Below are 55,813 nucleotides of genomic sequence, written 5' to 3'. Positions count from 1 at the left end.
TCGGGGCCGCGATCGAGCTGGCACAACAGGTCGCGCTGAAATCCGCCTACACCGTCAAGCTCGGCAAGGAAGCGTTCTACCGCCAGGCCGAGATGAGCCTTGCGGACGCCTATCGCTATGCCGCAGAGGTGATGACCGAGAACATGATGGCGCGCGACGCCGAAGAAGGCATCGGCGCCTTCATCGAGAAGCGCACGCCGACATGGCGGGATGAGTGACCCCCGTCATTGCGAGCGCAGCGAAGCAATCCAGAGTCTTTCCGCAGGTAGCAGTCTGGATTGCTTTGCTGCGCTCGCAATGACAACAAGAAAAGATAAGTGATGAACCACGACGCCTATCCCGACAATTACATTCGCGGCATCCTCAACAGCGTGAAGTCGATCGCGATGGTCGGCGCCTCGCCGGTCAACGTGCGGCCGAGCTATTTCGCGTTCAAATATCTGGCGCAGCGCGGCTACGACATGATCCCGATCAATCCCGGCCATGTCGGCAAGGACCTGCTCGGAAAGCCGTTCGTCGCCTCGCTGTCGGACATCGGCCGCCCCGTCGACATGATCGACATTTTTCGCAACTCCAGCCACATCATGCCCGTCGTGGAAGAGGCGCTTACGCTCGACCCGCTGCCGAAGGTGATCTGGATGCAGCTTGGCGCGCGCGACGATGCCGCGGCGGCGAAAGCGGAATCGGTCGGTATCAAGGTGGTCATGAACCGCTGCCCCAAGATCGAATATGGCCGCCTGTCGTCCGAAATATCCTGGATGGGCGTGAATTCGCGCACGCTGAGCTCCAAGCGCGCGCCGGCACCGACGCAGGGCATGCGGCTATCCCTCAATCGGATGAGCGTCGGTGGCGGCGATACCGCAGCATCGGATCGCGCTGCGAAAAACAAGACCGAGCAAAGCTGACGCAATTGCGAAGATTTCGTTTCGCGAACGCGACAATGCGTAGCACGATCATTCCCAAATGATCCTGATGTGAAGCGGCGCCTTGACGGCGGACGCCCCGCCCATCAGCATGCCGCGCGATTTCAGACCAAGAGAACAGGACGCCTCAATGAGCGATCGCCCTCCGGGATTTTCAACCCTCGCCGTGCATGCCGGTGCACAGCCCGATCCGACCACCGGTGCGCGCGCGACTCCGATTTATCAAACGACATCATTTGTCTTCAATGACGCCGATCACGCCGCCTCGCTGTTCGGCCTGCAGGCGTTCGGCAACATCTATACCCGCATCGGCAACCCGACCAATGCCGTGCTGGAAGAGCGCGTTGCTGCGCTTGAAGGCGGTACGGCTGCGCTGGCCGTTGCTTCGGGCCACGCCGCGCAGGTCGTGATCCTGCAGCAATTGCTGCAGCCCGGCGACGAGTTCATCGCGGCGCGAAAACTCTATGGCGGCTCGATCAACCAGTTCACGCACGCGTTCAAGAGCTTTGGCTGGAACGTGGTGTGGGCCGATCCCGATGACATCTCGAGCTTCGAGCGCGCGGTGACACCGCGCACCAAGGCGATCTTCATCGAGTCCATCGCCAACCCTGCCGGCAGCATCACCGACATCGAGGCGATCTCGACGGTCGCGCGCAAGGCGGGCGTACCGCTGATCGTAGACAACACGCTGGCCTCGCCCTACCTCATTCGCCCGATCGACCACGGCGCCGACATCGTCGTGCACTCGCTGACGAAATTCTTGGGCGGCCACGGCAATTCGCTCGGCGGCATCATCGTCGATGCCGGCACTTTCGATTGGTCCACGGGCGGCAAATACCCGATGCTCTCCGAGCCGCGGCCGGAATATCACGGCATCCGTCTCCAGGAGACCTTCGGCAATTTCGCCTTCGCGATCGCCTGCCGCGTGCTCGGCCTGCGTGATCTCGGACCGGCGCTGTCGCCGTTCAACGCCTTCATGATCCTGACCGGCATCGAGACGCTGCCGCTGCGCATGCAGAAGCACTGCGAAAACGCCAAGGCGGTCGCCGAATTCCTCGCCGGCCATCCGGCGGTGGCCTCGGTGAGCTATGCGGGCCTGCCGAGCGACAAGTACAACCAGCTCGCGCGCAAATACGCGCCGAAGGGCGCGGGCGCGGTGTTCACCTTCAGCCTGAAGGGCGGCTATGACGCCGGCGTCAATTTGGTGTCGAAGCTGCAGTTGTTCTCGCACCTCGCCAATGTCGGCGACACCCGCTCGCTGGTGATCCACCCGGCCTCGACCACCCACAGCCAGCTCGACGACGCCGCCAAGGTGAAGTCCGGCGCCGGCCCCGACGTGGTGCGGCTCTCGATCGGCATCGAGGACAAGGAAGATCTGATCGCGGACCTCGAGCAGGCGCTGGGGGCGTAGTTTCCAGTCGTTCCGGGGCGCGCAAAGCGCGAACCCGGAACCTCGACGTTACTTTGCTCATCTCTAGATTCCGGGTTCGGTCCTACCGGACCGCCCCGGAATGACGGTGGCTGTTTTGGCCGCCGCCGGTTAACAGTCATTAACCATATCTGCCGCATACATCGTCCTTGGATCGCCCCCTTGATTCGGAGCCGACGATGCTGCGCTGGATGGTGCCTGCCCTTGCGGCGATGCTGACGGTTTCAAGCGCGCTCGCCGCCGATCTGCCGGCGACGGCGAAGCGGCGCGCTGCCGTGCCGCCGCAGGACCCGCCACAGGTCTATGTCGAGACCGATCCGGATGCGCTGATCTCGCCGGCCTACGGCATCGGCAGCTACATCCGCAACCTGCCGGGCACGCCACTCCTGCCCGGCTCCAACACCTTGCCGGGCTATTATGGCCGGCCCTGGAGCTACGATTATCAGGGCCCGTACTACGGCGGGAAGCAGGTCGATTATTTCTGGCGCCTGCCCTACGCCTGCGGCGTCTACGGCTATTGCTGATCAACCGGGCTGATGGTGATCAACCGGGCTGGCTGACAGGAACCGCGCGCGGCTGCGCTTGCGCAGGTTGTCGCGAGGCCAGCCGCTCCACCTGCATCACCGCCAGCGTCAGCACCACGATCGCGACCGCCTGGTGCGAAAGTGCGAGATCGATCGGCACCTGATTGAGCAGCGTGAGGATCCCGAGCACCGCCTGAAGGCTGATCGCCGCGAACAGCCACAGCGCGCCGCCGGCCGCTGCACCCGCGCGCGAGCGCACCGCATCGAACGCATGCAGCGCCGCCAGCAGGAACAGCGCGTAGGCCGTCATGCGATGCTCGAACTGCACGGTCAGCACATTGTCGAACATGTTGCGCCACCACGGCGTCTCGAACCACAGCCGCTCGGCCGAGGGAATGAACGCGCCGTCAATTTGCGGCCAGGTGTTGTAGGCGCGGCCGGCGCGCAGGCCCGCGACCAGCGCACCGAAATAGATCTGCACGAAGGTCACCACGAGCAGCAGCGCGCTGGTGACGCGCAGCCGCGCCGGCGCGGCGATCTGCGGCCGCTCCTTGAGCCGCCGCACCGTCCAGACGATGCCGGCGAAGATCAGCAGCGCCAGCAGCAGATGCGTCGCCAGCCGATATTGCGACACTTCCACACGCTCCGTCAGGCCCGAGGCCACCATCCACCAGCCGACCGCGCCCTGCAGACCGCCGAGCGCGAACAGCAGCCACAGCCGCCGCTTGAGCTCACCCGACAGGCCGCCGCGCCACAGGAAGAACAGGAACGGCAGCAGATAGGCGACGCCGATGAAGCGGCCGAGCAAGCGGTGGCTCCACTCCCACCAGAAGATCTCCTTGAACTCGGACAGGCTCATGCCTGAATTGAGCTCGCGATATTGCGGGATCTTCTTGTAGGCCTCGAACGCCTCGGTCCACTGCGTCTCCGAGAGCGGCGGAACGCTGCCCGTGACCGGTTTCCATTCGACGATCGACAGGCCGGATTCCGTCAGCCGCGTCGCCCCGCCGACCAGCACCATCAGCGCGATCAGCGCGGCCACGGAGATCAGCCACCAGCGCACGGCGCGGTGCGGCTCGGACGGGGTGGAAATCATCGTCATTTCAAGGACAAAACCAAGCCTGTGCCTAAGAGACTTGAACCGGACTGCGTGCCCCTTATAGTCCCCCGCTCCCGCAGCGCAAGTTACGCGAAAGCCGCAAAAAGTCGCCATGACGATCCGCACCCGCAAGTTCCTCGGCGCCATCCTGCTCCTGGTGCTGGCCACCGTCTGGGCCCTGCTCGGCATGGCGGCGGCGCAGATGCCGTGGATCGCCGAGTCCGGCTGGCGGCAGGCGATCTATTACGTCGTGGTCGGCATGGGCTGGGTGCTGCCGGCGATGCCGATCGTGAGCTGGATGCAGCGGCCCGATCGCGTCAAGTCTGGCCCGTAGTGCTGCCGGTCGGTCTCACCGGCGCAAAGGCGACACCTGATACCAGCACGCGCAGCATGCGCAGCGAGCGCACCCGTCCGTCCCATGAAATCCGCGGCAGCGCCCGCAGATTGGTGCGCCCCTCCGCCTCCACGATGCCCGGGATCGTCGAGACCGCGCTGGCAAAGCCCGCCTCCTCCGCCATCACAACGTGGTTGCGCCGGAACGAAGCGCGGTCGCCGAACGGAAACGCCAGATGCCGGATGTCGCGATCGAACGCGGATTCCGCCACGACCTTGCCCATCGTCATCTCGCGCAGCGCGGCCGCATCCTTCATGTTGGCGAGAACGGGATAGTTCACGGTCGCGCTGCCGATCGTGACCCGCGGGTCGGCAGCCAGCTTCGCCAGATCCTCCCAATCCATCGACGCTTCGCGCGAGAGCGCGGCGAGGTCAATCCGGTAGCGCGTGCAGAGATCGGCGATCGCAGCCGACAGATCTGGCGGGGGCAGCGAGCGCAGCCAGCTCTCCAGATACGAGAACAGCGCCTGCTTCTCGGCGTTGCCTGTGACGGTGAAGCGCTGCTCCCTGTCGCCCATCATCAAGCTGATGCGGCTCTCGCGCGCGATCACCTGCTCCAGCCCGAGCCACCAGGCTTCGCCGACGCCGTCGGGAAACGCGGTGGGCACATAGATCGTGAAAGGCACGGCGTGGCGTTCCAGGACCGGATAGGCGAAGGTGATGAGATCCTTGGGCGCGCCGTCGAAGGTCAGCGCCACGAAGCGCCGCTTCTCCGGCAGCGTCACCGCGCGCCGGCAGACCTCGTCCATGCCGAGAAAATCGTAACCCCACCGCTTCAGCGCCCGGATGGCGCGGTCGAGGAATTGCGGCGTGATCTCATGCTCGCGCAGCGGCTGAAATCCGCCGCGGCGCCGCGGCCGCACATGGGCGAGGCGCAGGATGGCGCCGGCCCCGCGACTGCGTAGCAGAGCCTGGCCGGTGAGCCAGGTCAGCTCGAGGCGCAGCCGTTCCAGCCATCTGTCGTCGGATGCCAATATCCCACCTTCGCGCTCGCCGGCGGCCCGTTCCCTCACCTATCCTCATTACTCTTTGTTGACATTTGTTTGCAAAGGTCGGCCACAGGCCGAACTACGCATTTTTTCGTTTTTCTCGACAGGTTTCGCGAATGACCATGGCTGCGGCGATGCAAAGCCGGACGGCAGAAGCGCCAGCGCGGTCGAAAGCGAGCCGTATCGCGCATGTCGATATCGTCGGAGACCTCGGCGAGGCCGAGGCGGTCTGGCGTGCCTTCGAGGAGCCCGGTCATCTCTTCACGCCCTACCAGCGCTTCGACCTGCTCGGCCCCTGGCAGCGGCAGGTCGGCGCTCACGAAGGCACCCGTCCCTTCATCGTCATCGCCCGCGACGCCGATCGCCGGCCGCTTCTGCTGCTGCCGCTCTCGCTGCGCCAGGGCCACGGCGTGCGCACGGCCTGCTTCATGGGCGGCAAGCACACGACCTTCAACATGGGCCTGTGGAACGGCGAATTCGCGGCACAGGCCGCCGCCGCCGATCTCGACGCGCTGCTTGCGCCGCTCGGCGCGCATGTCGACGTGCTCTCGCTGACGCAGCAGCCGCTGCGCTGGAACGATCAGCAGAACCCGTTTGCAGCCCTGCCGCGACAGAGCGCGATCAACGGCTGTCCGCTGCTGACGATGGAGCCGGGCGGCCCGCCCGCATCGCGGATCAGCAATTCCTTCCGCCGCCGCCTGAAGAGCAAGGAGAAGAAGCTCCAGACGCTCGCCGGCTACCGCTATCACCTCGCCACGACGGACGCGGACGTCACCCGCCTGCTCGACTGGTTCTTTCGCGTCAAGCCGGCGCGGATGGCCGAGCAGAAGCTGCCGAACGTCTTCGCCGAGCCGGGCGTCGAAGAGTTCGTCCGCAGCGCGTGCCTCGCGCCGCGCGGTGAAGGCCGCGTCATCGACATCCACGCGCTCGAATGCGACGAGGAAGTGATCGCGATCTTCGCCGGCGTCGCCGACGGCCAGCGCTTCTCGATGATGTTCAACACCTACACGATGTCGGAGCACGCCCGCTACAGCCCGGGCCTGATCCTGATGCGCTACATCATCGACCGCTGCGGCGAGCGCGGCTACCGCTCGCTCGACCTCGGCATCGGCTCGGACGAGTACAAGCGGATGTTCTGCAAGGACGACGAAGACATCTTCGACAGCTTCGTGCCGCTGACCTCGCGCGGCAAGCTCGCGGCGATGGCGATGTCATCGCTCAGCCACGGCAAGCGGCTGGTGAAGCAGAACCAGATGCTGTTCGATTTGGCCCGACGCTTGCGGCAGGCGTTCGGATAGACTTCGCAGTATCGTAGGGTGGGCAAAGCGAAGCGTGCCCACCATCTGCCGCGATCGTCGAAAGGTGGTGGGCACGGCGCAAGTGCGCCTTTGCCCACCCTACGATTCCGGACTCGCGGAGAGATAGCCTTCACCCGTCTCGCGCAAGGAGAGAGGGCCTACGCCGCCACCACGCGCAGCGTCTCTGCCGCATCCGACGCCTGCACGGGCTTGCTCAGCATCGTCACCTCGCTGAAGCCAACGGCCTTCAGCTGCTCGCACATCAGCGTGCGCGCATCCGCCGTCATCGACGCATCCGGAACCACGACGGCGCGGGCATGCGCCGTCAGCAGGTCGGCCGGAAGGTCGGAAGCACCGCCGGCATCAAGCAGCACATGATCGTAGGCACGGAGCAGCGCGTCGATCGCAAGGCCCACGCGCGGCGATTGCAGCAGGCTGCGGTCGAAGCCGGGACGTCCGGCCAGGACCAGATGCAGCCGCGAGAGCTTGTCGCGGGTGATGACCTCTGCGAACGAGGCTTCGCCCTGCATCAGCTCGGCAAGGCCGGGCGCGGAGGCGTCGACCGACACGGCGGCGATGGTCGGCGAGGACGCAGCGAGATCGACCACGACGACGCGCGCGTCGCGCGCCAGATGCCGGGCCAGCGTCAGCGCCGATAGCGTGACGGCTTCGCCCGAGGCGGTGCCGAGCACCGTGACCTTCTTCGCCGCCGCGCCCGCGGCACGCAGGCTGGCCGCCAGATGCTCGATCTCGGCGAATTCGGCGACAACGGCACCGGCCGTCATCTCCGGCTGAAGCGGCGCCGGCTCTTCGATGACCGGCTCGACGAAGGGCTCGACCACCGGCTGGACCGCCGGCTGGACCAATGGCTCCTGGCGAACCGCCGCCTGCGTTTGCGGCGCCGCCGGCGCCGGGGTGAAGACAGCCACCGCGCGCGGCGCGGTCTGGCGTAGCAGTTCGCCGGTGACGACGACGCCCGACGAGAGCAGCAGCGTCGCGATCGTCGCGATCAGCACGATCGGCAGCTTCTTCGGATAGGCCGGCGTATTGGAGACGATGGCGCGGGAGATGATGCGGCCATCGGTCGGCGCGGTGTCGATGGTCTCGCGGGTGTTGGCCTCGCGGTACTTGGCGAGATAGGTTTCCAGCAGGTCGCGCTGCGCCTTGGCTTCGCGCTCGAGCGCGCGCAGTTGCACGTCCTGCCCGTTGGTCGAGGTCGCCTGCTTCTTGAGCTGCTCGAGGCTCGCGGTCAGGCCGTCGACCCGGCTGCTGGCAATGCGCGCATCGTTTTCGAGCGAGCGGGAGATCTTCGCCGCCTCATCCCGGATCTGGTTGTCGAGGTCGCCGAGCTGCGCCTTCAGCTCCTTGATGCGCGGGTGGTTGCCGAGCAGCGTGGACGATTGTTCGGCGAGCTGCGCCCGCAACGTCACCCGCTGCTCCGACAATCGCCGCATCAGCTCGGAGTTCACCACTTCGGATGCCTCGATCGGCTTGCCGCTCTGGAGCATCTCCTTGATCAGCCGCGCCTTGGATTCCGCATCTGCCTTCATCGAGCGCGCATTGTTGAGCTGGGTGTTGACCTCGCCCATCTGCTGGTTCGACAGCGTGGTGTTGTTGGTGCCGACGAACAGGCTCGACTTGGACCGGAAGTCCTCGGCCTTGGCCTCGGCATCGGAGACCTTCTTGCGCAAATTGTCGATCTCGCCGGCCAGCCACTGGCTTGCGTTCTTGGCCTGGTCCTGGCGCGCACTCTGCTGCAGCACGAGATAACCTTCGGCGATCGAGTTGGCGACGCGCGCGGCAAGCTCCGGATCGGCGGACTGGAATTCGACCACGATGACGCGCGACTTGTCGACGGCGTAAGCCTGGAGCCGCTCGTAATAGGCATCCAGCACGCGCTCTTCCGGCGTCATCGAGAACGGATCGCGGCCGATGCCGACCAGGGCCGCCAGCGATTTCAGCGGCGAAATGCCTTGCAGCACCGGATCGAATTCGGGGCGTTCGGCCAGCTTGTTCTTCTTGATGATCTCGCGCGCGAGATCGCGCGACAGCACGAGCTGCACCTGGCTGGTGACGGCCTCGGCGTCGAGCGCCTGCCGCTCCTCGGTGCGGTCGCTGTTCGGGCGCAGGAACACGTTCTCGCGGCCGTCGATCAGGATGCGGGATTCCGACTTGTAGCGCGGCGTCACGAGGTTGACGACGGCGATGGACGCGACGAGCGCCAGCACCGTGGGCACGATGATCCAGCCGCGCTTGCGGGCGAGCGCGCCACCGAGCGCATGAAGATCGATATCACCGGATTCGCTTGCTGCCTGCTTCGCGACAACGGGCGCAGGCTTTGCTTCAACCTTGGCAGGTTCAGACTTGATGGATTCAGTCTTGGTAGCTTCGGCCTTGAGCGCGGCTTCGGCTTTGGACTTCGAAACAGCCCGCTCGACCACCGCCTTGTCCTTGCCGGCACGCCAGAACGCTAAACGCATCGAACACTCCCGCAGGGGCAACGCCACCAAGCTACCTCAACCGCAGCGATTACACTCCATTAAGGTTGCCGCTGGGTTAATCGCAGCATCCCGCGCCTTGTGCCCGAATATCCGTCATCGTTTGTTAACCACGAAGGCTCTTAATCCGTCTCGATATTTCCTGGAATTGTTCGGTACTCGCCGTCGAGCGCTGGTTTTGATCATGCCCCCCTCACCCGACCAGCCGCTTCGAATCCTGCACGCCGTGCGCGCTCCGGTCGGCGGCATCTTTCGCCATATCCTCGACGTCGCCAATGGCCAGGTCGACCGGGGCCATCATGTCGGTATCCTCGCCGACAGCCTCACCGGCGGCGAACGTGCCGACAAGGCGCTCGCCGAACTGGCGCCGCGGCTGAAGCTCGGCGTGTATCGCATGGCGATCCGCCGCGAGCCGTCGCCCGATGATTTCATGGTGTGGATGCGGATGCGGCGCCTCATCGCGAAGCTCAAGCCCGACGTCATGCACGGCCACGGCGCCAAGGCCGGCGCCTTCATCCGCATGCGGCGGCGCACCGACGACACCATCCGCATCTACACCCCGCATGGCGGCTCGCTGCACTATCCGCTCAACACCTTGAAGGGCGAGTTCTACGCGCGGCTCGAACGCTCGTTGATGGGCGCGACCGACCTGTTCCTGTTCGAGAGCGCCTTTGCCCGCGACACCTATCAGCGCATCGTCGGAACGCCCAAGGGCGTGGTGCATTGCGTCTTCAATGGCGTGACGCCGGAGGAATTCGAACCTGTCATCACCGCCGAGGATGCGACCGATCTCTGCTATGTCGGCGAGTTCAGGCACATCAAGGGCGCAGACCTGCTGGTTGATGCCGTGGCACGGCTGCGCGAAGGCGGCAAGAACGTCACGCTCACCCTCGGCGGCGACGGTGAGGAGACGGCGGCGCTGAAGGCGCAGGTCGAGAAGCTCGGCCTCGCGAGCACCATCCGCTTCATCGGCCACGTCAAGGCGCGCTACGGCTTCTCCAAGGGCCGGCTGCTGGTCGTTCCCTCGCGCGGCGATTCCATGCCCTATGTGGTGATCGAGGCAGGAGCGGCCGGCATTCCCATGATCGCCTCGAAGATCGGCGGCATCCCCGAAATCTTCGGCACCGACAGCCCCGCTTTGTTCGCGCCCAGCAATCCCGAGGCCATGGCCGAGGCGATCGCTGCGGCGCTGGACGATCCGCAAGCGACCGCGCAACGCGCGACGACCTTGCGCGAGCGGATCTCCGCGCATTTCTCCCAGCAGGCCATGGTCGACGGCGTGCTCGCGGGCTACCGCGACGCATTTGCCAATCATTAACCATCCTTAAGGCCGCTTTAGAAAATCTTCCGATTTGTTCGGTAATCGAGTGCCAGGGGATGCTTGCCCGGGGCCGCAAAGTCGCGACCTAAGGGTGCTTGGAATGGACGTGGACGCCCGTGGAACCGCTCAACGCACGCTCGATGCTCGATGCCGCGGCCAGCGCCGCGGCGAGGCCCGCTGATCAGCCCTTTGTGGAGCGCCGCCGCCGGCTCTCGCCCGCCGCGCTCGAGGTCGTCAACCAGAAGGTCGCCCGCGCCTATTCGCCGATCGTGATCACCGGCTTCGTCCGCCTCATTGACTTCGCGCTGCTGAGCCTCGTCGGCATCGCGGTCTATGTCGGCTATGTCATGCCGCTCGCCGGCGGCTTCAGCTGGGTCTATCCTGCGGAGATCGTGGCCGTCGCGGTCGCGGCCGTGGTCTGCTTCCAGGCTGCCGACATCTACCAGGTGCAGCTGTTCCGCGGACAGCTCCGGCAGATGACGCGGATGATCTCGTCCTGGTCGTTCGTCTTCCTGCTGTTCATCGGCGTCTCCTTCTTTGCCAAGTTCGGCAGCGAGATGTCGCGGCTGTGGCTCGCCGCCTTCTACTTCCTCGGGCTCGCCGCGCTGATCGCGGAGCGTCTGGTGCTGCGCTCGCTGGTGCGCGCCTGGGCGCGCGAGGGCCGGCTCGACCGCCGCACCATCATCGTCGGCTCCGATCGCAACGGCGAGCAGCTCGTCGAGGCGCTGAAGGCGCAGGACGATTCCGACATCCACGTGCTCGGCGTGTTCGACGACCGCAATGACAGCCGCGCGCTCGACACCTGCGCCGGCGCGCGCAAGCTCGGCAAGGTCGACGACATCGTCGAGTTTGCCCGCCGCACCCGCGTGGATCTCGTGCTGTTCGCGCTGCCGATCTCCGCGGAGACGCGCATCCTGGAGATGCTGAAGAAGCTCTGGGTGCTACCGGTCGACATCCGCCTCTCCGCGCACACCAACAAGCTGCGTTTCCGTCCCCGCTCCTATTCCTATCTCGGCGAGGTGCCGACGCTCGACGTGTTCGAGGCGCCGATCACCGACTGGGACCTGGTGATGAAATGGCTGTTCGACCGTGTCGTCGGCGGCATCGCACTGCTCGCGGCGCTGCCGATCATGGGACTGGTCGCGCTGGCCGTGAAGCTCGACAGCCCGGGTCCGGTGCTGTTCCGCCAGAAGCGGTTCGGCTTCAACAACGAGCGCATCGACGTCTACAAGTTCCGCTCGATGTACCACCACCAGGCCGACCCGACGGCGTCGAAGGTGGTTACCAAGAACGATCCGCGCGTCACCCGCGTCGGCCGCTTCATCCGCAAGACCAGCCTGGACGAGCTGCCGCAGCTCTTCAACGTGGTGTTCTCCGGCAATCTCTCTCTGGTCGGCCCGCGCCCGCATGCGGTGCAGGGTAAGCTCCAGAGCCGCCTGTTCGACGAAGCCGTCGACGGCTATTTCGCCCGCCACCGCGTCAAGCCCGGCATCTCCGGCTGGGCCCAGATCAACGGCTGGCGCGGCGAGATCGACAATGAAGAGAAGATCCAGAAGCGCGTCGAGTTCGACCTCTATTACATCGAGAACTGGTCGGTGCTGTTCGACCTCGTCATTCTCCTGAAGACGCCGATCTCGCTGCTGACCAAGAACGAGAACGCGTATTGAGTTTTGTCGTGCCCGAGCCCCAACTGTCATCGCCCGGCCCGACCGGGCGATCCAGTAATCACCGGCAGTGGGAACTGCCACGAACGGCTCGGAGTACTGGAGGCCCCGCCCCCCGTGCGCAATTGCGCACTAGGCGGGGCATGACGGCGGAAGTTGTGGCGTAGCAGTTGCGTAAGCGTATGAGCGTGTGATGGCATATGCGGCGACAGCCGGTGGAGTGAAATTGGCCGCACCGGCTGCGCCCGGCGTGCTGGCGCTCCAGCGCGCGCTGGTGTGGCTGGTCGGCGCCTCCGGCGCCATCGTCTTCATCGAGCCCAGCCCCTACGAGATCGCGACGCTGCTCGCCACCGTCACCTTCTTCGCCACCGGCCTGCGCCTGCGGCTCGTGCTGATGCCGCTGGTGCTGATGCTGGTCCTGCTCAATGTCGGCTATACCATCAGCGCGATCCCGCTGTTCGAGCAGCCCGAGGTGGTGAGCTGGATCGCGACGTCCTGGTACATGGCGGTGACCGTTGTGTTCTTCGCCATGGTCACGTCCGAGGACACCGCCGCCCGGCTCGACATGCTGCGCCGCGGCCTCGTGGTCGGCGCGATGATCGCCTCACTCCTGGCGGTCGCCGGCTACTTTCACCTCGTTCCCGGTGGCGACGATCTCCTCACGCTCTACGGCCGCGCGCGCGGCACGTTCAAGGACCCGAACGTGCTCGGCGCCTTCCTGATCCTGCCGGCGCTGTTCGCGCTGCAGAGCGTGGTCTCCGACAAGCTGGCTAAGGCCTTCCGCAACGTCATCGCCTTCGGCATCATGTCGCTGGCGATCCTGCTCGCGTTCTCGCGCGCCGCCTGGGGCGGGCTGGTGCTGACCTCCGCCTTCATGCTGGCGCTGATGGTGCTGACCAGCCGCACCAACGCGCAGCGCTCGCGCATCGTCATCATGGCGATCGTCGCCGCGGTGTTGGGCCTCGCGCTGATCGCGGTGCTGCTGTCATTCGATTCCACCGCCGAGATGTTCAAGCAGCGCGCGAGCTTCGATCAGAGCTATGACGAAGGCCGCTTCGGCCGGTTCGGCCGTCACATCCTGGGTGCGGAGATGGCGCTCGACCTGCCGTTCGGCATCGGCCCGCTGCAATTCCACCGCTACTTCCCCGAGGACACCCACAACTCCTACCTCAACGCCTTCATGTCCGGCGGCTGGCTCTCCGGCGTCTGCTATCCCGCGCTGGTCTTCACAACGGTGATCTTGGGCTTCAGGCACATCTTCGTCCGCGTGCCCTGGCAGCGCGCCTATCTCGCGATCTTCTCCGCCTTCGTCGGCACCGTCGGCGAAAGCTTCGTGATCGACACCGACCACTGGCGCCACTTCTGGATGATGCTCGGCGCGATGTGGGGCATGATCGCCGCCGCGCAAATCTACAAGGCTAGCGAAGCTTCTTCAGCTTGAGATCGGGACGCTTCTCCGGCGGCGTGTCGAGAAGACTCTTCAGCGCTTCGGTCGCCGCGAGCACGCCCTTGTAACCCTCATTGGCGAAGCGCAGCAGCAGGCGCAGCTCCTCGTCCGAATAGGCGCCGAACACCTTCTCCATCGCCTGCTGCATCGGCACGTAGAACTGGCCGATCTTCATGGCTGCCTCCGGCACGACGGCGATGAAGACCTTGCGGCGGTCCTTCTCGTCCCGCTCGCGGCGCACGAGGCCAGCCTTCTCGAGCCGGTCGATCACGCCGGTGATCGCGCCCGTCGTCAGGCCGGTGACCTCGGCGAGCCGGCCCGCGGTGACGCGGCCCTCGAGATAGAGGATGTCCATGCATTCGAGGTCGGAGTTGGCAATTCCGGCAACGTTCGCAACGGTTTGGCCATAGAGCACGCCCTGCGCGGAGGACCTGCGCATCGCCGCCTCGAGCTCCTGCAACAGCGCAGTTCGCGCCTTCGTCCTTGACAAGGTCGGCCTCTTATCTTACTCGACATATATCTTAGTCACTAAGAGATTTAGCGACCGTAATTTCTCCTAGCACCACGGAAACGTCGGGAGCAAGCCATGTCCTATCGTCCCCGCAAGGCCCTCATCATCGGTGCCGGCATCGCCGGGCCCGTCGCCGCGATCCTGCTCCGCCGCGCCGGCATCGAGTCCGCGCTCTACGAGGCGTGGCCCTACTCGAAGGGCATCGGCGGCGGCCTCCAGATCGCGCCGAACGGCATGCATGTGATGGACGAGATCGGGCTCGCAAACGAGCTGATCAGCCGCGGCTCGGTCGCGGAAGCCTTCGACTTCTATTCGCAGGGCGGCGAGAAGCTCGGCTCGATCAACCGCGACATGGCGCGGCGCTTCGGCCAGCCGGCCGTCAACATCTCCCGCGCGACGCTGAACGAGATCCTCATCGACAAGGCCTGGTGCGCCTGCGTCTCGCTCTATTTCGAGAAGCGCCTGATCAAGATCGAGGATCGCGGCGATCAGCCGATCATCGCCTATTTCGCCGACGGGACCACCGCCGAAGGCGATTTCCTGATCGGCGCCGACGGCGTGCACTCGGTCGTGCGCCGCCAGGTCGTGCCTGATGGGCCGCAGCCGTTCGACACCGGCCTGATCGGCTTCGGTGGCTTCGTGCCGCATGCCGTCCTTGAAGGCAGGCCGATCGGCCGGCATGTCGAGACGACATTCGGCCAGAGCGGCTTCTTCGGCTACGGCCATTGCAGCCCGGATCCGAACGACGGCGTGATGTGGTGGAGCACGCAGCCCGCGCACGGCATGGACGCGGCGATGTTCCGCGCGCTCGACCACGCGACGCTGAAGCAGCATCTGCGCGGCTTCCACCGCGGCTGGCACGATCCGATCCCTGATATCATCGAAGCGGCCGAGAACATCGTCGTCACCGACACGCTCGACGTCGCAACCCTGCCGACCTGGTCGCGCAAGCGCTCGCTGCTGATCGGCGATGCCGCGCATGCGACCAGCCCTCACGCCGGCCAGGGCGCCTCGCTCGCGCTGGAGGACGCGATGCGGCTCGCCCGCCTGATGCAGGAGGGCCAGGAGCTCGGCGCCACCTTCCAGGCCTTCGAGGCCGAACGCCGCCCGCGCACCGAGAAGATCGTCGCGATGGCCCGCCGCAACGGCAACAGCAAGCGCGAGTTCAGCGCCACCGGCGCGTGGATGCGCAATCAGATGCTGAAATGGCTGCTGCCGCTGGGCTCGAGGAGCATGGAGTTCATGTACGCGTATGATGCAAGGGCGGCGTAGCGGCACGAGCGGTGCCGTAGGGTGGACAAAGCGCTGCGTGCCCACCACTGAGAGATGGTGGGCACGGCGCGTTGCGCCTTTGCCCACCCTACGATGCCTCGCAAGCGGAAAGACCGCTACCCTTCCACCCTGAACGTCAGCCCCGCATTGTCCTGCAGCCGCTTGATCAGCTTGTGCTGCATCGCTGCGCCCGGCGTCCAGAAGCCGGCGGGAACATCGCTCGCATCACGCAGCAGGCAGATCGCGCATTCGGAGATCATCTTCGAGGTCGAGCCGTAGCCGGGATCGCGATCGCCGGTGACGCCGGCGCGGACCATGCGGCCGTCGGGCGCGATCGCGACATAGAGCAGATTGAAGAGACCGTTCTCGCGCTCCTCCTTCGACGGCCCCTCGCCCGGCTTCGGCGCATTCGGCCCGGTCTTCTCGGCGTTGGCCGCCATCACGCGCTTCGCGTTGGCCTCGCCCTTCTCGCCCGGACCGGTCAAAACCATCTCGTCGTAGACGAAGTCCTGGCCGTAGGGAAAGCCCATCAGCATGTTGGAGCGATGGACGTTGCGCGTGTTGATCAGCGCCATCATGAACGGCGCGGCCCAGGATTGCAGATCCTCCTCGAAGACCGCCCTGTTGCCCTTGGGTTGCTTCGGGCCGGTGAAGCCGGGCGTCAGCGCGAAGTAATCGTTGAGGATGGCGACGAGGCTGAGGTCCTTGGCGACGGCGTCGAAGGTCGCTTTCGCACTCGCCGCGGTGCCGCCTGACAGCGTGCCGCGCATGTCGCGCACGCGGCCTTTCACGCGGGCCGCCGGCGCGCCGAACAGGCGCTTTGCTTCCTCCTGCACGAAGAACGTGCCGAGCTCGAACGGCACGGAATCATAACCGCAGGAGAACACGATGCGCGCGCCGCTTGCCTTGGCCGCCGCACCGTATTTGTCGATCATCTGCCGCATCCACACCGGCTCGCCGCACAGATCGAAATAATCCGCGCCCGCCGCGACGCAGGCAGCTAACAGGTCCTCGCCGTAGAATTGATACGGACCGACCGTCGTGATCACCGACCTGGTCTGCGCCACCATCGCCTTCAGCGAGGCCGCGTCCGACGCATCGGCCACGATCAGCGGCGTGTCGGCGGGCGCGCCGATGGCGTCGCGCACCGCTTTCAGCTTGTCGAGGCTGCGGCCCGCCATCGCCCATTTGAGCGCCTTGTCGTCCTTGTAATGCGCCGCCAGATATTCGGCGACGAGCTGACCGGTGAAACCGGTCGCGCCGTAGACGACGATGTCGAATTTCGCAGAGCTCATGACTGGCCTTTACTTCTTCGCGTAGCTCACGCCCATGCCGGCACGGACGTCGCTTTGAATACCATAGGGCGGGATCGGATAGCGCAGGCCGTTCTTCGCCAGCGCCTTCATGCCCTCGATTGCCTTGGCGAGATGCGCTGGCTTGAGCGCCATCAGCATCTCCTCGTCCGGCACGCCGCCATAGCGCCGTTCGGCATAGCATGGCAAGGACAGGCTGGGCTCCCCGGTCTTGAGCGCCCGGCCCCAGGAATCCGCGCAGGCGGTCTCGCCGACCACGCCCCACTCGAATTTCCTGTAGCCGGTATATTGCAGCCCGTTGATCAGGATGATCATTTGCCCCGGCGTCGCGTAGACCAGGCAGATGTCGGGCGGATCGAGCCGGCCGCTCGTGAGCGGGCTGACCGCGAGCGCCTGATAGTGCCCGAACGGAACCACGTCCAGCGCCTCCTGGCGCTTGCGTGCGTCCTCCGCCGTGCCGTGCCAGACCCCGACATAGTTTTCGCCGGCGAGCCATTTGTCGTCCTGGGGGCTAAGCCCGATCACCGCGCGGCACTGGCTGCCTACCAAGTCGTCGGCGGTGATGCCGACGGTCCAGCCCAGACGCGCGGCCATGCTGACGATCTGGTCGGTGGTGTGGATCGCATTCGGCCGGCGGATCTTCGGGATCGCTTCCATCTCCGCTGCTTGAGCGAACAGCTTCATGCCGATCACCGTCGTCTTCAGCCGCAACAGGCTGTTGAGATCGGCAACGAGGCCGGCAAGATCGATCCTCTCCGCACTCTGCTGCTGCATCGCGTCCTCCCGGCCGGCGGTCGCGCGCCGGTGCTGTGTTCTTGTTGTGCGACCTCGTTCTAGTCCCTGCCCGGCCCCGGTAGCAACTCGCCGGTCCGGCCCAGGATGCGGTACGTCAGAAGACCGATCCATTCGCGCATGGCGACATCGGTCCTGCCGAGACCCTCCTTGCCGATATGGGTGAACGCGAAGAGATCGTCGCGCCCGCCCATCCGCCAGTCCACCGGATAGGCCTCGACGTCAAATCCGGCCTTGTGAAAGATCCCCATCGCGCGCGGCATGTGGAACGCCGAGGTCACCAGCAGCCAGCGCTCGCCCGGCTTCGGCGACACCAATTGCCTGGTGAAGACCGCATTCTCCCAGGTGTTGCGCGAGTCCCGTTCGACGATCAGGCGCTCCTTCGGGATGCCGAGGCTTTCCAGGATCGGCGCGGAGTAGTCGGCCTCTTTCGCATCGGTGGAGACCAGGTTCGCCGAGCCCCCGGTGAAGACGATGCGCGCATTCGGATAGCGGCGCGCGAGCTCGGCCGGTGCCAGCATGCGATCGGCAGCGGAGGCGACCACCGGCGTGCGATGCGCGGCCGACAGATCGGTGTCGACGGAGCCGCCGAGCACGATGATGCCGTCGGGCGCGCCCCGCGACGGGTCCCACTTCGGATAGCGCGACTCCAGCGGATAAAGCAGCAGGTTGCCCAGCGGGGAGAATGCGGCCAGCGCCAGCAGGATCAGCGTGGTCACCGCGAGCTTGCGGCCGAGCGCGGCAAAGCGCGTCAGCATCAGCACCAGCGACAGGATGCCGAGCTCGACCAGGAGATTGATCGGCAGCAGCGCCGTGCCGATTGTCTTGGACAGGACGAAATACAGGGGAGCCTCGCTCGAATGACCGTGCCATGCGCGGGCTTGACCAGCCGGCCCATGATTGGAAATCTTCTTGAAAGAGGATCGCTCGCCGGGTCAAGCCCGGGCGTGACGAGCAAACCGATTGGACCGCCGCAAATGACCCATCACCACCTGCATTCCAGCCCCGAGACCTGTCATTGGGGCTTCTTCGAAGCCAAGCTCAAGCCTGTCCTCACCATCAAGAGCGGCGACGAGGTGACGGTCGACACCATCAGCGGCGGCCCGGACATGCTGCCCGACCGCGACAAGTTTCACATTCCGCCCGAGATGCACGAGGTTCACGCGCGGTCCGAGCGCATGCTGCCCGGCCACATCCTCACCGGACCGATCGCGGTCGAGGGCGCCGAGCCCGGCGACGTGCTCGCGGTCGAGATCCTCGACGTCCAGCTCCGGCAGGACTGGGGCTGGAACATGATCAAGCCGCTGTCCGGCACCCTGCCCGACGATTTCCACGAGACACGCATCCTCAACATCCCGCTGGACCGCTCGCGGATGGTCGGCCGCATGCCATGGGGCCTCGACCTGCCGCTCAAGCCGTTCTTCGGCGTGATGGGCGTCTCGCCGCCACCGAGCTGGGGCCGCATCTCCTCGCTGGTCCCGCGCGCCATGGGCGGCAATCTCGACAACAAGGAGCTCGGTGCCGGTGCGACGCTCTATCTGCCGGTGTTCGTCCCCGGCGCGATGTTCTCCTGCGGCGACGGCCATGGCGTGCAGGGCGACGGCGAGGTCTGCGTCACCGCGATCGAGACCGCACTGCAAGGCCGCTTCCGCCTGACGCTGCGCAAGGACCTCAAGCTCGACTATCCCCGTGCCGAAACGGCGACGCACTACATGACCATGGCGATGGACCCCGACCTCGACCAGTGCGCCGTGCGCGCGCTGCGCGACATGATTGCCCTGCTCGGCGAAACGCGAAACCTGTCGCGCGAGGACGCCTACACCCTGTGCAGCCTGGCGGCCGATCTGCGGGTGACCCAGACCGTCAACGGCTCCAAAGGCATCCATTGCATGATCGAAAAGGCCATCGTGCACGGCTGAGCCGGCCCGCACCTTCCGACCTCTAGACGCCACGCCGCCGCGCCGGTTTCCGCGCGGCGCGTCGTTGCTCGCCCGATTTCGCGAGCGATTCCAATGCACTGCGCTACGAATCGTGAACGTATTGACTTCCACCCCCGACCCTAAATAGAGTCTTAATCGTTACTTTTATGTACCCGAGTAAGAGGCTAGCGTTCGGGCCATGGCCACCGAAAAAGCCGAGACTGACCGCATTCCCGTAACCTTGGCGCTCTCGACCATCACCTATCTGGAGAAACTGGTGAGACAGGGCACCCACGGCACCAGCGTTCCCGGCGTCGCACGAACCCTGATCGAGGAAGGCATCCGTCTCGCCATCAAGGACGGACTTCTGTCGATTCGCGACAATGGCAGGACGTGAGCGCGCGCCGGACGTGAAGCGGACGGATCTTGCGATGCGGATGGCCGACATCTGCAACCTGGGACCGTTACAATGCCTGTTCTCTCACCAACCTGGACTGACGAACGAATTGAACTTCTGAAGCAGCACTTCGAGGCCGGCCTCTCCTGCCGCGAGATCGCCGCCGACATCGGCGTCAGCCGCAATGCGGTCATCGGCAAGCTGTCGCGGCTCAATCTGACGCGCAGCCGCGCGGTCGAAGACCGCAGGCTCGAGCGCAGCCTCGCGCCGCCGGCCCGCGCGACACGAGCGGTGCCGCGGCTGCAATACGAGATGCTCGCGACGATCTACGGCGAGACCGACGCGCCCGTCGTCGTCGGCCCCATCGACGACGCCAATCGCTGCTCGCTGCTGGAACTGTCCGAGAACTGCTGCCGCTGGCCGATCTCGAGCCCGGGCGAAGAGGATTTCTGTTTCTGCGGCAACGCCGCGCCCGACGGCCAGCCCTATTGCGCCGGTCACAGCCGCCTCGCCTACCGGCCGAACTCGCGCGCCCGCGTGATGCGCGGCTAGCGTCTTGCTTGACGCGAACCTTGCTCCAAAAAGAAAAACCTCCGGCGGGGCATCACCGGAGGTTCCTGGAGGCTTAGCGTGAAGCTAAGAGCCGCAACTTTCGTATTTGGCTGAAAGCTATATAGCTGATTAACTCAGGTAAGTAAATAAGTTTGAGGCGAGCTAATCGCATGGCTCGTCTTCGTCCACGGCAGAGGCCGGATTTTCCGAAAGCCTGTTCAAGAAAAAGCCCCGGCGGTTTCCCGCCGGGGCTTCATCAAGTTCGATGGACCAACCTTACCAGTTGCGCTGGGCGCGCAGCAGCAGGCTGTAGGTGTCCTGGTCCTTCAGCTCGTACGTGGCCGCAGGTTTGGCAACGCTCGTGAGCGCCGGCGTCGTGATCACGCCCGAGTACTTCTGGTCGAGGTGGCTGTAGGTGAAGTCAGCCGAGAAGGTCAGGTTCTTCACCGGCGTCCAGCGGGTGATGACACCCACCTGGCCGATGTTGAAGTCCGGGTTGCAGGCGCCGGTCAGGGTCGCGAACGCAGCACTGCTGCAGATCATGCTCTTGGCCGTACCGCTGTAGTTGACGGCGGCCCACGCACCGTAGAGCGCCGTGTTCCAGTATGGGCTCCAGTTGTGGGTGTAGGCACCACGGAAGCCGTAGGTCTTGGTCAGCTCGAGGCCGCCGCCGGGGCCGTACACCGCATCAGACACGCCAGCGAAGCCGATGCTCTGATACGCGCCGCTGGAGCTGCCGAACATCGAGTAGCTGGTCGCAGCCAGCTCCTGGAAGTTGTAGCGGCTCGCGCCCTCGGTGTAGACGCCCGAGACGTTGATCACGTCGCCGGCACCGGTCGGGATGTTCTTGATCTGCAAGGCAAGCTGGACGGCCCAGCCCCACTTGTCTTCCGGATGGCCGGTGACTTCGGTCGCGCCGTAGTAACCGACATGGTTGTCGTGCGCAGCCACCGACGCCTGGAACAGACCCCAGGCCTGGTCGACACGGACCATGCCGACGAGGTCGGGAGACCGGGTGCCGCCGATGGCGTTCGAGCCGTACGCACCGCCAAGGACGTTGGCGGTGGTCATGCCCGCGGTGTTCCAGAGGTTGGTCGTGAAGACCTGCGTCTGGTCCTGCGCCGAGAACGCCGCCGTCACGCCCTGGCCGAAATCGGCCGTGTAGGTGAACTGGGTGACGCCGTTGGTGGTGCCGCTGCCGCCGACGAGTTGGTCGAAGTTGTTGCCCGGATAGTTGATCCAGGGCGCGTCGAACTGCGACACGGCCTTACCCATGGTGAAGCCGGCGAACTGGATGAAGGCGTAGTAGACGCCGAGCGCGCCGCCCGAGAGGTTGCCGTCGGTGCCGTTGACGTTGCCGCTGCCCGAGCCGACGAGGCCGGTGCCCGCGGCGTTGAGGCCGAGCGTGCCGCTGTACTGGGTCGCGCCCGTGCCGCTGCCTGCGCCGACATAGTTGCCGGTCGTCCAGGTAAAGACCGCATCGAAATAGGTGCGGACCACGCCGTACTCGGTCGCGGTGCGCGTGTCGATGTTGAGATCTTCACGAGCACGCATCGAGTAGTAGTTCGTCAGGCGGTTGTTCGCCGCGAACACGCCGTTGTACTGGGCGCTGTAGTTGCCGCCGGCATTGAGCGCGACTTCGGCACGCAGATAGCCGCCGAGCTTGATGCAGGTATCGCTGCCCGGGATGTAGTAGAAGCCCGCGCCGTAGAGCGTGCAGATCTTCACGTACTCGACCGCCTTGGCCTTGACCGGAAGATCGGCCGCCTGGGCTCCGCCGACGGCGATCAGAACCGCCGAAGTGCCGAGCAAAAGGCTCTTCACCATTTTCATTTAAAACCTCCAAGTTGCTCATTTTACGGAGACTGGACCGTGAGGCCCCCCAGATCCCCGTCTCTTCAAATCCGCTCGGCCGCTTCGCGCTTTCGGACACACCCGCTTTCGACGCGAGGGACGTGAGCGAACCACCTGCAACGGGACGATCGAGTACCCCCCACCGTCGGTGAGCAATATGCCTGCGCCGTTCCACTAATCAAAATAGTTTATTTGATAAGCTTTCTGGTTTCACTAAACCTGTGCCCCGGGCGCAACACCCGGGCCGGGGGAATATGCTGACCGGCTCATCTTTGTAGTTTTAGTGACAAAATTACCCTGCTCTGCACTTGCGTCAGGGCAGGCTTGCGTGGACTATGCCCCGCCACGAACACCGGCCTGAAGAATCATTTCACGGGAGTGATGCTGTGTCCGCGACGAGGAAAGAAGGAGCGCGCCTGCGCTCCATCGGCAATCTGGATATCATCAGGCGCTTCACCTGGGAGATATCCTCGATCAACATGTATCTGGAGGAGCTGCGTCAGTTCTGGGCGAGAACGCTCGGCATCAGCGGCCCGCAATGGTTGATCCTGATGGCGATCTCCGACCTCGACAAGGACGACGGCGTGCCCGTCAACGTGGTCTCCAAGCTGCTCCACGTCGATCCCTCCTTCGTCACCACGCAGTCCAAGCTGCTGGAAAAGAAGGGCCTGCTGCGCCGGCGGCCCTCGCCGACCGACGCCCGCGTCGTGCGGCTGTCCCTGGTCGACAAGACCCAGAAGCACATTGCGAGCCTCAACGAGCAGTACAAGACGATCCGCGAATTCGTCTTCCAGGAGTTCGACGAGAACGAGCTGACGGAATTCACCACCAAGCTGGCGACGCTGAAGACCCGGCTGGAGAAGGCCTGCGTCAGGATCTCGCTGGATTTCTGAGAGCCGAGGTCGCGCTCAGGCGCGCCGTCCGGCGTCCAGCCGCGTCTCCAGCCAGTCGAAGATGTATTCGTTGGCAAGGCTGGGATTGTCCGCATGGGCCTGCGCCGCGCCGGTCTCCGCCGCGGTGAACACCTTCAGCGCGATGTCGGAGCTGCCGAGCCGGGATTGCTGGACGATCTGACGCGCCCGGTCGGCCTTGAGCCAGCCATCCTCGCCGAGCGTGATCAGCACCGGACAATCGGCGCTGGAGGCCATCAGCGGCGCATGCGGCACCGGGACGATGCTGAGGTCGCTCATCGCGAAACGGCTGGCGAAGAAGGATCGTTCGTGCAGATCCCACAGGCCGCCGTCGCAGACCGCCGCAGCCAGCCGCGGCTCCTGCAACACCGCGCGCGCCACGAAAGAGGAGCCCCACCCGTCCGCCACGATGGCGACGCGGTCGAAATCGACGTCGCCCCGCGTTTCCAGATAATCCATGACGCTCGCAATCGAGCTCTCGAGGTCGCGGCGCTGCAGAAGCGCATCGGTGAAGTCGTCGCGCTGGTCGCCGAGCAGGTCCAGCGCCAGCATCGACAGTCCGCGCTCGCGCGCATGCGGCGCGAGCTTGAACAGGAATTCCTCCTTGCGGTGCCCGGGCTCGCCGATGCAGATCACGGTCGGCGCCCGGCCTCGTGCCGACGGCGCGGGCAGGAAGTAGCCCTGCAACGCATGATCCTCGACCCAGGGAATCGTCACGACTTCGCCCGCCGGCGCGCGCGCCGTGAGATAGCGGCGGGCGCATTCCTGCATCGCCAGCACCGCAACCCAGCGGCGCTCGTCGGCCGGATCGAGCGGCATTGCGGCTGCGCCGTAGTAGTTGAGGGCCCGCAGCCAGTTGCGCTGCGCCGTTGCCATGTGGCCTTCCGCGAACGCGGCCTCGGCACGGTGGCGATTGGTCCGCGCCAGCTTCTTCCACTCGCGATGCCAGGATTGCTCGTCGCCCCGCTTGAGCTGCCGCGCGATCATCAGACATTCCGCGATCGTGGCGCCGCCCTCCTGGGCCGCGGTGAGGAGCCGCGTGAACTCAGAGGAGATGTCCTCTCGCTCCGGGCAAAGGGTCCAGTCGTCGGAGAGGCATGCGGGTATCATCGGAGCTACGCTCTATCATCGCGTTACCCCTGATTGACTAAACTATTTTGGTTCGCCAACCAAGCTGCCGTGCGCCGAATGAGACCCGTTGGACATCACCATCGCTTGAACGATGCTTGAACGATGGGCCGCGCCGCATGCGTGACATTCCAATTCGTCACACCGCTGTGAACAATGGCAAGAGGTGGCACGTGAAATGACCTGCGCACCTCTTGTCATGACGATCATCATACCCATATTCGCGCGTCGCCGGCCGTGACGGCGAAGCCAACTCAACCGAGTCGCCAGCCCACCTCCTGCGTGAAGCTTTCGTAGAAGGCGCGCTCATAGGCCTGCTCCGGCGTGGCGCGCACGCGCTCGTCGAGGCGCTTGGCGTCCTCGCCCACGAGGATGCGCCAGCGCTCCGCCTTGACGCCGTCGAGGATGATCTTGGCGGCCTGCGCGGCCGTCGTCGGCGCATCCTCCAGGAAGCTGCGGGCGCGCTCGGCGAACGCCGCCTGGATGTCCTCGTCCGACATCCTGTCGGCATCCGGCACGCCGGCGGCGACCATGCGCTTACGGGTCAGCGCGACCTCGTCGGCGTTGAGCCGCTCCGAGCCGTCCGCGCTCTGCACCTTGCGCGAATTGGAGACGATCGAGGTGCCGATATGGCCGGGCATCACCACCGAGCATTTGACGTGCGGGGCGTGCAGGCGCAGGTCGTTGATCAGCGCTTCGGTAAATCCCTTCACCGCGAACTTGGCCGAGCTGTAGGCGGTGTGCGCCTGGCCCATGCCGATCGAGGCCCAGAAGCCGTTGACGCTGGCGGTGTTGACGATGTGGGCCTCGTCGGCCGCGACCAGCATCGGCAGGAAGGTGCGCACGCCGAGATAGACCCCGCCCCAGCAGATGTTGAAGGTGCGCTCCCACTGCTCGCGCGTGTTGGTGAACAGGCTGCCGCCGCCGCCGATGCCGGCGTTGTTGAACAAGAGATGGATCCTGTCGGTCTTCTGCTGCTCGGCGAGCTCGTCGCGGAAGCGCTTGAGATGATCCTCGATGGCGACATCGGCGACGTGCGTCGTGACGCGCAGGCCCTGCGGCAGCTTCTCGACCTCGCACAGCCGCTTGGTCTCGGCCATCGCGGCCTCCGAGACGTCGCACATCGCGACATTGCAGCCTTCGGCAACCAGCTGCCGCGCGAGCTCGCGCCCCATCCCCGTGCCGCCGCCGGTGATGACCGCAATCTTTCCAGCAAAATCCTTCATGGGACTTTCGGCCCCTCCCTTTGTCGGTGTGTTTCTTGTCGCTACGCCGCTCTCGCGACCGCGCGCAAAATGTAGCAGCGCCGCATCCGCAGGTAAAAGCGGATCGGCGATGCCGTTCGACATTGGTTATTTCGGCGCGCGGATTATTCGGCCGCCGCGATGCGCGCCCCGCTCAGCGCGCCGAGGCCCTCCAGCGCCTTGCGGATCGCGGCCTGCTGCGCAGCTGATGCCTCCGGCATCGGGGCGCGCGGATATGTCCGGGGCAGGCCCTGGAGCATCTGTGCGTAGCGCGTGCAGGCCGGAAGATTGTCGGCAATGACCGCGTTCCACAGCGTCAGCAGCTTCTTGTGCAGGTCGAGCGCGCGCGGATGATCGCCCGCCTTCACCGCCTCCCACAGCGCGACGGACGCATGCGGCGCCGCGGTCAGGATCGCGGCGATCGAGCCATGGGCCCCGAGCGTGTAGGACGGGTACATCAGGGCATCGACGGCACTGTAGATCAGCTTGTCGGGCGCCATCATCATGAGGTCCGCGAACAGTTTCAGATCGCCCGCGCTCTGCTTGACGCCGACGACCAGCGGCACCTCGGTCATGATCCGCGTCAACAGCGCCGGTGACAGATACGACCACGGCACGACGTTGTAGATGATGATGGGCATGCCCGTCTCGTCCGCCATGGCGCGAAAATGCGCGACCATCGCCTCGTCGTCCGGCTTGAACAAATAGTGCACCGGCGTGACCTGGAGCGCGGCGACATTCATGTCGCGGACCAGCTTGCCGCGGCGGATCGCATCGCGCGTGGAATCGACGATGATGCCCGCGATCACGGGAATGCGTCCCATCACCGCCTCTACCGTCGCTTCCATGAGGTCGCGATATTCCTCATGGTCGAGCGTGTGGCCCTCGCCGGTCGAGCCGCCGGCCGCGACGCCGTGCACGCCGGCACCGATCATCCAGTCGACCTGGGGCGCCACGAGCTCGAAGTCGATCTCGCCGTCCTTCCGGAACGGCGTCGTCATCGGCGGGATCACGCCGGTCGGTCGTACCTTCATGGTCCGCCCTCGCGTTTCCTGTGGTGCCGCGGCAGCCCCGCTCTTTTGGCGAGTGCCCGCAACATCACGAATCGTATCGGCCGTGCGGGCCTTGTGAAGTGGCTCATACGCGGCGCTGCCCTGACAATCGATCATTCCTGGGGGCTCCTGCGGGTTCCCCATATTTGTCCGGCTTCGGGTTAATGGCAATTTTTTTACAATCCGAATCGCCAAATGAAGGACGCCAGGTCGAGTCGTCCAGGCCAGCGTGTTGTTTGTGTCACAGGCTCTGGCACTCCGCTTGCATCCTCTTCGTGGTCTGAAACTACCGATGAGGTGACTGGAATGTTCGTGACCGTCGTTGCCGTGCTCTGCCGGCTAGGTGCATCTGCCTCGGGCGCTTGCGTCGAGGAAATCGTGACCGACAGCAACATGACGCCCGAAATGTCGATGATGCAGTGTGCAATCGGTGCACAGGCACCGCTGGCGAAATGGATGGGCGAGCATCCGATCTATCACGCCAACTGGCGCCTCGAGCGCTACAAGTGCGTGCCGGGTCACTACGAGATCAAGGGCCACGCCTGAAGGCCCCGCAAAATTACTGGGTCCGGGTCGACGGATACCAGGACGACTGATCCAGGAGGAAACGCCCCGGGGGCCGCCTTTTCCCTCCGTGCGGGCACCGCCAGCGCCGGACCGATCGCGGCGGCGCGCTCTGTGACAATGATCACGCCACATTCCTAGCCAATCTCGCGCACGATGATTGCACGCGCCCGCCGTCCCTCCGGCGTCGGCATCAGCGCAAAATTGTGCGGCTGGTCACGCAACAGATGCAGCTCGACCGGCACGCCCACCGCCCGCGCCCGCTCCGCGAGATCGACGCTATCGGGATAGAGCAGATCGCGCGTGCCTGCGAAGATCGTCATCGGCGCCAGCGCGCGGAATGCGCCGTTGAGCGGACTGACGAAGGGATGGCCGACATCGAGCTCGCCGGCATAGAGCCGTCCCGCTTCAATGATCCCCGGAATGTCCTGCATCGGATCGCGCGCCGCGATCGCCACCTGCTCCGGACGGCTGACCGACGCATCGGCCGCGGGCGAGATCAGCATCAGCCGGTTCGGCTGCCGATGGCCGCGATCGCGCAGCCACTGGCAGGCCGCGAGCGCGAGGCCCGCGCCGGCGGAATTGCCGACCACCGTGACCTTTGCGGACCCCGCATCTTCCAGCAGCATGCGCAGCAGCTCGGCCGTCGCCGGCACGACATCCTTCGCGGTCGCGCGCGGCGCCAGCGGATAGATCGGCACGACGCAAACGACGCGCGCCTTGCGCGTCATCTCGCCAATGAGGCGCCAATGCGCCGGCACGATCTCGTTGATGAAGCCGCCGCCATGCAGGAACATGACGTAGTTGCAGCCCTCGTGGCCCGACGACGGCGCGGTGTAATAGACCGGCCATCCGCCCATCTTCGTCAGCGTCGCCTCGACGCCGCGGCCGAGCCCCGTCGGCTCGAACGAGGCGGGCTCCAATGCGAGCTTCTGCACATGCGCCTGCACGACTTCCGCGGATGCGAGCTGCTTCTTGACCGGAAGAAGGCGCAGCAGCAGGTTGAAGGCGCGGCTTTGCAGGCTTGGCGCGGGATCGCGCCGGGCCGATGGGCTGAATACGCAACCACCCGGGCAAAACTGCAAGGCCGACACGATCCTGGCAACGCTCATGGCCACATCCCCATCCGGCGCGTTCGAAACGGCGACAAAGAGGCTTGCCGACCCGCCGCCACTTGCCGCTATAATGCGAGCATTCACTCGCTTTTCCTACTCGCATTCAGATCACAAGGCCGTGGCCCGCAAATCGCACACAAACCCCCGGAAAAATGCCTCGCAGGAGCGATCCCGCGCCACCGTCGACGCACTGGTCGAGGCAACTGCTCGCATTCTGGTCAAGGAAGGCTTTGAGAAGGCCAGCACCAACCGCATCGCCGAGATCGCCGGCGTCAGCGTCGGCTCGCTTTATCAATACTTCCCGAGCAAGGAAGCCCTCGTCGCCGCCGTGATCGACCGCCACAACGAGGAGATCATGGGCCTCGTCCGCACGGCCCTCACGGAGGTCGCCGACGTCCCGATCGACAAGGCGGTGCGAAAACTCGTCACCGTCGCAATCGACGCCCACCGCATCAACCCGAAACTCCATCGGGTGCTCGCCGAGCAGATCCCCCGCACCGGCCAGCTCGCCGAAGTCGAAGCCTTCAACCGCGAGGTCCACACGTTAGTGCGCGCCTATCTCGAAAGCCGCCGCAAGGAGATGCGCAAGGTGGACGTTGATGTCGCAACCTTCATCTGCGTCAGCGCGATCGAGTCGGTCGCGCACAACACGGTGCTGAACCATGCGGAGATGCTGACGGAGAAAGCGGTGAAGGTGCTGGTGGACGAGACGACAAGGATGGTGGTGGGGTATTTGAGGTAGCGTAGTGGCCGATGGGGTGCCGTCCGGCAGGCACACCGTCATCGCCGAGCATATCGGACAGACTCATATCCAAAGGCTTCAGCAACCCGAATATCATCGCCCCCTCCCTAGCCGCCTTCATCTGAGCACTTTTACGCAACCTGCCGCCCCATGCGATGCAGGCCCCTGACAGAGCAACGGCGCAATGTAGCTGCCTGCCCACACCCCTGTTCGGCTCGCTCGGCTTCGTGGTGCGCTCCGCAATATTCCCTTGGAGTATTATGGCCACTTCGCGCGCAAGGCCGCCACGAACCAGCCACCAACTACGGACCCGTCGTTATGCAATCAATTGCAGCGGCAAAATCTATAATCTCGGGTCCGTTGGGATCGCGCAGGAAGTCAAACGGAGGAAAGCGCGCTTCTCTCTGGAAGTCTCTGGCCTTTATAGCGCAACTAACAAGCTTCTTATTTCCGAACGTAGCAGCGTGATCGTTCAGCTTCAGATATTTCATCATCTCGACTGTTTTCGACGACACGCATTGGTTGACTACCGCGATGCCTTTCTCTGGCAAAACGCTTCTGTCCGCAGACTCCGCGCAGATTACAAAGAGGATTGCCTTATTGTAGAGAAGGAACTTGATTCCGGACGTTCCTTCCGCAACTTGTTTGTCGGTCGATGGAGGCAGCTTCTCTCTGATCTTGCGCTGCCGTTCCTGCGCCGCCATTTCAAGAAATTTCTGGAAGTCGTCATAAACCGTGTCCTTAAGAGACTGATAGAACTTGTCGATAGACGGGTTCTCCTGAGCGACCGCAATTGCAGGCAAGCTGCAAACGGGGGCCAACAACATCAATGTTGCTTTGATAGATCTTCGCATCTCACCTGTCGTCGGCTCGAGATACACGCTTGACTTGTTTAGAACATAATGGGAACTTTGCCCAGCTATATCGATTGGGTTTCGTTATGCCTGAGTTCGCTGCGCCCCAATTTCCCAACGAATGCGGCGGATTGGATGCCGCTGCCGATCAGGCAAGGCAACTTGCGGCGGTAACGCGCGCGAAGCTATGAAGGCGCTGTTGATTGCGAATGAGTTCTCAGAGCCCAAGATCGAAGAGCGCGTGTCGCACGGGTACATTCGAGGCGTGAAGCACGGGCGCTTCAATACCTATTCGGATTGACCGCTGCGGCTCCTTAATAAACGAAGCTGCCATTGCAAAACGTTCCATTTGTCCGGACGACACTCAATGAACGAAACGCAACACCCTCTACTCAGCGTCGATGTTTCAGACGGCAGCCATCACCGATTTTATAGCCTGGACGAGATCGGTAACTGGCTTTCTCATGAACGCGCTGAGCTTAGTTGGTTCTTCGAAGGAGCTCCGCAGGCAGGCGGCGCCATATCTGATCTCCGTAACAACTACCAAAACAACTTCAACCACCTCGATCAAACGCTCTCGAAATGGAGAAATGAGCCCGAAAGCACGCAGAGGATGCAGCAATTCTACAATGCGTTTACCAGCGCTTATTCTTCGTCAACCACCGTACGCTCAGATCACCCGTTTGCCAGGATTGCCGCCGACATTTCGAAAAATGCAGGTCCGGCCGCCGCAGCGGCAGCCTTCGGCACACTCCTCGGCATCGGATGTACACTGAACTTTGAAACCGCGAAGGGCATTATCGCCGCAGTGTTGAAGCAATCCGGTATCGATCCGCAATCTCCTAACATCGTCAGCAAGGCTATCGAGGACTTGAGTTCCTCGGCTGCCGCGGATCGTGTCAGAACTAATGCCGAATGGGACGGCATCGCTCAAAGGGCTGAAAATCTACTACGGACGACGGATGAGTCGTTCAAGAACCAGACTGAGAAAGCTGAAAACGATACAGCGGAAGCAATAGGCCGCTTACAGGACTCGGTCGCAGAATCGATCCAGAGCATTCATACGACGGAGGCAACTTACAAGGAGCAGATGAAGCTACGAGCTCCCGTCGAATACTGGCAAGAAAAGGGCCGCAGGCACGCAGACGCACTTCAGAAATCGCGTCGCAACCTCATTTGGTTTGCGGCAGTGGGAAGCGCTGCCCTGGTCGGCAGCCTATATGTTCTGACCACAATCGCTCTTGATGCCTCGTCGAAATCAGCCGCTGACACCGTGATCTTCCTGAAGTTCGCTGCTATCGGCGCGGTGGTGACAACCATATTGTTTTGGGCCGGCCGCGTTCTTTTGCGCATTTACATGAGCGATCGACACCTTCTGTCGGATGCGGAAGAAAGGGTTGCAATGGTGATGACCTACTTAGCGCTGACCAATGACGGTAAGGTTGAGGCATCTGACAGGGCGCTCGTGTTGGCTCCTCTCTTTCGAACTGCGTCAGATGGAATCGTGAAAGATGACGGCCCCGATGCGTCCCTGACCGGCGTTGTGGCAAAGATCCTCGACCTTAAACCCGGCAGGTAGCAAATCTGGCGCGGCTTGCTATCGTTTCTTCCGAGCCGTCCACTACCTCTTGATAGTCAGCTTCAGAGCGGCAAGAAACGCTCGCCGCCTTGCCTCCGAAGCTTAGGCGGAACGATGACATTATGCCCCTGTTTTGCCCGACGGGTCAAACCGATTCGGAAAAACGTTACAGGCCAATGTCTTCGCTACTGTGCATGGGGTTGTTTTCGGCATTTAAGTTTACCGGCCACCGAAGCAGCTACCCGCTACTGGTCGCGGCGCATGCGTCACGGGCGGCGCAGCCGCCAGTCCACCCGACAGATGCTTTGAGAAAAATGGTCGGAGCGAGAGGATTTGAACCTCCGACCCCTAGTCTCCCAGACTAGTGCGCTAACCGGGCTGCGCCACGCTCCGAACGTCGTTCCATTAGCTAGGATCGCTGCTTTGCGCAAGGCGAGCTACGCCATTTTGGCGTACCTTCCTAAAGCCCACCGGAACTGCCCCGGAAAGCCGCCGACGGGCCGCCCCTACCCGTCCTTCAGCGCCTGATCCAGCATCTCGCGGCAGGCGACGAGGTCGGCGAGCGCCCGACCTAACCGCTCCCGGTCCAGCGCGCTGGGGCCGGCGGGCGCGGCCGTGCCGCCCTTGCGGAAGGTGGTGAGGATTTCCTCGTCGTCGACCTCCGTGAAGCGGAAGTCGATGCCTTCCTCCTCATCGCCCTGGTAGTCGTCATCGTCGGCATCAGTGATGCCCTTGATCGGGCCCTCGTCGTCCGGCTCCATCAGGCTCGCGCCGATGGCGTCCTCGATGGCCCCGAACGAGACCGCGGCCGCGCCGTCGGCGAGGCCCTGCACCGATTTGACGCCGTGCTCCTTCAGGATGCGCTGCACCCCGCGGATCGTATAGCCCTCCCCGTAGAGCAGCCGGCGGATGCCCTTGAGCAGGTCGACGTCGTCGGGGCGGTAATAGCGGCGGCCGCCGCTGCGCTTCATCGGCTTGATCTGGGAGAAGCGGGTCTCCCAGAACCGCAGCACATGCTGCGGAATGTCGAGTTCCTGCGCTACTTCGCTGATGGTTCGGAACGCATCCGGCGCCTTGTCCAAATGCCAATCCTTTCCGAAAGGCGGTTACGCCTCGGGTTGAACCTTGCTGCCGTCGCCGTTGGTCCGGTGCTGGGCGTTGATCCGCTGCTTCAGGATCGCGGACGGCTTGAACACCATGACGCGGCGCGGCGAGATCGGCACCTCGGTGCCGGTCTTCGGATTGCGGCCGATACGCTGACCCTTCTTGCGCACCATGAAGGAGCCGAACGAGGACAGCTTCACCGTCTCGCCCTTCTCCAGGCAGTCGGTGATCTCCTTCAACACGAGTTCCACGAACGCGGACGACTCCGTCCGCGACAGGCCCACCTTCTGGTAGACGGCTTCGCAGAGATCGACACGCGTTACGGTTTTACTTTGATCGGTCATCGCCCTGCCCCACATCACGGCGAACAATTGTTGTCTGAAATTATGAGGTTACGATACGGCGGTCAACAGCGCTCATCAATGCAGACGCATCGATAATCGCAGCTGATTCCGGCAAAATTTTATCAACTGTGGCGCTACCAGCGCACCAGCGCTGAACCCCAGGTAAAGCCGCCGCCCATCGCTTCCAGGAGGACCAGGTCGCCCTTCTTGATGCGGCCGTCCTTGCGCGCCACCGCCAGCGCCAGCGGAATCGAGGCGGCCGAGGTGTTGCCGTGACGGTCCACCGTCAGCACCACCTTCTCCGGCGCGATATGCAGCTTGTGGGCGGAGGCGTCGATGATTCGCTTGTTGGCCTGGTGCGGCACGAACCAGTTGATGCTGTCGGCATTGAGCCCGGTCGCCTGGAAGGCGTCGACGATCACGTCGGTGATCATGCCGACCGCATGCTTGAAGACCTCGCGGCCTTCCATGCGTAAGTGCCCGACGGTCTGGGTCGAGGACGGCCCACCGTCGACGAACAGTTTTGCCTTGTGGCGGCCGTCGGAGCGCAGATGCGTGGTGACGATGCCGCGGTCGGTCGCGGCATTGCCCGGCTGCTCCTGCGCCTCAAGCACCACCGCGCCAGCGCCGTCGCCGAACAGCACGCAGGTGCCGCGGTCGTTCCAGTCGAGGATGCGCGAGAAGGTCTCGGCGCCGATCACCAGCGCGCGCTTGTAGGCGCCGGTGCGCAGGAAATTGTCGGCGGTCGCGAGCGCGAACACGAAGCCCGAGCACACCGCCTGAAGGTCGAAAGCCGCGCCATGGTTGATGCCGAGACCGTGCTGCACGGCGACCGCCGTTGCAGGGAAGGTGTTGTCGGGCGTCGAGGTCGCCAGCACGATCAGCTCGATCGACTGCGCGTCCACGCCGGCATCGGTGAGCGCGGCCTGCGCCGCCTTGATGGCGAGGTGCGAGGTGAACTCGCCCTCGGCCGCGACGTGCCGCTCGCGAATGCCGGTGCGCTGGACGATCCACTCGTCGGAGGTGTCGATACGCGCCGCCAATTGGGCGTTGGTCACCACCTGCTCCGGCAGGTAGGAGCCGCAGCCGAGCACGACCGAACGAATCTGAGTCACGAAACATCCTCCGGCGCGGGCTGCACGGAACTGAGTGCACCACCCTCGCGGTTGAGCATCTGATTGATCTTGTTCAGGAGATCGAATTTGACCATGTCATAGCCAACATCGATCGCGTAGGCAAAGCCTTCGGCGTTGATTCCGCCATGGCTCTTGACCACGACGCCTTTCAAACCCAGGAACACCCCGCCATTGGACTTGTTGGGGTCCATCTTGTCGCGGAGGGCCTGGAACGCATTGCGGGCGAAGAGATAGCCCAGCTTGGACAACCAGCTCCGCTGCAATTCGTTGCGAAGGAGTTCCGCCATCTGCCGGGCGGTTCCCTCGGCGGTCTTGAGCGCGATGTTGCCGCTGAAACCCTCGGTCACAATCACGTCGGCCAGCCCCTTGCCGATGCCGTCGCCCTCGACGAAGCCGATGTAGTCGAGCTCCGGCAGGTTCCGCGCACGCAGGATCTCGCTGGCCTCGCGAATCTCCTCGTGCCCCTTGATCTCCTCGGCCCCGATGTTGAGGAGGCCAACCGTGGGCCGTTTCTTGTTGAACAGCACGCTCGCCATCGCCGCGCCCATCACGGCCAGCGACACCAGATGGTGCGCATCGCCGCCGAGGGTGGCGCCGAGGTCGAGCACGACCGACTGGCCGCGCTTGGTCGGCCATATCGCGGAGATGGCCGGGCGGTCGATGCCGGGCAGCGTGCGCAAATGGAAGCGCGACATTGCCATCAGCGCGCCGGTATTGCCGGCGGAGACCGCAACATCGGCCTCGCCCTTCTTCACCGCGTCGATGGCAAGCCACATCGAGGAGGTCCTGCGGCCGCGGCGCAGCGCCTGGCTCGGCTTGTCGTGCATGCTGACGGCAACGTCGGTATGGACGATCTTCGAGGCGGCCCTGAGCTGGGGATGCTTCTCGAGCTCGGGCTCGATCTTGGCCTGGTCACCGACCAGCAGGAACTCGGTGTCGCGATGCCTGCCAAGCGAGATGGCCGCGCCCGGAATGACCACGGCGGCGCCGTCGTCGCCCCCCATGGCGTCAAGCGCGATACGAACCTTGCTAGGCATGAACGTCCTGGAAACCTGGTCTGGTGCGGTCTTGAACAAGCGGGGCCGCAAATGGGTTCGCCATGACATGGCGACCGGCCAAGCGCCACGCCGCACCCGGACCGGGGCGCGACAATAGCGTTTTGTTATCCCGAAACAACCTCTTGCCCCCAGCCTTTTGCATTCAGGGCGATCCGGCCACGGACCGGAAAGTTGGCCGGAAACGTATAGAAATCAGATAGATAAATCTGACTCTCAAACCATCGCCGCAGACGCCTTCTGTGCCGGAGCCAGCGGTCTTACGGGGAATCGGCCTCTACCGGTTCTTTTTGTTGTCCTGAAGCGCCTTTAGCGCCGCGAACGGATGGTCCTCCGGGTCAGGGGCGTTGACCTCCGGCTCGAATACGACCCCCTCCTTGCGCGGATAAGGATCGATCGCCAGGAACAGGGCATCGGTGGCGATGCGACCGAGGTCGATGATGCCATTGATGATCGGCTCCGGCGGATCGACGACCTCCGGCGGCTCCTCGTCGTCCTGCCCCTCCTCGATCAGGTCGGCGAGGCGCCGCGCCTCGGCCTCGGGGGCGAACACCAGGTCCACCTCCTCGTCGATCTCGCTCTCGATCGGATCGAGCGTGACCACGCAGGTCTGGCCGACCCGGGCGCGGACCTGCCCCGTGACCTGGATCCGGCCACCGCTCTTCGGCACGACCTCGAAGCTGGCGTGAGCGGACAGGATCTCCCGGAGGCCTGCGAGCTCCGCCATTGCCTGCCGCTCGGCCGCCGATGCCTCGAGCTCGCGATGCAGGCCGGTGTCGGGAATCTGCGCGACGATGACGGGCGCCCGCCAGGGATCGGGCGAGGATGTGGTGCTGGGTCGGCTCATGGCGTGACATCCTCCCTGAACGCCGGCGGAAATTTGAAGGACGCACCAAGCAGTGCGGCCTCGTCGGTCCGGCCGAGATCGGCCTCGGTCGCTCTGGCATAGGCCGCGAGCTGCCGGGCCTGGTCCATGCCGGTCCCATTCAAGATATTCTTGCAGATCGCTGCGGCCAGCGCCTCGCCGTCGCCCTCCATGGCCTGGTCGTAGGCCTGGACGCGGCCGTAGAATGCCTCGCCGAAGGCCCGCATCCGCTTCGGCACGGTCTGGTCGCCGACCCCCATCTCGCGCAGATTGTCGTCCATGTCCTCGCAGAACCGGTCGAACAGCGCCTGGGACAGCTCCGTGGCGCGCTGGACCGTGCGCAGGCGGCGCAAGAGCAGCCACAGATGCAGCAGCAACAGGTCGAAACGCCCGTTAACCGTATCCGGCACACCCAAGTCGCGGTAAAACATGGGTTCTCGCGCCTGCGTCACGATCATGCCATAGATGGCTTCAATGGTGCCCGGCGGGGTTAGCCGGGGTTTCCTGAAGTGATTGAACGGCCAAAGCATTGTGGTTTCCGCAAGCGGGCGCGCGCGTGTTGCATTCAGAGCCCCCGCCCGGTACTTCAGCGCCTCGCGCGACGCAAGGGGACGGAATCAGTTCCGCTATGACGAAAACGAACCAGATCGGCCCGCGCGCGGACAAGCGGCGCGGCCTTCATGCACGCTGGCGCGGCTTGCGCCTGGCGGCCGCTGCCGCCTTGGTCGGCGTGGCGCTTGCGGGCTGCACCGGCGAGCAATTCCAGAAGGGCTACATCCTGCCGCCCGGCGCGCTGGAGCAGATTCCGATCGGCGCCAGCCAGGACCAGGTGCTGATTGTCATGGGCACGCCTTCCACCGTCGCGACGCTCGACGGCGAGGTGTTCTACTACATCTCGCAGCGCTCGGAGCGGATGGTCGCCTTCATGAACCAGAAGGTGGTCGATCAGCGCGTGATCGCGATCTATTTCGACAAGAACCGGCGCGTGCGCCGGCTGGCGAATTACGGCCTCCAGGACGGCAAGATCTTCGACTTCATCAGCCGCACCACGCCGACGTCGGGCCAGGAGATGAGCTACCTCACGCCGCTGTTCAAGCTGCTCAGCTTTAACTGAGCCTTCAGCCTGCGGCGTCGTGCCGCCGGTCGCGACTTGCCGTTGCGCGACGGGTTCCCTACGCTCCCAGCAAAACAAGAAGCTGGGAGTGGATTCGTGTCCAAGAAACTTCAGAACACTTTGTTGTCCCGCCGTCGCGTGCTTGCCGGCGCCGCCGGCCTGTCGGCCGCTGCGATCCTGCCGCGGTCGAGCCTGGCGGACTGGAGGCCGACCGAGAACGTCCGCCTCGTCGTACCGGCTGCGGCCGGCGGCTCGACCGATGTGATGGGCCGCCTCTTGGCCGCCCATCTGCAAACCGCCTGGGGCCAGTCGGCCGTCGTGGAGAACCGCTCCGGCGGCGGCGGCACGATCGGCACCGCCGAGGTGGTCCGCGCCAAGCCCGATGGTCACACCATCCTGATCGGCAACCCCGGGCCGAACGCGATCGCCTACAGCATCTTCAAGAACCTGACCTACAAGCCGGACCAGCTCCAGCCGGTCTCCAACATGATCAGGATCCCCAACATCGTGTCGGCGCATCCGAAGACCGGCATCAAGTCGGTCGCCGAGCTGATCGCGTACCTGAAGGCCAATCCGGACAAGCTCAGCTACGCCTCCTCCGGCGTCGGCCAGAGCCCTCACCTCACCGGCGCCTGGTTCCTCCAGCTCACCGGGCTGAAGATGACCCACATCCCGTTCCGCGGCGCGGGCCCCGCGCTCCAGGCTGCGCTCGCCGGCGACATCCAGATCCTGTTCGACAACCTCTATCCGAGCCTGCCTCAGGTGCAGAACGGCACGCTCAACGGTCTCTGCGTCACCACGACCGAGCGCAGCGACCTCGCGCCCAACCTGCCGACCATGCGCGAGAGCGCGCCCGAGCTGGCGAATTTCGACATATCGTCCTGGTTCTCGGTGTTCCTGCCGAAGGGGGTCTCACCCGAGGTGCTCAACGCGCTCAATCTTCAGGTGAAGGCGATGCTGGAGCGCGACGACATCAAGAAGCAGATCGCCGCCATGGGCGCCCGCGCCGATTACGGCACCCCGCAGCAGTTCGCCGACTTCGTGGACGCCGAGACGAAGAAGTTCGCCGGCATCATCCAGAAGGAAGGCTTGCAGATGGATGTGCAGTAGCGTTCACGCGAGCGCTGCTGCCTCCTTCGTCTTTGCGAGCGCAGCGAAGCAATCCAGACTGCCTCCACGGAAAGACACTGGATTGCTTCGTCGCAAGAGCTCCTCGCAATGACGAGGTGAGATCATACAATCCATCAAACAAAAAACCCCGCGGCGCGAGCCGCGGGGTTTTGTCTTATGCAATCGCTTCAGCTCAGTGCGCCAGGATCGCCAGCAGCAGCAAGGCCACGATGTTGGTGATCTTGATCATCGGGTTCACCGCGGGTCCCGCCGTATCCTTGTAGGGATCGCCGACGGTGTCGCCGGTCACGGCCGACTTGTGGGCATCGCTGCCCTTGCCGCCGAAATGGCCGTCCTCGATGTACTTCTTGGCGTTGTCCCAGGCGCCGCCGCCCGAGGTCATGGAGATCGCGACGAACAGGCCCGTCACGATCACGCCGAGCAGCATCGCGCCGACGGCAGAGAACGCCGCCGACTTGCCGGCCGCGCCACCACCCGCGATCGCGTAGATCAGGAAGTAGACGACGATCGGCGACAGCACCGGAAGCAGCGAGGGGATGATCATCTCCTTGATCGCCGCCTTGGTGAGCAGGTCCACGGCCTTGCCGTAGTCCGGCTTGTCGGTGCCCTGCATGATGCCCGGCTTCTCGCGGAATTGGCGGCGGACCTCCTCGACGATCGCGCTGGCGGCGCGTCCCACCGCGGTCATTCCCATCGCGCCGAACAGGTACGGCAACAGGCCGCCGAACAGCAGGCCGACAACCACGTAGGGATTGTTCAGCGAGAAGTCCGGATTGACGCCGGCGAAGTAGGTGTGACGCGCGGAATCCGCAACGAAGAACTTGAGGTCCTGGTTGTAGGCCGCGAACAGCACGAGAGCGCCGAGGCCGGCGGAGCCGATCGCGTAGCCCTTGGTCACCGCCTTGGTGGTGTTGCCGACCGCGTCGAGCGCGTCGGTCGACTTGCGCACCTCCTTCGGCAGGCCCGCCATTTCGGCAATGCCGCCGGCGTTGTCGGTGACGGGGCCGAAGGCGTCGAGTGCGACGACCATGCCGGCCAGCGCCAGCATGGTGGCGGTCGCGATCGCGATGCCGAAAAGGCCTGCCAGACTGTAGGTGACGAGGATGCCGGCGATGATGACGATCGCAGGCAGCGCGGTCGCCTCCATCGAGACGGCAAGGCCCTGGATCACGTTGGTGCCATGACCGGTCACCGAGGCCTGGGCGATCGACTTCACCGGGCGATAGTCGGTTCCGGTGTAGTATTCGGTGATCCAGATGATCAGCGCGGTGACGACGAGGCCGACCACGCCGCACTCGAACAGCGCCATGCCGGTGTAGTCGACGCCGTCGAGCTTGCCGAAGCCGATCAGGGCGTAGATCACGCCGCCGATGCCGATCAGCGACAGGATGCCGGTTGCGATCAGACCCTTGTAGAGCGCCCCCATGATCGACTGGCTCGGCCCAAGCTTGACGAAGAAAGTGCCGATGATCGAGGTGATGATGCAGATGCCGCCGATGGCGAGCGGCAGCGTCATCATATTGGCGAGGATCGGCGTCTTGGCGAAGAAGATGGCCGCGAGCACCATGGTGGCGACCGCGGTCACCGCGTAGGTCTCGAACAGGTCGGCGGCCATGCCGGCGCAGTCGCCGACATTGTCGCCGACGTTATCGGCAATGGTCGCGGGGTTGCGCGGATCGTCCTCGGGAATGCCGGCCTCGACCTTGCCGACGAGGTCGCCGCCGACGTCCGCACCCTTGGTGAAGATGCCGCCGCCGAGACGGGCGAAGATCGAGATCAGCGAGGCGCCGAAGCCGAGTGCCACCATGGCGTCGACCACGGTGCGGCTGTCGGGCGCGAGCTTCAGCGAGTGAACCAGGAAGCCGAAATAGAGGGTCACACCGAGCAGCGCGAGACCGGCCACCAGCATGCCGGTGATCGCGCCCGCCTTGAAGGCGAGCTCGAGGCCGCCGGCCAGCGACGTCGTCGCGGCCTGGGCGGTGCGCACATTGGCGCGAACCGAGACGTTCATGCCGATGAAGCCGGCCGCCCCTGACAGGACGGCGCCGATGGCAAAACCGATCGCGACATAAAGACCGAGGAAGTAGACGAGCAGCACGAAGATGACGATGCCGACGATACCGATCGTGGTGTACTGGCGCCGGAGATAGGCCTGCGCGCCTTCGCGCACTGCTCCTGCAATTTCCTGCATGCGCGGCGACCCCGCATCCGCGCTCAACACCGAAGACGTCGCCCAAATCGCGTAGACGACGGAAAGCACTCCGCAGAGCACTATCAACCATAATGCTGTCATGTGATTTTTGCCTCAGATCCTTGATGTACCCCCGGCGCCTTTTGTTGTCCGTCGTGCGGTGCGGCGCCTTGATTTTGAACAAAGCCGCCCCTTTCCCGAAGGGGCGGCTCCAGTCGGTCACAAGCTTGCCAAAATCAAATTGAGGGTGCAACGCCGGATGAGGCCGAAAAGACCGATCTCGGCAGGTATTTAGACGAACCTTGAGAACCTGGCCGCCGGTTTGGAGCAATTCCTAGAAGTGACTGTAGGACAGCCGCTTCAAGGTCAGCTCTCGCCCCTGCCCGTCCAGGAAGCGTGGCCGGTCGTGGCCAGCGACGATCGTGCCGATCGCGGTGACGGGAAGGCCCGCCGCCCGACCGGCTGCGATCAACGCATCGCTTTGCGCCGGCGGAACAGTGCACAGGACCTCGTAATCGTCGCCTCCGGCAAGCAACGTCTCGACGCCAACGACGTTACGGGCAATCAGCCCCGCCGCGGCAGCCGAGAGCGGCACGCTCGCCACGTCGACCGTGGCCGAGACGCCGGACGCTGCACAGAGTTTCGTCAGATCGCCGGCAAGGCCATCGGAGACGTCCATCGCGGCCGACGCATGGTCGCGCACGGCCTGCGCCAGCGCGTTGCGCGGCTGCGGCACGCGATAGCGCGACGCAAGCAAATCCCGTGCAGCGGGATCAGACACGAGTGCCCGGGCCACCGCGCCGCCGGTGAGCGCGTCGAGACCGAGCGCGGCATCGCCGATCGTGCCCGTCACCAGGATGCGGTCGCCGGCACTGGCGCCGGTGCGGCCGACCATGCGCCCCTTCGGCACCCGGCCGAAGGCGGTGATCGAGATCATCTGCGGTCCCGGCGTCGACACCGTGTCGCCGCCGAGCAGCAGGCAGCCGAACGTCTTGGCGTCCTCGCCCAGCGCGTCCGCGAACGGCCGGAGCCAGGAGTCCTCCTTGCTGCGCAGCGCCAGCGTCAGCACGAAGCCGGCAGGCGCCGCGCCCTTGGCGGCGAGATCGGACAGGTTCACCCGCAGCGCCTTGCGCGCGATGGTCGCAGGAGGATCAGTGGCAAGATAATGCACGCCCTCGACCACGGCATCGGTGGTGACGACGATGTCGTCGCCGGACGAGGACAGGATCGCGGCGTCGTCGACCAGCCCGAACGCACCGGGATCGGTCGCCAGCGGCTTGAAATAGCGCGCGATGAGGGAGTCTTCGGCGGAGGGCTGTGTTCTGTCCCGTGTCACGACAGTAAACCCGTCATCCCTGCGAAATGGCGAAGCCATTTTCGCTGGAGGTGCGAGCTCTTGCGAGCCTCGAAGGATGCACGGCCGAGGTGCACCTTCAGTGGCACGCCGTCGTCCTTCGAGGCCTTCGCTTCGCTACGGCACCTCAGGATGACGGCTACTGCAAGGGTCATCGACTGATCCTACCCCCGCCCGAACTCGTCGCCGCGAAACTGGCGGCCGATCTGGTCGAGCACGGCGTTGACCATGCCGGTCTCCTCGCGGTCGACGAAGGCATTGGCGACGTCGACATATTCGGAGATGACGACACGGCCCGGCACGTCCCTGCGGTGCTCCAGCTCGTAGGCCCCGGCCCGCAGCACTGCGCGCAGGATCGCCTCAATCCGCTTGAGCGGCCAGCCCTTCGACAGCGCTTCGTCGATCAGGGGATCGAGCTTCTTCTGGTCGCGCACGACGCCGGAGACGACGTCGCGGAAGAAGGCGGCTTCCGCCGGCAGATAGGTGTCGCCCTCGACCTCGTTGCCGAGCCAGTGGCTCTCGAACTCGGCGAAGATGTCGTTGATGCCGGCTCCCGCGATGTCCATCTGGTACAACGCCTGGACGGCCGCGAGCCGCGCCGCGCCGCGCCGGTTCGCCTTCTTCTCCGGAGCGCCCGCCGGTTTCTTGATCTCAGCCATGGCTCAGGCCCGCGCCAGACGGCGTTTGATACGCAGCATCGCGAGCGCCGCGCGCGCGGCATCGCCGCCCTTGTTGAGCTCGCTGGCGCGCGCCCGCGCCCAGGCCTGGTCCTCATTGTTGACGGTGAGGATGCCGTTGCCGAGCGGCAGCTTGCGCGCCACGGCGAGGTCCATCAGCGCGCGCGAGGATTCCTGCGAGACGATCTCGAAATGGATGGTGTCGCCGCGGATCACGCAGCCGAGCGCGATCACCGCGTCATAGGGCTTGCCGTTCGCCGCCGCGGCATCGACCGCGATGGCCACCGCCGCCGGGATCTCCAGCGCGCCGGGAACCGTGATGACGTCGTGCGTCAGACCGGCCGCCTTCAGCTCGGCCACCGCGCCGTCGAGAAGCGCGTCCTGGAGATCGTCATAGAACCGGGCCTCGACAATCAGCGCCCGTGCGCCGGAAATGTCGGTCTGGTCCTTCAGGGGTGCGCGCCGCGCGTCTGCCATCGTTCAATCCGTTTCGAAAGGGGTCGGCGCTATGTAGTCGCCGCAGGTCCGTAAGCCAAGTTAGAAACTGTCATTCCGGGGCGATGCGAAGCATCGAACCCGGAATCTCGAGATTCCGGGTTCGGCTCTTCGAGCCGCCCCGGAAAGACGGCTCTGCCGTCACTTCATTTCCGTCAGCCGCGCCGCATAGCGGGCCATCAGATCGACCTCGATATTGACCTCGGCCCCCGCCTTCCAGCTGCCGATGGTCGTGACATCAAGCGTATGCGGGATGATCAGCACCGAAAAGGTCACGTCGTCGACCGTATTCACTGTCAGCGAGACGCCGTCGAGCGTGATCGAGCCCTTGGTGGCAATGAACCGCGCGAGCTCGCGCGTGGTCGAGAGCACGAACCGCGCCATATCAGGCAGGTCCTCGCGGCTGACGATGGTCGCGATGCCGTCGGCATGGCCGGCGACGATATGGCCGCCGAGCTCGTCGCCGATCTTGAGCGCACGCTCGAGGTTGAGCTTGGTGCCCAGCTTCCAGTGCTTGGCCGTCGTCAGCGCCAGCGTCTCCGCCGCCGCATCGACGTCATACCAGGTCTTGCCGTCCGCGACGCCGGACCCAACCACGGTCAGGCACACGCCGTTGCTCGCGATCGAGGCGCCGTCGGCAATGGTGGTCTGATCGTAGCGGCAGGCGATGCGCAGCCGATGCAGCTGCCCCTGCGCCGTTGGCGTGAAGCTGACGATCTCGCCGATATCGGTGACAATGCCGGTGAACATGTTAGGCGCGCTCGTAGATGGTGAGAGTATCGTGACCGAATGTCTCGCTAGCATGAACCTTGTAGGCCTGCGACTGCGTGATTTTCGACAGGGGCAATGCATCGAGCGCATCGACACCGCCTTCGCCGACCGCTTCCGCCCCGCGGAACAGCCAGATCTCGTCGACAAGATCGGCCGCGACGAACGAAGCCGCAACCCGGCTGCCGCCCTCGACCATCAGCCGCGTGATGCCCTTCTCCGCCAGCGCATGCAGCACGGCCGGAAGATCGAGCCCGGATGCACTGCCTGGAGGCATGCGCATGATTTGCGCACCGGCCGCACCAAGGCGGGTTGCGGCCGCGGCCTCCGCCAGCTCGGAAGCCATCACCCAAAGCTGTGTCTCGCGCGCGGAGCGCACGAGCTGGCTCGATGCCGGAATGCGGAGGCTCCGGTCGAGCACCACGCGCACCGGCGAGCGCGCCGCCATGCCCGGCAGGCGGCAATTGAGCTGCGGATCGTCCGCCAGCACCGTGCCGATGCCGACCAGGATGGCGTCGCTCTGCGCGCGCAGAAGATGCACGCGATTGCGCACCGCCTCGCCGGTGATCGCGAGCGGTTTACCGCCGGCCGCGCCGATCTTGCCGTCGGGCGAGACCGCGAGCTTCAGGATCACATGCGGGCGCTTGTCGCGGATGCGGCGGAAATGGCCGGCGTGGTCGAACGCGGCCTCTGCGGCGCAAAGACCGACATCCACCGTGATGCCGGCGGCGCGCAAGCGCGCATGGCCCTGCCCCGCCACTTCCGGATTGGGATCCTCGATCGCCGCCACCACGCGCTTGATGCCGGCTGCAATCACCGCATCGGCGCAAGGCGGCGACTTACCGAAATGCGAGCACGGCTCCAGCGTGACATAGAGCGTGGCGCCCCGCGCCGCTTCGCCCGCGCGCCGCAGCGCTTCGGGCTCGCCATGCGGCCGTCCGCCGGGCTGGGTCCAGCCACGGCCGACGATCACTCCGTCTTTCACAATGACCGCGCCAACGGCCGGATTGGGCCACGTGCGCCCTTGCCCGCGCTTACCCAGCGCCAGCGCAAGCTCCATGAAGCGGCGGTCGGCGTCCTTGGCGTCGCGGGCCTTCTGCGCGAATTGATCCTCCAGGATGCGGAAGATCATTTGCGGATCGCGGCGAGCCGCGCTTCCTCCTCACCGGAGAGCTCGCCGAGCACGTCGGCGAAATCCTTGGCCTCGCGGAAATTGCGGTAGACCGAAGCGAAGCGCACATAGGCGACGTCGTCGAGCGTGCGCAGGTGCTCCATCACAGTCTCGCCGATCACCTCAGAGGAGATCTCGGCCTCGCCCCCGGTCTCGAGCTCGCGCACGATGGTGGAGACCATCTTCTCAACCCGCTCCGGATCGACCTGCCGCTTGCGTAAGCTGATCTGCACCGAGCGCATCAGCTTGTCGCGGTCGAACGGCACGCGGCGGCCGTTGCGCTTGATCACCGTGAGCTCGCGCAGCTGCACGCGCTCGAAGGTGGTGAAGCGGAAATTGCAGGCGACGCACACGCGCCGCCTGCGGATCACGGACGAGTCCTCGGTCGGACGCGAGTCCTTTACCTGCGTATCGAGACTGTTGCAGTTCGGGCACCGCATCCGCTTGGCCTGACCTTACTGGTAGATCGGGAACCGGTCGGTGAGCGCCTTGACCCGTTCCTTGATCGCGGCTTCCACCAGCGGCGCCTTGCCGTCGGAGGACTGCGCGATCGCGTTCAGGACCTCGGCGATCATGCCGCCAACCTGCTGGAATTCGGCGACGCCAAAGCCGCGAGTGGTCGCAGCGGGCGTGCCGAGCCGCAGGCCCGAAGTGACGAAAGGCTTCTCGGGGTCGAACGGAATGCCGTTCTTGTTGCAGGTGATGGCCGCACGGACCAGCGCCTTCTCCGAGACGTTGCCCTTCAGGCCCTTCGGCCGGAGGTCGACGAGCATCAGGTGGTTGTCGGTGCCGCCGGAGACGATGTCGAAGCCGTGGCTCTTCATCGCCTCGGCCAGCGCCTTGGCGTTCTCGACGACGTTCTTGGCATAGACCTTGAAGTCCGGCCGCAGCGCCTCGCCGAAGGCAACCGCCTTCGCCGCGATCACATGCATCAAGGGGCCGCCCTGCAGGCCCGGGAAGATCGCCGAGTTGAGCTTCTTGGCGAGCGTCTCGTCATTGCTGAGGATCAGGCCGCCGCGGGGACCGCGCAGCGACTTGTGCGTCGTGGTCGTGGTGACATGCGCATACGGTACGGGCGAGGCGTGCACGCCGCCGGCAACGAGGCCCGCGAAGTGCGCCATATCCACCAGAAGGTAAGCGCCGACGCTGTCGGCGATCTCGCGGAAGCGCTTGAAGTCCCAGGCACGCGAATAGGCCGAGCCGCCGGCGACGATCAGCTTCGGCTTGACCTCTTCGGCCTGCTTCTGGACCGCATCCATGTCGATGATCTGGTCCTCGCGGCGCACGGTGTAGTGCGCGGCCTTGAACCACTTGCCGCTCATGTTGACGGGCGAGCCGTGGGTGAGATGGCCGCCGGCCGCGAGATCGAGACCCATGAAGGTGTCGCCCGGCTGGAGCAGCGCCAGGAACACCGCCTGGTTCATCTGGCTGCCGGAGTTCGGCTGCACGTTGGCGAAGTTCGCGCCGAACAGCTTCTTGGCGCGATCGATCGCGAGGTTCTCGGCGACGTCGACCCACTCACAACCGCCGTAGTACCGCGCGCCCGGATAACCCTCCGCATACTTGTTGGTCATCACCGAACCCTGCGCTTCCAGCACGGCCCGGCTGACGATGTTCTCGGAGGCGATCAGCTCGACCTCATGGCGCTGCCGGCCGAGCTCGCCCTTGATGGCGGCTGCGATTTCCGGATCGGCCTGCTCGAGCGAGGCGGTGAAAAACGAATCGGGCGCGGAGGCGGTCTTTGCGAGGGTCATCTTGCGAATATCTCCACCGCCGCAGCCTTTTGGCGGGCTACGGGCGGGTCTGGTGTGGCGATCGGAAGCACGCGCGATCTACCACATCGCCCGCCCCCGGCCAAGCATTTGCGGGTCGGGCCTGAGATTTATGCAAGATGTGGTGGGGACCGGGGATTTGGGCGGCAGGACGGTTCTCCGGAACCGCCCCCGCTCCAATTCTGCCGGAAGGGGCCGTTTTGGACCCTAAAGAGGTATGGGCTCCACGGGCCAAAGCAGTCGGTTCACCTCTTACAAGCCGGTATACCCCGCCTTCACCGGGTCCACGCTGCCGTCGAGCTGGCGCAGATAGGTCAGGCCGCAGACCGTCAACCTGTGCGGATCCTTCTCGCCCGCTTCCACCAGGGTATTGAGGTAGTTCGTGACCTTGGCCCGTGCCTCCTCGCTGGCCGCCGCCGTGCGGTTGGCGAGCAGGTCATAGGTCTGCATGATGCGGTCGATGGCAGCTTCCATTGCACCCTCTGGTTCTTCCGAATTGCGGAAATTTTGATCAGGCAACCGCGCGGGCCTCGGACTGCGTCTCGAACTGGGCGATCGCCTTGTTGGCAAGCCTGATCTTGTTGAATTCACCGTGCTGGATCAGCTTGATGATGATCTCGAGCAGGCGTTCGTTGGTGACGAGCGTGTCGGGGATTGCGCCGGAGCGGCGGAGGTAATTCGCGGCGATGGCATAGGCATCGCTCACGAGTTCGACGTTCATGGCCTGCAACCCGCGCCCGCCCGGCATGGTATCCTCCGATCCAGAGGACTAACTGCGATGCGGCGACCTGGTTCCGTGCGCGCGGGCATTTTTTCGCAATTGCGAAACGTCAAAACGCACCGGTCCGGGCAAGCCGGGCCGATGCGCTTGGGGAAAGTCAGGCACGTTCGGGAGGCTTGCCGGTCTTGTTGTCGGGCCGGCTTGGCCTTGATCCCTTGGAACTCAGAGGCGGTACAGGATCTGGTCGGTCCAGAACCGCTCGAGACGGTGCAGCGACTTGTTGAGCGTGGAGAACTCCTCGCCCGAGATGCCGCCGACCTGCTCGACCGTCTTGACGTGCTTCTGGTAGAGCGCGTCGACGATGCGGCGGACTTCTTGGCCCTGCGGGGTCAGGCGGATGCGCACCGAGCGGCGATCAACGCGCGAGCGCTGATGATCGAGAAAGCCGAGCTCGACGAGCTTCTTCAGATTGTAGGAGACGTTGGAGCCGAGATAGTAGCCGCGGGTGCGCAGCTCGCCGGCAGTCAGCTCCTTGTCGCCGATGTTGTAGAGCAGCAGTGCCTGCACCGAGTTGATGTCGGCGCGACCGCGACGATCGAACTCGTCCTTGATGACGTCGAGGAGCCGGCGATGCAGCCGCTCCACCAGAGTCAAAGCTTCCAGATAGAGCGACTGCACCGAACCCTGCTGGCCGGAGACGCGCTCTGCGGTATCTGCCGCAGTTGCGACGGCTTTCATCATGACACTTCCCCTGTTGTCGTTTTTATCGACACTTATTCGACGAAACTTGTGTCCCGTCTGATAGGTGCAACTTAAGGGGCTCGTTTGAAGATCGGCTTAAATAAGAGAATAAAGAGATCATGAATTTAAGACAGTGAATTGCGGATTAAGCCTGTGCCAGAAGGACTTTTCGCAACCGTCTGTTGACCTTCGCAAGGTCCTGTTCACCCTCCGTCCGCCCAATCTGTCGCATTCCAGAACAGCCCCGCCCCGTTTCGAAACGGGCCCGTAACAGCTGTGGCGGAACCGGCTGGTTAGTGAAAACTTACCGCAAATTCGAGGCAACCAGCGGTCAACCAATCGCGACACTTGTGTCCCGGACAAGCGCAGCGAAGCGAAGCGCAGAGCCGGACCCAGATGTTTCAAAGCGAGATTGCGGAGAGATGGGCCCCGGCTCTGCAATGCATCACGCCGTACTGGACGATGCTTCGCATCGCCAGGGGCGCGCTGCATTTCGATATCAGCGAAGACGTCGCGCTACGGCGGCCGTTCGCGCGCGGCCATCCAGGCGAGCGCGAGATAAGCGGCGAGCATGAAGACCTCGACGCCGACCACAACCAGGCTGCCGCCGTAGATTCCCGGGAACATCAGCTCGATCACCGCCATCGACACGACGGTCGTCAGCCACACCACCGCGCCCCACGGCGTGGCGAGCCACAGGCCGACGGCGGCGACGAGCTCGATCACCGCGAAGTAGACGGTCGCGGCCTGCCAGGCCATCGACTGGTTCTCGAACGCCTCGTCCTCGCCGCCGACGAAGCCGGTCACCTGCGCCCAGTGATAGAGGCCCTTGAGGATCGAGAGCAGCGCCATCACGCGCAGGAACAGCACGAGCCGCCGCGTCCAGACATTGTCGTCGGACTCAGGCCGCTCCGACGAGATCGCCGCCACCGAGAGTGCGCTCTCTCTGGCATTGTCTCGGGCAGCGTCCCTGGCACTGGCGCCGTCGCGGGCCGCATCGCGGGTGGAGATCTCGGACATGGGCCCCTTCTGGCTGCTTCCGCCCGCAAAATCAATCGGCTGCCATCACCTTGCGGCAGGTCAAGCCGCGGTGACGGGAACCATGCGAGCTGGTATAAGAATAATTCCAGCCGGAGGAAGAGTAATGGCGATCAAATACGGACGTCCGATCGAATTGCGCGAGGTGTCGCGCCGGGATGGCGGAGCCTCCCCTGCCCTCGATCTGACCGTCCGCCCGCGCCGCAACCGCAAGGCCGAATGGGCCCGGCGGATGGTGCGCGAGAACGTCCTCACCACCGACGACCTGATCTGGCCGCTGTTCCTGATCGACGGCAACAACAAGCGTGAGCAGGTCGCCTCGATGCCGGGCGTCGACCGCCTCAGCGTCGACCAGGCCGTGCGCGAGGCCGAGCGCGCGATGAAGCTCACCATCCCCTGCCTCGCGCTGTTTCCCTACACCGACCCCTCCTTGCGGGACGAGGAAGGCTCGGAAGCGACCAATCCGAACAACCTGGTCTGCCAGGCGGTGCGCGCGATCAAGAAGGAGTTTCCGGAGATCGGCATCCTCTGCGACGTCGCGCTCGATCCCTTCACCAGCCACGGCCATGACGGCCTGATCTCCGACGGCAAGATTTTGAACGACGAGACGGTCGCGGTGCTTGTGCGCCAGGCCCTGGTGCAGGCCGAGGCCGGCTGCGACATCATCGCCCCCTCCGACATGATGGACGGCCGCGTCGCCGCGATCCGCGAGGGACTGGACCGCGCTGGCCTGCTCGACGTGCAGATCATGGCCTATGCGGCCAAATACGCCTCCGCCTTCTACGGTCCGTTCCGCGACGCCATCGGCTCGGCCAAGACGCTCACCGGCGACAAGCGCACCTACCAGATGGACAGCGCCAATACCGATGAAGCGCTGCGCGAGGTCGAGCTCGACATCGCCGAGGGCGCCGACATGGTGATGGTGAAGCCCGGCATGCCCTATCTCGACGTCGTCCGCCGCGTGAAGGACACCTTTGCGATGCCGACCTTCGCCTACCAGGTCTCCGGCGAATACGCGATGATCGCAGCCGCCGCCAACAATGGCTGGCTCGATGGCGAGCGTGCGATGATGGAGAGCCTGCTCGCCTTCAAGCGCGCCGGCGCCGACGGCGTGCTGAGCTATTTTGCGCCGAAGGTGGCGGAGAAGCTCCGCAGCCAAGCATAGGTGCCGTAGGGTGGGCAAAGCGTAGCGTGCCCACCAATCCATCCATCGCGCACGACAACGGACAATGGTGGGCACGGCGCTCACGCGCCTTTGCCCACCCTACGGCTTCCGCGCCAGCGGCCACATCCGCCCCCGAATCGCCGGAATATTTCGGCTTGCTGACGCCTGCGCGCCCTTGGCACGGGGATGGCCTGTTCCCATGTCCTGCGACGGGGGCTTCGCTGGAGAACGGACTATGTCGTACGACTCGGGTAATTCAGGCGCCTGGCGCAACGACGGCGCGGTCCAGCCGCACGCCTACGATCCCTATCTGCATCCGGAACTGTTCCGCGGCGTCGCGACGCGGCGGGTGTTCGCGTTCCTGATCGACATGGTCGTGATCTCCGTTCCCGTCATCCTCGGCTACATCTTCATCGCGCTGTTCGGCGTGGTCACGCTCGGCATCGGCTGGGCGCTGTTCTGGCTGGCCTGGCCGGCCTCCGTGATCTGGGCCATCGTCTACTACGGCGCCTGCATCGGCGGGCCGTCCTCGGCGACGATCGGCATGCGGGTCATGGATCTGGAGCTGCGCACCTGGTACGGCGCACCCGGCTATTTCGTGCTCGGCGCCACCCATGCCGTGCTGTTCTGGGTGACGGTGTCGTTCCTGTCGCCCTTCGTGGTGCTGGTCGGGCTGTTCAACGGCCGCCGGCGGCTGCTGCATGATTTCGTGCTGGGGACGGTCGTGATCAACAATTCCGTCCGTGCCCCCGTGCCGCAAGGCGCAAGGACCTACTGAGAACCCGTGATCAAGAACCTATCAACCAGGACCGACTAAGCTGACGCATCTGACCTGCCGAGCAGACCAATTGACCGAGAGCTTCCGTAGCGCGATGCTGATACCCACTTCGGAGGCCCACGACGTCCCTTGACCCAGCACTCGCGCGACACCCCACAGTTTTACCTCACGGCGCCCTCGCCCTGCCCGTATCTGCCGGGCCGGCATGAGCGCAAGGTGTTTACGCACCTCGTGGGTGACCGCGCCGGCGACCTCAACGACCTTCTGACCCATGGCGGCTTCCGCCGCAGCCAGTCGATCGCCTACCGGCCGGCCTGCGATCAGTGCCGCGCCTGCGTCTCGGTCCGGGTCATCGCCAACGAGTTCCGCCCCTCGCGCAACTTCCGCAAGGTGATGGCGCGCAACGCCGACATCATCGGCGAGCAGCGCAGTGCGGTGCCGACCTCCGAGCAATATTCGGTGTTCCGCGCCTATCTCGACGCCCGCCACCGCCATGGCGGCATGGCCGACATGACCGTGCTCGACTACGCCATGATGGTCGAGGACAGCCATGTCGAGACTCGTATCATCGAATACCGCAAACGCGGCCCCGACAGCGGCATCACCGGCCGCGGCGAGGAGCTGATCGCGGTGGCGCTCACGGACGTCCTCAGCGACGGCCTGTCGATGGTCTATTCCTTCTTCGAGCCGAGCCAGGTCAGCCGCTCGATGGGCACCTTCATGATCCTCGACCACATCGCCCGCGCGCGACGCCAAGGCCTGCCTTACGTCTATCTCGGCTACTGGATCGAAGGCTCCAAGAAGATGGACTACAAGGCCCGCTTCCTGCCGCAGCAGCGCCTCGCCCCGTCAGGCTGGCTGCGGATCGACGCGCAGGGCGATACGGCGTCCGAGCCGCAGGATTAGCTTTCTGTCATGCCCCGCGAAGGCGGGCGATGACAGCTGCGTAGTGGCAACTTCACCCGAACAGCGTATCCGCCAGCAGCTTCACGTTCAGAACCACGATCACGCCCGCGACGATCCAGGCGATCGCGGCAACGGACACCGGTATCGCGAACTGGCCCATCTTGCGGCGGTCGGAGACGAAGCGGACCAGCGGGATGACGGCGAAGGGCAACTGCATCGACAGCACGACCTGGCTGAACACCAAGAGATCGGCCGTGCCGCGCTCGCCATAGATCGCGGTGACGATGATCACGGGAATGATGGCGATGCCGCGCGTGAGCAGGCGGCGCGCCCAGCTCGGCAGGCGCAGGTCGAGAAAGCCTTCCATCACGATCTGACCGGCGAGCGTCGCAGTGACCGTCGAGTTCAGGCCCGAGGCGAGCAGCGCCACCGCGAACAGCGTCGAGGCGATGCCGAGGCCGAGCAGCGGCGAGAGCAGCTCGAACGCCTGGCCGATCTCGGCGACGTCGGCATGGCCGCTCTTGTGGAAGGTCGCGGCGGCCACGACGAGGATCGCGGCGTTGATGAACAGCGCCAGCATCAGGGCGATGGTGGAGTCCGTCGTCGCCCATTTGATCGCCTCGCGGCGGCCCTCGTCGTTGCGCTCATAGGCGCGCGTCTGCACGATCGAGGAGTGCAGATAGAGATTATGCGGCATCACGGTGGCACCGATGATGCCGATCGCGATGTAGAGCATCTCCGGGTTGGTGAAGATCTCGCTCTTCGGCATGAAGCCGCGCAGGACCTCCGCGACCGGAGGAGCCGCCGCCGCGATCTGGACCACGAAGCACGCCGCGATCACCGCCAGCAGCGCGATGACGAAGGCCTCCAGGAACCGGAAGCCACGGTTCATCAGGATGAGAAGCAGGAACGCATCGAGCGCGGCGAGCAATGCGCCGCCGATCAGGGGAATGCCGAACAGCAGTTTCAGCGCGATCGCGGTGCCGATCACCTCGGCGAGATCGCAGGCGATGATCGCGGCCTCGCAGGCGAGCCAGAGCAGGAAGTTCACCGCCGGCGAATAGGTGGCGCGGCAGGCCTGCGCGAGATCGCGGTCGGTGACGATGCCGAGCCGCGCCGCCAGCGACTGCAGCAGGATCGCCATCAGGTTCGAGAGCAGGATGACGGAGAGCAGCGTGTAGCCGAACTTCGATCCGCCGGCGAGGTCGGTCGCCCAGTTGCCGGGGTCCATGTAGCCGACCGAGACGAGGTAGCCCGGACCGACGAAGGCGAGCAGCCGCCGCCACCACTGGGCCGCGACCGGAATGGCGACCGTGGCGTTCACTTCGGCGAGGCTCTTGGTGGCTGGCGCGTCAGTGCGCCAGCCGGCGGCATCGGGGGTTAAATCAGGCGATCGGGCATCCATACGGTCAGAATACCGAAGTCGGGGCTTATTGCAACTCATTTGCAACTGCATCTAGCCGCATCGGTTCCCCGGCACAGCGGAGCTCTGCCCTGCCCTGTCGGAAAGCGGGTGGGTTTGGCCGCGCCCGGAAGCGGATACTGGCGCCAATCCGACTTTGCAGGAAATGAGCCATGTCAAATTCGCAGCGCCTCCCTGACACCTTCAGCCGCCTCGCCTGGTCCAATCTCGCAGCGCAATCCGCCGAGCAGATCGCGCTCGCCGCCGCTCCGATCGTCGCCGTGCTGACGCTCGGGGTCGCCGAGGGCCAGACCGGCGTGCTGCAGACCGCGCTGACCCTGCCCTTCGTGCTGTTCGCCATTCCGGCTGGCCTGCTCGCCGACCGCATCTCCCGCCGCGCGCTGATGGCGGGCGCCGAGGCGCTGCGGGCCGCAGCCCTTGCGGCCATCGTGCTCCTCCTCGCGCTGAGCGCGCTCAATCTGCCGCTGCTGGCATTGCTCGGCTTCACGGCAGTGTGCGGCACCGTCGTCTACAGCGTTGCCGCGCCTGCGCTGGTGCCCTCGCTGGTCAACGCGGACCTGTTGCCGGCAGCGAATGCGCGGATCGAGCTTGCGCGCACCATTGCCTTCGCAAGTGGGCCCGCGCTCGGCGGCGCACTGGTCGGCTGGTGGGGGGCAAGCCTCGCCTTCGGCTTTGCTGCGGCGCTTTCGGCCATCGCCGTGGTGCTGCTCTCCGGCATCTACGAGCCCGCCCGCGCACCGATGCCACGGCGCCATCCGTTCCAGGAGATCCGCGAAGGCGCGGCCTTCGTGTTCCACCATCCGCTGCTGCGGCCGGTGTTCATCACCCAGTTCATCTTCAACACCGGCTGGTTCCTGCAGATCGCGGTGTTCGTGCCCTATGCCGTGCGCCATCTCGGCCTGACCGCCGCCGGCGTCGGCACGGTGCTGACGATGTATGGCGTCGGCATGGTGATCGGCGCGCTCCTTGCCACGCGCGTGATGCAGCGCATCGCCTTCGGCACGGTCGTCGGCCTCGGCCCGGTCACGGGCTTCGTCGCCTCGGTCGTGATGGCGCTGACGGTGCTGGTCCCCTCACCCTGGCTTGCAGGCTTGAGCTTCTTCCTGCTCGGCGCCGGGCCGATCCTGTGGGTGATCTCGACCACGACGCTGCGCCAGTCGGTGACGCCGCCGCGCCTGCTCGGCCGCGTCTCCGCCATCAACATCATGAGCTACGGCGCCCGCCCGCTCGGCTCGGCCCTCGGCGCGATCGTCGGCGGCTTCTGGAGCGCGGAAGCGTGCCTTTATCTCGCAGCAGCCGTGTTCGGCGCGCAGGCCCTGGTGATCTGGCTGTCGCCGGCAGCCGCGCTGGATCGGCAGCCGGTTATGGTCGGGGACGAAGTGGCGGCGAGCTGCTAGCAATTCGTCGAAGCTCGCCTTCGGCAAGGATATGCCCGCACTTGTTGTGTCATGCTTCGCCAATATAAGGTTGCATGGCAACAACTGTGGTGGTTCTCGGTCGTGATCAGACAATTCGCTGGCGGCATTGCACTCGCATGCTGGATCGTCGCGAGCACTTTGACGTCCGCAAGCGTCGCCGAGCCGATCAAACCACCCGGTAGCCGCATCAGCCTCGAGCCACCAAAGGGCTTTGCGGTCGCAACCACCTTCTCGGGCTTCCTGGACCAGGAAGGCAGCGCTTCGATCGTGCTGGTGGAGTTTCCGCCGGCGGCGTTCGAGCAAATTCGCGCCGGCATCAGCGCCGAAGCGATGGCCAGGCACGGCATGCGCCTCCTGTCCACCGAGACGATCGAAGGACTGCCCTACGAACAGGTGACCGTCAGGGCGGAGCAGCGCACCGGCAATCAGACCTTCGACAAATGGATGTTGAACGTCAAAGGCCCGGACATGGTCGCGATCGTGACCATGTCGATCCCGAGGCCCGCGCCGGCACGCCTCTCGGACGCGGTGATCCGGGCGACTCTGGCCAGCGTCAGAATCAGTGCGGTCAGCACAAGCGATCCGATCGCGGCGTTGCCATTCTCGATCGAGCCCACCTCGCGGTTCAAGTACCGCAAACCACTGGCGGGCCGCGGCCTCCTCGCGAAGGAAACGCCCCCACCGCCTGAGGGGAAGTTGGACGACGTCGGCTTCGTGGTGACCTTGGCGGCGGACGGGAGAGCTGGCCCCGGTTGTTTGGACAGCGCCCCGCTGGATTTAAGTGGATTCCTGCCGGGTTATGCTGAACGCGGGGCTTTACGATTTTGTCGTTGCGTCGGGAGGGCGTAGCCCGACCAGAGCGACGACAAAATCGTCGGCGACGGTCATGCGGCCATCACCATAGCTTGCGTGCCGAAGTAAGCCTCGTCGGGCGTGCGCCCGTCAAGGCTCGAGTGAGGGCGTCCCTGATTGTAGAAGGCCAGATACTTGGCAATTGACGCTCGCGCCTCGGACACGCTGTCGTAGGCGCGGAGATAAACTTCTTCGTATTTGACCGTGCGC

At 64.8% G+C, this 55,813-nt stretch carries 57 protein-coding genes and 1 tRNA gene (1 of these 58 cut by a window edge); 24 read left to right on the top strand and 34 right to left on the bottom strand.

Going from position 1 to position 55,813, the window contains the following annotated elements; translation table 11 throughout:
* The 4 genes from IQ16_RS16455 to IQ16_RS16440 form a co-directional block, all read left to right on the top strand.
* A protein-coding gene (locus IQ16_RS16455; RefSeq protein ID WP_018642442.1) for an enoyl-CoA hydratase crosses the window boundary here: on the top strand, positions 1–218 show its end. 607 nt of this gene lie to the left of the window's left edge; 218 of the gene's 825 nt are visible here — the last part of the coding sequence; its start codon lies off the left edge, out of view; it ends in the stop codon at positions 216–218.
* A gap of 102 nt (positions 219–320) precedes the next feature.
* Positions 321–905 (top strand): CoA-binding protein, encoded by a 585-nt coding sequence (locus tag IQ16_RS16450; protein ID WP_018642443.1) that lies wholly within the window; start codon positions 321–323, stop codon positions 903–905.
* 148 nt (positions 906–1,053) lie between these two features.
* Positions 1,054–2,334 carry an O-acetylhomoserine aminocarboxypropyltransferase gene (locus IQ16_RS16445; protein ID WP_018642444.1) on the top strand — a complete coding sequence of 427 codons (1,281 nt, stop codon included), beginning with the start codon at positions 1,054–1,056 and terminating at the stop codon, positions 2,332–2,334.
* Between the two features lie 197 nt (positions 2,335–2,531).
* Complete coding sequence (locus tag IQ16_RS16440) at positions 2,532–2,876, top strand: hypothetical protein (RefSeq protein ID WP_018642445.1); 345 nt, start codon at positions 2,532–2,534, stop codon at positions 2,874–2,876.
* Positions 2,877–2,895: 19 nt separating this feature from the next.
* Here the strand turns inward: IQ16_RS16440 and IQ16_RS16435 are convergent, their stop codons facing one another.
* Positions 2,896–3,978 carry a COX15/CtaA family protein gene (locus tag IQ16_RS16435; protein WP_018642446.1) on the bottom strand — a complete coding sequence of 361 codons (1,083 nt, stop codon included), beginning with the start codon at positions 3,976–3,978 and terminating at the stop codon, positions 2,896–2,898.
* A 109-nt stretch (positions 3,979–4,087) separates the two neighbouring features.
* On the opposite strand from IQ16_RS16435, the gene IQ16_RS16430 reads away from it, so the two are divergent.
* A complete protein-coding gene (locus tag IQ16_RS16430; protein ID WP_018642447.1) occupies positions 4,088–4,309 on the top strand; it encodes a DUF2842 domain-containing protein in 222 nt (73 codons plus the stop codon).
* Here the strand turns inward: IQ16_RS16430 and IQ16_RS16425 are convergent.
* Entirely contained in the window at positions 4,293–5,342 is a 1,050-nt protein-coding gene (locus IQ16_RS16425) for a polysaccharide deacetylase family protein (protein WP_018642448.1), read from the bottom strand. The genes IQ16_RS16430 and IQ16_RS16425 overlap by 17 nt on opposite strands.
* 131 nt (positions 5,343–5,473) lie before the next feature.
* On the opposite strand from IQ16_RS16425, the gene IQ16_RS16420 reads away from it, so the two are divergent.
* Entirely contained in the window at positions 5,474–6,655 is a 1,182-nt protein-coding gene (locus tag IQ16_RS16420; RefSeq protein ID WP_018642449.1) for a GNAT family N-acetyltransferase, read from the top strand.
* A 158-nt stretch (positions 6,656–6,813) separates the two neighbouring features.
* Here the strand turns inward: IQ16_RS16420 and IQ16_RS16415 are convergent, their stop codons facing one another.
* Positions 6,814–9,135 (bottom strand): GumC family protein, encoded by a 2,322-nt coding sequence (locus tag IQ16_RS16415; protein ID WP_018642450.1) that lies wholly within the window; start codon positions 9,133–9,135, stop codon positions 6,814–6,816.
* Between the two features lie 202 nt (positions 9,136–9,337).
* Between IQ16_RS16415 and IQ16_RS16410 the strand changes: the two genes are divergently transcribed.
* The 3 genes from IQ16_RS16410 (at position 9,338) to IQ16_RS16400 (ending at position 13,579) form a co-directional block, all read left to right on the top strand.
* Positions 9,338–10,471, top strand: a complete 1,134-nt coding sequence (locus tag IQ16_RS16410) for a glycosyltransferase family 4 protein (RefSeq protein ID WP_026311900.1) — start codon at positions 9,338–9,340, stop codon at positions 10,469–10,471.
* 119 nt (positions 10,472–10,590) lie between these two features.
* A complete protein-coding gene (locus IQ16_RS16405) occupies positions 10,591–12,141 on the top strand; it encodes an undecaprenyl-phosphate glucose phosphotransferase (RefSeq protein WP_026311901.1) in 1,551 nt (516 codons plus the stop codon).
* A 190-nt stretch (positions 12,142–12,331) separates the two neighbouring features.
* Positions 12,332–13,579, top strand: coding sequence for an O-antigen ligase family protein (locus IQ16_RS16400; protein ID WP_018642452.1), 1,248 nt, complete (start codon positions 12,332–12,334; stop codon positions 13,577–13,579).
* On the opposite strand, the gene IQ16_RS16395 is transcribed toward IQ16_RS16400, so the two are convergent.
* Entirely contained in the window at positions 13,557–14,024 is a 468-nt protein-coding gene (locus IQ16_RS16395; RefSeq protein WP_051122964.1) for a MarR family winged helix-turn-helix transcriptional regulator, read from the bottom strand. The genes IQ16_RS16400 and IQ16_RS16395 overlap by 23 nt on opposite strands.
* A 147-nt stretch (positions 14,025–14,171) precedes the next feature.
* On the opposite strand from IQ16_RS16395, the gene IQ16_RS16390 reads away from it, so the two are divergent.
* A complete protein-coding gene (locus tag IQ16_RS16390) occupies positions 14,172–15,368 on the top strand; it encodes an FAD-dependent monooxygenase (RefSeq protein ID WP_018642454.1) in 1,197 nt (398 codons plus the stop codon).
* Positions 15,369–15,484: 116 nt separating this feature from the next.
* On the opposite strand, the gene IQ16_RS16385 is transcribed toward IQ16_RS16390, so the two are convergent.
* From IQ16_RS16385 to IQ16_RS16375, 3 genes are read right to left on the bottom strand one after another with little or no spacing between them, the layout of a single operon-like run.
* Complete coding sequence (locus IQ16_RS16385; protein ID WP_018642455.1) at positions 15,485–16,663, bottom strand: saccharopine dehydrogenase family protein; 1,179 nt, start codon at positions 16,661–16,663, stop codon at positions 15,485–15,487.
* A 9-nt stretch (positions 16,664–16,672) separates the two neighbouring features.
* Positions 16,673–17,455 carry a DUF169 domain-containing protein gene (locus IQ16_RS16380; RefSeq protein ID WP_018642456.1) on the bottom strand — a complete coding sequence of 261 codons (783 nt, stop codon included), beginning with the start codon at positions 17,453–17,455 and terminating at the stop codon, positions 16,673–16,675.
* 59 nt (positions 17,456–17,514) lie between these two features.
* The gene (locus IQ16_RS16375; RefSeq protein WP_244635726.1) at positions 17,515–18,231 is read right to left on the bottom strand and encodes a YdcF family protein; all 717 of its coding nucleotides are present in this window, start codon (positions 18,229–18,231) and stop codon (positions 17,515–17,517) included.
* A gap of 219 nt (positions 18,232–18,450) precedes the next feature.
* On the opposite strand from IQ16_RS16375, the gene IQ16_RS16370 reads away from it, so the two are divergent.
* The 3 genes from IQ16_RS16370 (at position 18,451) to IQ16_RS16360 (ending at position 20,341) form a co-directional block, all read left to right on the top strand.
* Complete coding sequence (locus IQ16_RS16370) at positions 18,451–19,392, top strand: acetamidase/formamidase family protein (protein ID WP_018642457.1); 942 nt, start codon at positions 18,451–18,453, stop codon at positions 19,390–19,392.
* Between the two features lie 199 nt (positions 19,393–19,591).
* Positions 19,592–19,789 (top strand): hypothetical protein, encoded by a 198-nt coding sequence (locus IQ16_RS16365; RefSeq protein WP_007603456.1) that lies wholly within the window; start codon positions 19,592–19,594, stop codon positions 19,787–19,789.
* 72 nt (positions 19,790–19,861) lie between these two features.
* Positions 19,862–20,341, top strand: a complete 480-nt coding sequence (locus IQ16_RS16360) for a GcrA family cell cycle regulator (protein WP_018642458.1) — start codon at positions 19,862–19,864, stop codon at positions 20,339–20,341.
* Positions 20,342–20,617: 276 nt separating this feature from the next.
* Here the strand turns inward: IQ16_RS16360 and IQ16_RS16355 are convergent, their stop codons facing one another.
* The gene (locus tag IQ16_RS16355; protein WP_018642459.1) at positions 20,618–22,174 is read right to left on the bottom strand and encodes a porin; all 1,557 of its coding nucleotides are present in this window, start codon (positions 22,172–22,174) and stop codon (positions 20,618–20,620) included.
* A gap of 407 nt (positions 22,175–22,581) precedes the next feature.
* Between IQ16_RS16355 and IQ16_RS16350 the strand changes: the two genes are divergently transcribed.
* Positions 22,582–23,088 (top strand): MarR family winged helix-turn-helix transcriptional regulator, encoded by a 507-nt coding sequence (locus IQ16_RS16350; RefSeq protein ID WP_026311904.1) that lies wholly within the window; start codon positions 22,582–22,584, stop codon positions 23,086–23,088.
* A gap of 15 nt (positions 23,089–23,103) precedes the next feature.
* Here IQ16_RS16350 and IQ16_RS16345 read toward each other — a convergent pair whose 3' ends face one another.
* From IQ16_RS16345 to IQ16_RS16335, 3 genes are all read right to left on the bottom strand, one after another.
* Positions 23,104–24,216 (bottom strand): alpha/beta hydrolase family protein, encoded by a 1,113-nt coding sequence (locus tag IQ16_RS16345; RefSeq protein WP_018642461.1) that lies wholly within the window; start codon positions 24,214–24,216, stop codon positions 23,104–23,106.
* Between the two features lie 272 nt (positions 24,217–24,488).
* Positions 24,489–25,460 carry an SDR family NAD(P)-dependent oxidoreductase gene (locus IQ16_RS16340; protein ID WP_026311905.1) on the bottom strand — a complete coding sequence of 324 codons (972 nt, stop codon included), beginning with the start codon at positions 25,458–25,460 and terminating at the stop codon, positions 24,489–24,491.
* 143 nt (positions 25,461–25,603) lie between these two features.
* Positions 25,604–26,512, bottom strand: coding sequence for a dihydrodipicolinate synthase family protein (locus tag IQ16_RS16335; protein WP_018642463.1), 909 nt, complete (start codon positions 26,510–26,512; stop codon positions 25,604–25,606).
* A 324-nt stretch (positions 26,513–26,836) separates the two neighbouring features.
* Between IQ16_RS16335 and IQ16_RS16330 the strand changes: the two genes are divergently transcribed.
* Complete coding sequence (locus IQ16_RS16330) at positions 26,837–27,076, top strand: hypothetical protein (protein ID WP_027547402.1); 240 nt, start codon at positions 26,837–26,839, stop codon at positions 27,074–27,076.
* Positions 27,077–27,231: 155 nt separating this feature from the next.
* On the opposite strand, the gene IQ16_RS16325 is transcribed toward IQ16_RS16330, so the two are convergent.
* Positions 27,232–28,206 carry an alpha/beta hydrolase fold domain-containing protein gene (locus IQ16_RS16325; RefSeq protein WP_018642465.1) on the bottom strand — a complete coding sequence of 325 codons (975 nt, stop codon included), beginning with the start codon at positions 28,204–28,206 and terminating at the stop codon, positions 27,232–27,234.
* Between the two features lie 121 nt (positions 28,207–28,327).
* Here IQ16_RS16325 and IQ16_RS16320 point away from each other — a divergent pair, with 121 nt between their 5' ends.
* Entirely contained in the window at positions 28,328–28,951 is a 624-nt protein-coding gene (locus tag IQ16_RS16320; RefSeq protein ID WP_018642466.1) for a TetR/AcrR family transcriptional regulator, read from the top strand.
* Positions 28,952–29,253: 302 nt separating this feature from the next.
* On the opposite strand, the gene IQ16_RS16315 is transcribed toward IQ16_RS16320, so the two are convergent.
* Positions 29,254–29,832, bottom strand: coding sequence for a hypothetical protein (locus IQ16_RS16315; protein WP_145831609.1), 579 nt, complete (start codon positions 29,830–29,832; stop codon positions 29,254–29,256).
* 340 nt (positions 29,833–30,172) lie between these two features.
* Here IQ16_RS16315 and IQ16_RS16305 point away from each other — a divergent pair, with 340 nt between their 5' ends.
* The gene (locus IQ16_RS16305; RefSeq protein WP_018642469.1) at positions 30,173–31,384 is read left to right on the top strand and encodes a DUF6161 domain-containing protein; all 1,212 of its coding nucleotides are present in this window, start codon (positions 30,173–30,175) and stop codon (positions 31,382–31,384) included.
* A 315-nt stretch (positions 31,385–31,699) separates the two neighbouring features.
* On the opposite strand, the gene IQ16_RS16300 is transcribed toward IQ16_RS16305, so the two are convergent.
* The 7 genes from IQ16_RS16300 to IQ16_RS16270 form a co-directional block, all read right to left on the bottom strand.
* A tRNA-Pro gene (locus IQ16_RS16300) sits at positions 31,700–31,777 on the bottom strand.
* A 113-nt stretch (positions 31,778–31,890) separates the two neighbouring features.
* Entirely contained in the window at positions 31,891–32,466 is a 576-nt protein-coding gene (locus IQ16_RS16295) for a MerR family transcriptional regulator (RefSeq protein WP_018642470.1), read from the bottom strand.
* 24 nt (positions 32,467–32,490) lie between these two features.
* The gene (locus tag IQ16_RS16290; protein WP_026311906.1) at positions 32,491–32,832 is read right to left on the bottom strand and encodes an integration host factor subunit alpha; all 342 of its coding nucleotides are present in this window, start codon (positions 32,830–32,832) and stop codon (positions 32,491–32,493) included.
* A gap of 134 nt (positions 32,833–32,966) precedes the next feature.
* Positions 32,967–33,947, bottom strand: coding sequence for a beta-ketoacyl-ACP synthase III (locus IQ16_RS16285; RefSeq protein ID WP_145831608.1), 981 nt, complete (start codon positions 33,945–33,947; stop codon positions 32,967–32,969).
* Entirely contained in the window at positions 33,944–35,005 is a 1,062-nt protein-coding gene (gene plsX, locus IQ16_RS16280; protein ID WP_018642473.1) for a phosphate acyltransferase PlsX, read from the bottom strand. The genes IQ16_RS16285 and plsX overlap by 4 nt, the downstream gene beginning before the upstream one ends.
* 295 nt (positions 35,006–35,300) lie before the next feature.
* Complete coding sequence (locus tag IQ16_RS16275) at positions 35,301–35,870, bottom strand: YceD family protein (protein WP_018642474.1); 570 nt, start codon at positions 35,868–35,870, stop codon at positions 35,301–35,303.
* Positions 35,867–36,418, bottom strand: coding sequence for a ubiquinol-cytochrome C chaperone family protein (locus IQ16_RS16270; protein ID WP_018642475.1), 552 nt, complete (start codon positions 36,416–36,418; stop codon positions 35,867–35,869). Before IQ16_RS16270 ends, IQ16_RS16275 begins: the two co-directional genes overlap by 4 nt.
* A 98-nt stretch (positions 36,419–36,516) precedes the next feature.
* Here IQ16_RS16270 and IQ16_RS16265 point away from each other — a divergent pair, with 98 nt between their 5' ends.
* Together IQ16_RS16265 and IQ16_RS16260 are read left to right on the top strand one after the other, a co-directional pair.
* Positions 36,517–37,002: an outer membrane protein assembly factor BamE gene (locus IQ16_RS16265; protein WP_026311907.1), complete on the top strand. Its 486-nt coding sequence runs from the start codon at positions 36,517–36,519 to the stop codon at positions 37,000–37,002.
* A 96-nt stretch (positions 37,003–37,098) separates the two neighbouring features.
* Positions 37,099–38,112, top strand: a complete 1,014-nt coding sequence (locus IQ16_RS16260) for a Bug family tripartite tricarboxylate transporter substrate binding protein (protein WP_035666078.1) — start codon at positions 37,099–37,101, stop codon at positions 38,110–38,112.
* 193 nt (positions 38,113–38,305) lie between these two features.
* Here the strand turns inward: IQ16_RS16260 and IQ16_RS16255 are convergent, their stop codons facing one another.
* The 12 genes from IQ16_RS16255 to IQ16_RS16200 form a co-directional block, all read right to left on the bottom strand.
* Positions 38,306–40,426, bottom strand: coding sequence for a sodium-translocating pyrophosphatase (locus IQ16_RS16255; protein ID WP_018644628.1), 2,121 nt, complete (start codon positions 40,424–40,426; stop codon positions 38,306–38,308).
* A gap of 232 nt (positions 40,427–40,658) precedes the next feature.
* Complete coding sequence (gene thiL, locus IQ16_RS16250) at positions 40,659–41,699, bottom strand: thiamine-phosphate kinase (protein ID WP_051123006.1); 1,041 nt, start codon at positions 41,697–41,699, stop codon at positions 40,659–40,661.
* A gap of 143 nt (positions 41,700–41,842) precedes the next feature.
* Positions 41,843–42,337 carry a transcription antitermination factor NusB gene (gene nusB, locus IQ16_RS16245; RefSeq protein WP_018644626.1) on the bottom strand — a complete coding sequence of 165 codons (495 nt, stop codon included), beginning with the start codon at positions 42,335–42,337 and terminating at the stop codon, positions 41,843–41,845.
* Positions 42,338–42,340: 3 nt separating this feature from the next.
* Positions 42,341–42,832: a 6,7-dimethyl-8-ribityllumazine synthase gene (gene ribH, locus IQ16_RS16240; RefSeq protein ID WP_018644625.1), complete on the bottom strand. Its 492-nt coding sequence runs from the start codon at positions 42,830–42,832 to the stop codon at positions 42,341–42,343.
* A 159-nt stretch (positions 42,833–42,991) separates the two neighbouring features.
* The gene (locus IQ16_RS16235) at positions 42,992–43,600 is read right to left on the bottom strand and encodes a riboflavin synthase (protein ID WP_018644624.1); all 609 of its coding nucleotides are present in this window, start codon (positions 43,598–43,600) and stop codon (positions 42,992–42,994) included.
* A gap of 1 nt (position 43,601) precedes the next feature.
* Positions 43,602–44,750, bottom strand: coding sequence for a bifunctional diaminohydroxyphosphoribosylaminopyrimidine deaminase/5-amino-6-(5-phosphoribosylamino)uracil reductase RibD (gene ribD, locus IQ16_RS16230; RefSeq protein WP_018644623.1), 1,149 nt, complete (start codon positions 44,748–44,750; stop codon positions 43,602–43,604).
* The gene (nrdR, locus tag IQ16_RS16225; protein ID WP_018644622.1) at positions 44,747–45,229 is read right to left on the bottom strand and encodes a transcriptional regulator NrdR; all 483 of its coding nucleotides are present in this window, start codon (positions 45,227–45,229) and stop codon (positions 44,747–44,749) included. The genes ribD and nrdR overlap by 4 nt, the downstream gene beginning before the upstream one ends.
* 15 nt (positions 45,230–45,244) lie before the next feature.
* A complete protein-coding gene (gene glyA, locus IQ16_RS16220) occupies positions 45,245–46,543 on the bottom strand; it encodes a serine hydroxymethyltransferase (protein ID WP_018644621.1) in 1,299 nt (432 codons plus the stop codon).
* Positions 46,544–46,813: 270 nt separating this feature from the next.
* Complete coding sequence (locus IQ16_RS16215) at positions 46,814–47,035, bottom strand: hypothetical protein (RefSeq protein WP_018644620.1); 222 nt, start codon at positions 47,033–47,035, stop codon at positions 46,814–46,816.
* Positions 47,036–47,072: 37 nt separating this feature from the next.
* Entirely contained in the window at positions 47,073–47,309 is a 237-nt protein-coding gene (locus IQ16_RS16210; protein WP_018644619.1) for a hypothetical protein, read from the bottom strand.
* A gap of 195 nt (positions 47,310–47,504) precedes the next feature.
* Complete coding sequence (ldtR, locus tag IQ16_RS16205) at positions 47,505–48,023, bottom strand: transcriptional regulator LdtR (protein ID WP_018320040.1); 519 nt, start codon at positions 48,021–48,023, stop codon at positions 47,505–47,507.
* Positions 48,024–48,539: 516 nt separating this feature from the next.
* Positions 48,540–49,043 (bottom strand): DUF6163 family protein, encoded by a 504-nt coding sequence (locus IQ16_RS16200; protein WP_018644618.1) that lies wholly within the window; start codon positions 49,041–49,043, stop codon positions 48,540–48,542.
* 124 nt (positions 49,044–49,167) lie between these two features.
* Between IQ16_RS16200 and hemB the strand changes: the two genes are divergently transcribed.
* From hemB to IQ16_RS16185, 3 genes are all read left to right on the top strand, one after another.
* Positions 49,168–50,226, top strand: a complete 1,059-nt coding sequence (gene hemB / locus IQ16_RS16195; protein ID WP_018644617.1) for a porphobilinogen synthase — start codon at positions 49,168–49,170, stop codon at positions 50,224–50,226.
* A gap of 235 nt (positions 50,227–50,461) precedes the next feature.
* On the top strand, positions 50,462–51,004 hold the full coding sequence (locus IQ16_RS16190) for an RDD family protein (RefSeq protein ID WP_026312241.1): 543 nt from the start codon (positions 50,462–50,464) through the stop codon (positions 51,002–51,004).
* Between the two features lie 129 nt (positions 51,005–51,133).
* Positions 51,134–51,910: an arginyltransferase gene (locus tag IQ16_RS16185; protein ID WP_018644615.1), complete on the top strand. Its 777-nt coding sequence runs from the start codon at positions 51,134–51,136 to the stop codon at positions 51,908–51,910.
* A gap of 52 nt (positions 51,911–51,962) precedes the next feature.
* Here the strand turns inward: IQ16_RS16185 and IQ16_RS16180 are convergent, their stop codons facing one another.
* Positions 51,963–53,315 carry an Nramp family divalent metal transporter gene (locus IQ16_RS16180; protein ID WP_018644614.1) on the bottom strand — a complete coding sequence of 451 codons (1,353 nt, stop codon included), beginning with the start codon at positions 53,313–53,315 and terminating at the stop codon, positions 51,963–51,965.
* A gap of 170 nt (positions 53,316–53,485) precedes the next feature.
* Here IQ16_RS16180 and IQ16_RS16175 point away from each other — a divergent pair, with 170 nt between their 5' ends.
* On the top strand, positions 53,486–54,730 hold the full coding sequence (locus IQ16_RS16175) for an MFS transporter (protein WP_018644613.1): 1,245 nt from the start codon (positions 53,486–53,488) through the stop codon (positions 54,728–54,730).
* Between the two features lie 51 nt (positions 54,731–54,781).
* Positions 54,782–55,600 (top strand): hypothetical protein, encoded by an 819-nt coding sequence (locus tag IQ16_RS16170; protein WP_145831606.1) that lies wholly within the window; start codon positions 54,782–54,784, stop codon positions 55,598–55,600.
* A gap of 35 nt (positions 55,601–55,635) precedes the next feature.
* Here IQ16_RS16170 and IQ16_RS16165 read toward each other — a convergent pair.
* On the bottom strand, positions 55,636–55,813 hold a 178-nt coding region (locus IQ16_RS16165), incomplete at its 5' end, for an integrase core domain-containing protein (protein WP_080670292.1).

Origin of the sequence: Bradyrhizobium huanghuaihaiense (assembly GCF_007830635.1) — a bacterium.
Taxonomy (GTDB): domain Bacteria; phylum Pseudomonadota; class Alphaproteobacteria; order Rhizobiales; family Xanthobacteraceae; genus Bradyrhizobium; species Bradyrhizobium huanghuaihaiense.
Note: the sequence above shows the minus strand (reverse complement) of the source record. Positions and strands in the feature narration are given on the sequence as shown.

Coding starts and splice junctions, on each gene's coding strand:
- IQ16_RS16440 (WP_018642445.1), top strand. CDS start 2,532: ATGCTGCGCTGGATGGTGCCTGCCCTTGCGGCGATGCTGACGGTTTCA.
- ldtR (WP_018320040.1), bottom strand. CDS start 48,023: ATGATGAAAGCCGTCGCAACTGCGGCAGATACCGCAGAGCGCGTCTCC.
- IQ16_RS16420 (WP_018642449.1), top strand. CDS start 5,474: ATGACCATGGCTGCGGCGATGCAAAGCCGGACGGCAGAAGCGCCAGCG.
- IQ16_RS16450 (WP_018642443.1), top strand. CDS start 321: ATGAACCACGACGCCTATCCCGACAATTACATTCGCGGCATCCTCAAC.
- ribH (WP_018644625.1), bottom strand. CDS start 42,832: ATGGCAGACGCGCGGCGCGCACCCCTGAAGGACCAGACCGACATTTCC.
- IQ16_RS16235 (WP_018644624.1), bottom strand. CDS start 43,600: ATGTTCACCGGCATTGTCACCGATATCGGCGAGATCGTCAGCTTCACG.
- IQ16_RS16340 (WP_026311905.1), bottom strand. CDS start 25,460: ATGAAGGATTTTGCTGGAAAGATTGCGGTCATCACCGGCGGCGGCACG.
- IQ16_RS16290 (WP_026311906.1), bottom strand. CDS start 32,832: ATGACCGATCAAAGTAAAACCGTAACGCGTGTCGATCTCTGCGAAGCC.
- IQ16_RS16415 (WP_018642450.1), bottom strand. CDS start 9,135: ATGCGTTTAGCGTTCTGGCGTGCCGGCAAGGACAAGGCGGTGGTCGAG.
- IQ16_RS16305 (WP_018642469.1), top strand. CDS start 30,173: ATGAACGAAACGCAACACCCTCTACTCAGCGTCGATGTTTCAGACGGC.
- IQ16_RS16255 (WP_018644628.1), bottom strand. CDS start 40,426: ATGACAGCATTATGGTTGATAGTGCTCTGCGGAGTGCTTTCCGTCGTC.
- ribD (WP_018644623.1), bottom strand. CDS start 44,750: ATGATCTTCCGCATCCTGGAGGATCAATTCGCGCAGAAGGCCCGCGAC.
- IQ16_RS16210 (WP_018644619.1), bottom strand. CDS start 47,309: ATGCCGGGCGGGCGCGGGTTGCAGGCCATGAACGTCGAACTCGTGAGC.
- IQ16_RS16395 (WP_051122964.1), bottom strand. CDS start 14,024: ATGCGCAGGTCCTCCGCGCAGGGCGTGCTCTATGGCCAAACCGTTGCG.
- thiL (WP_051123006.1), bottom strand. CDS start 41,699: ATGGCTTCGCCATTTCGCAGGGATGACGGGTTTACTGTCGTGACACGG.
- IQ16_RS16390 (WP_018642454.1), top strand. CDS start 14,172: ATGTCCTATCGTCCCCGCAAGGCCCTCATCATCGGTGCCGGCATCGCC.
- IQ16_RS16335 (WP_018642463.1), bottom strand. CDS start 26,512: ATGAAGGTACGACCGACCGGCGTGATCCCGCCGATGACGACGCCGTTC.
- IQ16_RS16430 (WP_018642447.1), top strand. CDS start 4,088: ATGACGATCCGCACCCGCAAGTTCCTCGGCGCCATCCTGCTCCTGGTG.
- nrdR (WP_018644622.1), bottom strand. CDS start 45,229: ATGCGGTGCCCGAACTGCAACAGTCTCGATACGCAGGTAAAGGACTCG.
- IQ16_RS16360 (WP_018642458.1), top strand. CDS start 19,862: ATGCCTGTTCTCTCACCAACCTGGACTGACGAACGAATTGAACTTCTG.
- IQ16_RS16400 (WP_018642452.1), top strand. CDS start 12,332: ATGGCATATGCGGCGACAGCCGGTGGAGTGAAATTGGCCGCACCGGCT.
- IQ16_RS16270 (WP_018642475.1), bottom strand. CDS start 36,418: ATGCTTTGGCCGTTCAATCACTTCAGGAAACCCCGGCTAACCCCGCCG.
- IQ16_RS16275 (WP_018642474.1), bottom strand. CDS start 35,870: ATGAGCCGACCCAGCACCACATCCTCGCCCGATCCCTGGCGGGCGCCC.
- IQ16_RS16410 (WP_026311900.1), top strand. CDS start 9,338: ATGCCCCCCTCACCCGACCAGCCGCTTCGAATCCTGCACGCCGTGCGC.
- IQ16_RS16330 (WP_027547402.1), top strand. CDS start 26,837: ATGTTCGTGACCGTCGTTGCCGTGCTCTGCCGGCTAGGTGCATCTGCC.
- IQ16_RS16265 (WP_026311907.1), top strand. CDS start 36,517: ATGACGAAAACGAACCAGATCGGCCCGCGCGCGGACAAGCGGCGCGGC.
- IQ16_RS16365 (WP_007603456.1), top strand. CDS start 19,592: ATGGCCACCGAAAAAGCCGAGACTGACCGCATTCCCGTAACCTTGGCG.
- hemB (WP_018644617.1), top strand. CDS start 49,168: ATGGCGATCAAATACGGACGTCCGATCGAATTGCGCGAGGTGTCGCGC.
- IQ16_RS16345 (WP_018642461.1), bottom strand. CDS start 24,216: ATGATACCCGCATGCCTCTCCGACGACTGGACCCTTTGCCCGGAGCGA.
- IQ16_RS16180 (WP_018644614.1), bottom strand. CDS start 53,315: ATGGATGCCCGATCGCCTGATTTAACCCCCGATGCCGCCGGCTGGCGC.
- IQ16_RS16385 (WP_018642455.1), bottom strand. CDS start 16,663: ATGAGCTCTGCGAAATTCGACATCGTCGTCTACGGCGCGACCGGTTTC.
- IQ16_RS16370 (WP_018642457.1), top strand. CDS start 18,451: ATGACCCATCACCACCTGCATTCCAGCCCCGAGACCTGTCATTGGGGC.
- IQ16_RS16380 (WP_018642456.1), bottom strand. CDS start 17,455: ATGCAGCAGCAGAGTGCGGAGAGGATCGATCTTGCCGGCCTCGTTGCC.
- IQ16_RS16435 (WP_018642446.1), bottom strand. CDS start 3,978: ATGACGATGATTTCCACCCCGTCCGAGCCGCACCGCGCCGTGCGCTGG.
- IQ16_RS16325 (WP_018642465.1), bottom strand. CDS start 28,206: ATGAGCGTTGCCAGGATCGTGTCGGCCTTGCAGTTTTGCCCGGGTGGT.
- IQ16_RS16215 (WP_018644620.1), bottom strand. CDS start 47,035: ATGGAAGCTGCCATCGACCGCATCATGCAGACCTATGACCTGCTCGCC.
- IQ16_RS16375 (WP_244635726.1), bottom strand. CDS start 18,231: ATGCTGACGCGCTTTGCCGCGCTCGGCCGCAAGCTCGCGGTGACCACG.
- plsX (WP_018642473.1), bottom strand. CDS start 35,005: ATGCCTAGCAAGGTTCGTATCGCGCTTGACGCCATGGGGGGCGACGAC.
- IQ16_RS16190 (WP_026312241.1), top strand. CDS start 50,462: ATGTCGTACGACTCGGGTAATTCAGGCGCCTGGCGCAACGACGGCGCG.
- nusB (WP_018644626.1), bottom strand. CDS start 42,337: ATGGCTGAGATCAAGAAACCGGCGGGCGCTCCGGAGAAGAAGGCGAAC.
- IQ16_RS16170 (WP_145831606.1), top strand. CDS start 54,782: ATGCTTCGCCAATATAAGGTTGCATGGCAACAACTGTGGTGGTTCTCG.
- IQ16_RS16175 (WP_018644613.1), top strand. CDS start 53,486: ATGTCAAATTCGCAGCGCCTCCCTGACACCTTCAGCCGCCTCGCCTGG.
- IQ16_RS16355 (WP_018642459.1), bottom strand. CDS start 22,174: ATGAAAATGGTGAAGAGCCTTTTGCTCGGCACTTCGGCGGTTCTGATC.
- glyA (WP_018644621.1), bottom strand. CDS start 46,543: ATGACCCTCGCAAAGACCGCCTCCGCGCCCGATTCGTTTTTCACCGCC.
- IQ16_RS16445 (WP_018642444.1), top strand. CDS start 1,054: ATGAGCGATCGCCCTCCGGGATTTTCAACCCTCGCCGTGCATGCCGGT.
- IQ16_RS16200 (WP_018644618.1), bottom strand. CDS start 49,043: ATGTCCGAGATCTCCACCCGCGATGCGGCCCGCGACGGCGCCAGTGCC.